At 56.7% G+C, this 56,071-nt stretch carries 55 protein-coding genes, 4 tRNA genes and 3 pseudogenes (2 of these 62 cut by a window edge); 18 read left to right on the top strand and 44 right to left on the bottom strand.

From position 1 onward, the window contains the following. A protein-coding gene (locus Q7F16_RS12805) for a sigma-54-dependent Fis family transcriptional regulator (RefSeq protein WP_046063497.1) crosses the window boundary here: on the top strand, positions 1–377 show its final stretch. 1,468 nt of this gene lie to the left of the window's left edge; the window shows 377 of its 1,845 coding nt (coding positions 1,469–1,845); its start codon lies beyond the left edge, outside the window; its stop codon occupies positions 375–377. Between the two features lie 598 nt (positions 378–975). On the opposite strand, the gene Q7F16_RS12800 is transcribed toward Q7F16_RS12805, so the two are convergent. Then, complete coding sequence (locus tag Q7F16_RS12800) at positions 976–1,488, bottom strand: anti-virulence regulator CigR family protein (RefSeq protein WP_014337485.1); 513 nt, start codon at positions 1,486–1,488, stop codon at positions 976–978. Between the two features lie 128 nt (positions 1,489–1,616). Here Q7F16_RS12800 and Q7F16_RS12795 point away from each other — a divergent pair, with 128 nt between their 5' ends. Beyond that, positions 1,617–2,828 carry an MFS transporter gene (locus Q7F16_RS12795; protein WP_409556221.1) on the top strand — a complete coding sequence of 404 codons (1,212 nt, stop codon included), beginning with the start codon at positions 1,617–1,619 and terminating at the stop codon, positions 2,826–2,828. Between the two features lie 232 nt (positions 2,829–3,060). Further along, complete coding sequence (locus Q7F16_RS12790; RefSeq protein WP_079304509.1) at positions 3,061–3,264, top strand: hypothetical protein; 204 nt, start codon at positions 3,061–3,063, stop codon at positions 3,262–3,264. Positions 3,265–3,317: 53 nt separating this feature from the next. Here the strand turns inward: Q7F16_RS12790 and Q7F16_RS12785 are convergent, their stop codons facing one another. The 3 genes from Q7F16_RS12785 to Q7F16_RS12775 form a co-directional block, all read right to left on the bottom strand. After that, positions 3,318–3,626, bottom strand: a complete 309-nt coding sequence (locus Q7F16_RS12785; protein ID WP_046063494.1) for an AzlD family protein — start codon at positions 3,624–3,626, stop codon at positions 3,318–3,320. Next, the gene (locus Q7F16_RS12780) at positions 3,623–4,333 is read right to left on the bottom strand and encodes an AzlC family ABC transporter permease (RefSeq protein ID WP_409556220.1); all 711 of its coding nucleotides are present in this window, start codon (positions 4,331–4,333) and stop codon (positions 3,623–3,625) included. Before Q7F16_RS12780 ends, Q7F16_RS12785 begins: the two co-directional genes overlap by 4 nt. 93 nt (positions 4,334–4,426) lie before the next feature. Then, entirely contained in the window at positions 4,427–5,191 is a 765-nt protein-coding gene (locus Q7F16_RS12775) for a sulfite exporter TauE/SafE family protein (RefSeq protein WP_046063492.1), read from the bottom strand. A gap of 233 nt (positions 5,192–5,424) precedes the next feature. On the opposite strand from Q7F16_RS12775, the gene Q7F16_RS12770 reads away from it, so the two are divergent. Together Q7F16_RS12770 and Q7F16_RS12765 are read left to right on the top strand one after the other, a co-directional pair. Then, complete coding sequence (locus Q7F16_RS12770; protein WP_409556219.1) at positions 5,425–6,339, top strand: LysR family transcriptional regulator; 915 nt, start codon at positions 5,425–5,427, stop codon at positions 6,337–6,339. A 236-nt stretch (positions 6,340–6,575) separates the two neighbouring features. Continuing rightward, positions 6,576–7,004 carry a DUF2628 domain-containing protein gene (locus Q7F16_RS12765; protein ID WP_046063490.1) on the top strand — a complete coding sequence of 143 codons (429 nt, stop codon included), beginning with the start codon at positions 6,576–6,578 and terminating at the stop codon, positions 7,002–7,004. Between the two features lie 156 nt (positions 7,005–7,160). Here the strand turns inward: Q7F16_RS12765 and Q7F16_RS12760 are convergent, their stop codons facing one another. Then, positions 7,161–7,973, bottom strand: coding sequence for a PDZ domain-containing protein (locus Q7F16_RS12760; protein ID WP_225919105.1), 813 nt, complete (start codon positions 7,971–7,973; stop codon positions 7,161–7,163). Between the two features lie 164 nt (positions 7,974–8,137). Between Q7F16_RS12760 and Q7F16_RS12755 the strand changes: the two genes are divergently transcribed. After that, positions 8,138–9,121 carry a hypothetical protein gene (locus Q7F16_RS12755; RefSeq protein WP_079304514.1) on the top strand — a complete coding sequence of 328 codons (984 nt, stop codon included), beginning with the start codon at positions 8,138–8,140 and terminating at the stop codon, positions 9,119–9,121. Between the two features lie 98 nt (positions 9,122–9,219). Here the strand turns inward: Q7F16_RS12755 and Q7F16_RS12750 are convergent, their stop codons facing one another. After that, the gene (locus Q7F16_RS12750) at positions 9,220–9,423 is read right to left on the bottom strand and encodes a hypothetical protein (RefSeq protein WP_027912990.1); all 204 of its coding nucleotides are present in this window, start codon (positions 9,421–9,423) and stop codon (positions 9,220–9,222) included. Positions 9,424–9,577: 154 nt separating this feature from the next. Then, complete coding sequence (locus Q7F16_RS12745; protein WP_409556218.1) at positions 9,578–10,018, bottom strand: PACE efflux transporter; 441 nt, start codon at positions 10,016–10,018, stop codon at positions 9,578–9,580. Positions 10,019–10,124: 106 nt separating this feature from the next. On the opposite strand from Q7F16_RS12745, the gene Q7F16_RS12740 reads away from it, so the two are divergent. Then, positions 10,125–11,009: a LysR substrate-binding domain-containing protein gene (locus Q7F16_RS12740; protein WP_409556217.1), complete on the top strand. Its 885-nt coding sequence runs from the start codon at positions 10,125–10,127 to the stop codon at positions 11,007–11,009. Positions 11,010–11,122: 113 nt separating this feature from the next. Here the strand turns inward: Q7F16_RS12740 and Q7F16_RS12735 are convergent, their stop codons facing one another. Next, the gene (locus Q7F16_RS12735; protein ID WP_409556216.1) at positions 11,123–12,277 is read right to left on the bottom strand and encodes an alpha/beta hydrolase; all 1,155 of its coding nucleotides are present in this window, start codon (positions 12,275–12,277) and stop codon (positions 11,123–11,125) included. Between the two features lie 285 nt (positions 12,278–12,562). Between Q7F16_RS12735 and Q7F16_RS12730 the strand changes: the two genes are divergently transcribed. The 3 genes and pseudogenes from Q7F16_RS12730 (at position 12,563) to Q7F16_RS12720 (ending at position 14,205) form a co-directional block, all read left to right on the top strand. Further along, the gene (locus tag Q7F16_RS12730; RefSeq protein ID WP_046063486.1) at positions 12,563–13,420 is read left to right on the top strand and encodes an AraC family transcriptional regulator; all 858 of its coding nucleotides are present in this window, start codon (positions 12,563–12,565) and stop codon (positions 13,418–13,420) included. 28 nt (positions 13,421–13,448) lie between these two features. Continuing rightward, positions 13,449–13,664: a DUF6434 domain-containing protein gene (locus Q7F16_RS12725; RefSeq protein WP_082097972.1), complete on the top strand. Its 216-nt coding sequence runs from the start codon at positions 13,449–13,451 to the stop codon at positions 13,662–13,664. A 21-nt stretch (positions 13,665–13,685) separates the two neighbouring features. Beyond that, positions 13,686–14,205, top strand: a pseudogene (locus Q7F16_RS12720) (GNAT family N-acetyltransferase). Positions 14,206–14,408: 203 nt separating this feature from the next. On the opposite strand, the gene Q7F16_RS12715 reads toward Q7F16_RS12720, so the two are convergent. The 5 genes from Q7F16_RS12715 to Q7F16_RS12695 form a co-directional block, all read right to left on the bottom strand. Then, complete coding sequence (locus Q7F16_RS12715) at positions 14,409–14,621, bottom strand: hypothetical protein (RefSeq protein ID WP_024619476.1); 213 nt, start codon at positions 14,619–14,621, stop codon at positions 14,409–14,411. A 342-nt stretch (positions 14,622–14,963) separates the two neighbouring features. Then, on the bottom strand, positions 14,964–15,467 hold the full coding sequence (locus Q7F16_RS12710; RefSeq protein ID WP_409556215.1) for an AAA family ATPase: 504 nt from the start codon (positions 15,465–15,467) through the stop codon (positions 14,964–14,966). A gap of 302 nt (positions 15,468–15,769) precedes the next feature. Next, positions 15,770–15,970, bottom strand: coding sequence for a hypothetical protein (locus Q7F16_RS12705; RefSeq protein WP_409556214.1), 201 nt, complete (start codon positions 15,968–15,970; stop codon positions 15,770–15,772). Beyond that, entirely contained in the window at positions 15,927–16,541 is a 615-nt protein-coding gene (locus Q7F16_RS12700; RefSeq protein ID WP_409556213.1) for a hypothetical protein, read from the bottom strand. The genes Q7F16_RS12705 and Q7F16_RS12700 overlap by 44 nt, the downstream gene beginning before the upstream one ends. Positions 16,542–16,644: 103 nt before the next feature. After that, positions 16,645–17,214: a TetR/AcrR family transcriptional regulator gene (locus tag Q7F16_RS12695; RefSeq protein ID WP_079302038.1), complete on the bottom strand. Its 570-nt coding sequence runs from the start codon at positions 17,212–17,214 to the stop codon at positions 16,645–16,647. 126 nt (positions 17,215–17,340) lie between these two features. Between Q7F16_RS12695 and Q7F16_RS12690 the strand changes: the two genes are divergently transcribed. Together Q7F16_RS12690 and Q7F16_RS12685 are read left to right on the top strand one after the other, a co-directional pair. Then, entirely contained in the window at positions 17,341–17,985 is a 645-nt protein-coding gene (locus Q7F16_RS12690) for a DJ-1/PfpI family protein (RefSeq protein WP_409556212.1), read from the top strand. 24 nt (positions 17,986–18,009) lie between these two features. Then, positions 18,010–18,534, top strand: a complete 525-nt coding sequence (locus tag Q7F16_RS12685; RefSeq protein WP_409556211.1) for a DUF2867 domain-containing protein — start codon at positions 18,010–18,012, stop codon at positions 18,532–18,534. Between the two features lie 267 nt (positions 18,535–18,801). Here the strand turns inward: Q7F16_RS12685 and Q7F16_RS12680 are convergent, their stop codons facing one another. The 5 genes and pseudogenes from Q7F16_RS12680 to Q7F16_RS12660 form a co-directional block, all read right to left on the bottom strand. Beyond that, the gene (locus Q7F16_RS12680; RefSeq protein ID WP_003203821.1) at positions 18,802–19,074 is read right to left on the bottom strand and encodes a hypothetical protein; all 273 of its coding nucleotides are present in this window, start codon (positions 19,072–19,074) and stop codon (positions 18,802–18,804) included. A gap of 964 nt (positions 19,075–20,038) precedes the next feature. Next, positions 20,039–20,329, bottom strand: a pseudogene (locus tag Q7F16_RS12675) (SMI1/KNR4 family protein); the annotation flags it as partial. A gap of 194 nt (positions 20,330–20,523) precedes the next feature. Next, on the bottom strand, positions 20,524–20,889 hold the full coding sequence (locus Q7F16_RS12670; protein WP_074849742.1) for an NIPSNAP family protein: 366 nt from the start codon (positions 20,887–20,889) through the stop codon (positions 20,524–20,526). A 73-nt stretch (positions 20,890–20,962) separates the two neighbouring features. Beyond that, positions 20,963–21,169, bottom strand: a pseudogene (locus tag Q7F16_RS12665) (transposase domain-containing protein); the annotation flags it as partial. A gap of 163 nt (positions 21,170–21,332) precedes the next feature. Beyond that, complete coding sequence (locus Q7F16_RS12660) at positions 21,333–21,938, bottom strand: hypothetical protein (RefSeq protein WP_152667538.1); 606 nt, start codon at positions 21,936–21,938, stop codon at positions 21,333–21,335. 680 nt (positions 21,939–22,618) lie between these two features. Here Q7F16_RS12660 and Q7F16_RS12655 point away from each other — a divergent pair. Beyond that, positions 22,619–23,488: an AraC family transcriptional regulator gene (locus tag Q7F16_RS12655; protein ID WP_409556210.1), complete on the top strand. Its 870-nt coding sequence runs from the start codon at positions 22,619–22,621 to the stop codon at positions 23,486–23,488. Between the two features lie 133 nt (positions 23,489–23,621). Here Q7F16_RS12655 and Q7F16_RS12650 read toward each other — a convergent pair whose 3' ends face one another. Then, positions 23,622–24,857: an FYVE zinc finger domain-containing protein gene (locus Q7F16_RS12650; protein ID WP_409556209.1), complete on the bottom strand. Its 1,236-nt coding sequence runs from the start codon at positions 24,855–24,857 to the stop codon at positions 23,622–23,624. A gap of 614 nt (positions 24,858–25,471) precedes the next feature. Between Q7F16_RS12650 and Q7F16_RS12645 the strand changes: the two genes are divergently transcribed. Next, on the top strand, positions 25,472–26,509 hold the full coding sequence (locus Q7F16_RS12645; RefSeq protein WP_152667537.1) for a hypothetical protein: 1,038 nt from the start codon (positions 25,472–25,474) through the stop codon (positions 26,507–26,509). Between the two features lie 265 nt (positions 26,510–26,774). On the opposite strand, the gene Q7F16_RS12640 is transcribed toward Q7F16_RS12645, so the two are convergent. The 4 genes from Q7F16_RS12640 to Q7F16_RS12625 all read right to left on the bottom strand — a co-directional run bounded on the left by Q7F16_RS12640 (position 26,775) and on the right by Q7F16_RS12625 (position 31,795). Beyond that, positions 26,775–27,473: a hypothetical protein gene (locus tag Q7F16_RS12640; RefSeq protein WP_409556208.1), complete on the bottom strand. Its 699-nt coding sequence runs from the start codon at positions 27,471–27,473 to the stop codon at positions 26,775–26,777. Positions 27,474–27,776: 303 nt separating this feature from the next. Continuing rightward, positions 27,777–28,421 carry a hypothetical protein gene (locus Q7F16_RS12635; protein ID WP_046063481.1) on the bottom strand — a complete coding sequence of 215 codons (645 nt, stop codon included), beginning with the start codon at positions 28,419–28,421 and terminating at the stop codon, positions 27,777–27,779. A gap of 842 nt (positions 28,422–29,263) precedes the next feature. Next, on the bottom strand, positions 29,264–30,514 hold the full coding sequence (locus tag Q7F16_RS12630) for an MFS transporter (protein ID WP_409556207.1): 1,251 nt from the start codon (positions 30,512–30,514) through the stop codon (positions 29,264–29,266). A 144-nt stretch (positions 30,515–30,658) separates the two neighbouring features. Continuing rightward, the gene (locus tag Q7F16_RS12625) at positions 30,659–31,795 is read right to left on the bottom strand and encodes a 3-keto-5-aminohexanoate cleavage protein (protein ID WP_409556206.1); all 1,137 of its coding nucleotides are present in this window, start codon (positions 31,793–31,795) and stop codon (positions 30,659–30,661) included. Positions 31,796–31,938: 143 nt separating this feature from the next. On the opposite strand from Q7F16_RS12625, the gene Q7F16_RS12620 reads away from it, so the two are divergent. Continuing rightward, on the top strand, positions 31,939–33,009 hold the full coding sequence (locus tag Q7F16_RS12620; RefSeq protein ID WP_152667535.1) for a LysR family transcriptional regulator: 1,071 nt from the start codon (positions 31,939–31,941) through the stop codon (positions 33,007–33,009). A gap of 255 nt (positions 33,010–33,264) precedes the next feature. Here the strand turns inward: Q7F16_RS12620 and Q7F16_RS12615 are convergent, their stop codons facing one another. Next, positions 33,265–33,498 carry a DUF2388 domain-containing protein gene (locus Q7F16_RS12615; protein WP_327179074.1) on the bottom strand — a complete coding sequence of 78 codons (234 nt, stop codon included), beginning with the start codon at positions 33,496–33,498 and terminating at the stop codon, positions 33,265–33,267. 221 nt (positions 33,499–33,719) lie between these two features. Beyond that, positions 33,720–33,796: transfer RNA gene (locus Q7F16_RS12610), tRNA-Val, on the bottom strand. 183 nt (positions 33,797–33,979) lie between these two features. On the opposite strand from Q7F16_RS12610, the gene Q7F16_RS12605 reads away from it, so the two are divergent. Further along, entirely contained in the window at positions 33,980–35,263 is a 1,284-nt protein-coding gene (locus tag Q7F16_RS12605) for an NAD(P)/FAD-dependent oxidoreductase (protein WP_095962018.1), read from the top strand. Positions 35,264–35,492: 229 nt separating this feature from the next. Here Q7F16_RS12605 and Q7F16_RS12600 read toward each other — a convergent pair. From Q7F16_RS12600 to leuC, 19 genes are all read right to left on the bottom strand, one after another. Then, positions 35,493–35,569: transfer RNA gene (locus Q7F16_RS12600), tRNA-Asp, on the bottom strand. Positions 35,570–35,658: 89 nt separating this feature from the next. Then, a tRNA-Asp gene (locus tag Q7F16_RS12595) sits at positions 35,659–35,735 on the bottom strand. Positions 35,736–35,793: 58 nt separating this feature from the next. Then, a tRNA-Val gene (locus Q7F16_RS12590) sits at positions 35,794–35,869 on the bottom strand. Between the two features lie 103 nt (positions 35,870–35,972). Then, complete coding sequence (locus tag Q7F16_RS12585) at positions 35,973–36,746, bottom strand: SDR family oxidoreductase (RefSeq protein WP_003203835.1); 774 nt, start codon at positions 36,744–36,746, stop codon at positions 35,973–35,975. Further along, positions 36,743–37,954, bottom strand: coding sequence for an O-succinylhomoserine sulfhydrylase (locus Q7F16_RS12580; protein ID WP_046063476.1), 1,212 nt, complete (start codon positions 37,952–37,954; stop codon positions 36,743–36,745). Before Q7F16_RS12580 ends, Q7F16_RS12585 begins: the two co-directional genes overlap by 4 nt. A 58-nt stretch (positions 37,955–38,012) precedes the next feature. Beyond that, a complete protein-coding gene (gene purF / locus Q7F16_RS12575; protein ID WP_003203840.1) occupies positions 38,013–39,518 on the bottom strand; it encodes an amidophosphoribosyltransferase in 1,506 nt (501 codons plus the stop codon). 41 nt (positions 39,519–39,559) lie between these two features. After that, entirely contained in the window at positions 39,560–40,120 is a 561-nt protein-coding gene (locus Q7F16_RS12570) for a CvpA family protein (protein ID WP_003179770.1), read from the bottom strand. A gap of 89 nt (positions 40,121–40,209) precedes the next feature. Next, on the bottom strand, positions 40,210–40,881 hold the full coding sequence (locus Q7F16_RS12565; RefSeq protein ID WP_014337460.1) for an SPOR domain-containing protein: 672 nt from the start codon (positions 40,879–40,881) through the stop codon (positions 40,210–40,212). After that, positions 40,865–42,172, bottom strand: a complete 1,308-nt coding sequence (folC, locus tag Q7F16_RS12560) for a bifunctional tetrahydrofolate synthase/dihydrofolate synthase (protein WP_409556205.1) — start codon at positions 42,170–42,172, stop codon at positions 40,865–40,867. The genes Q7F16_RS12565 and folC overlap by 17 nt, the downstream gene beginning before the upstream one ends. After that, positions 42,169–43,089, bottom strand: a complete 921-nt coding sequence (accD, locus tag Q7F16_RS12555) for an acetyl-CoA carboxylase, carboxyltransferase subunit beta (RefSeq protein WP_003203847.1) — start codon at positions 43,087–43,089, stop codon at positions 42,169–42,171. Before accD ends, folC begins: the two co-directional genes overlap by 4 nt. Positions 43,090–43,354: 265 nt before the next feature. Further along, positions 43,355–43,978 carry a phosphoribosylanthranilate isomerase gene (locus Q7F16_RS12550; RefSeq protein WP_014337458.1) on the bottom strand — a complete coding sequence of 208 codons (624 nt, stop codon included), beginning with the start codon at positions 43,976–43,978 and terminating at the stop codon, positions 43,355–43,357. A 63-nt stretch (positions 43,979–44,041) separates the two neighbouring features. After that, complete coding sequence (gene truA / locus Q7F16_RS12545; protein WP_018610821.1) at positions 44,042–44,866, bottom strand: tRNA pseudouridine(38-40) synthase TruA; 825 nt, start codon at positions 44,864–44,866, stop codon at positions 44,042–44,044. Positions 44,867–45,234: 368 nt separating this feature from the next. Further along, positions 45,235–47,829: a FimV/HubP family polar landmark protein gene (locus Q7F16_RS12540; RefSeq protein ID WP_409556204.1), complete on the bottom strand. Its 2,595-nt coding sequence runs from the start codon at positions 47,827–47,829 to the stop codon at positions 45,235–45,237. 211 nt (positions 47,830–48,040) lie between these two features. Further along, entirely contained in the window at positions 48,041–49,051 is a 1,011-nt protein-coding gene (locus Q7F16_RS12535; protein ID WP_409556203.1) for an aspartate-semialdehyde dehydrogenase, read from the bottom strand. A gap of 252 nt (positions 49,052–49,303) precedes the next feature. Beyond that, on the bottom strand, positions 49,304–50,416 hold the full coding sequence (gene asd / locus Q7F16_RS12530; protein ID WP_003203857.1) for an aspartate-semialdehyde dehydrogenase: 1,113 nt from the start codon (positions 50,414–50,416) through the stop codon (positions 49,304–49,306). A gap of 54 nt (positions 50,417–50,470) precedes the next feature. Further along, positions 50,471–51,553, bottom strand: a complete 1,083-nt coding sequence (gene leuB, locus Q7F16_RS12525) for a 3-isopropylmalate dehydrogenase (RefSeq protein WP_095974437.1) — start codon at positions 51,551–51,553, stop codon at positions 50,471–50,473. A 66-nt stretch (positions 51,554–51,619) separates the two neighbouring features. Next, positions 51,620–52,384, bottom strand: a complete 765-nt coding sequence (locus Q7F16_RS12520; protein WP_046063471.1) for a class I SAM-dependent methyltransferase — start codon at positions 52,382–52,384, stop codon at positions 51,620–51,622. 138 nt (positions 52,385–52,522) lie between these two features. Beyond that, positions 52,523–53,167, bottom strand: coding sequence for a 3-isopropylmalate dehydratase small subunit (leuD, locus tag Q7F16_RS12515; protein WP_003203864.1), 645 nt, complete (start codon positions 53,165–53,167; stop codon positions 52,523–52,525). Between the two features lie 11 nt (positions 53,168–53,178). Next, positions 53,179–54,597 (bottom strand): 3-isopropylmalate dehydratase large subunit, encoded by a 1,419-nt coding sequence (gene leuC, locus Q7F16_RS12510; protein WP_018612421.1) that lies wholly within the window; start codon positions 54,595–54,597, stop codon positions 53,179–53,181. 156 nt (positions 54,598–54,753) lie between these two features. Here leuC and Q7F16_RS12505 point away from each other — a divergent pair, with 156 nt between their 5' ends. Both Q7F16_RS12505 and Q7F16_RS12500 read left to right on the top strand, forming a co-directional pair. Next, positions 54,754–55,644, top strand: coding sequence for a LysR family transcriptional regulator (locus Q7F16_RS12505; protein ID WP_003203868.1), 891 nt, complete (start codon positions 54,754–54,756; stop codon positions 55,642–55,644). A 68-nt stretch (positions 55,645–55,712) separates the two neighbouring features. Next, positions 55,713–56,071, top strand: partial view of an EAL domain-containing protein gene (locus Q7F16_RS12500; RefSeq protein ID WP_046063470.1) — the start only. 2,920 nt of this gene lie beyond the right edge of the window; the window shows 359 of its 3,279 coding nt (coding positions 1–359); its start codon is at positions 55,713–55,715; its stop codon lies off the right edge, out of view.

Below are 56,071 nucleotides of genomic sequence, written 5' to 3'. Positions count from 1 at the left end.
AGCAGGCCCTGTTCAAACGCCTCTGGGAACACCATCGCGAACCGACCCAATGGGCCGGCCTGAGCCGCGAGGTGTTGGATCTGTTCGATCGCCACCCCTGGCCGGGCAACCTGCGGCAGGTCAGCAGCGTGCTGCAAGTGGCCCTGGCGATGGCAGAGGAACAGCCGATCCGCCCGGAACACCTGCCCGACGATTTCTTTGTCGACCTTGAAATGGAACCGGTGGAAACGCCTGAGCCGCTGACGGTGGACCTCAACGATGCCGAGGACCTGAACCGTCAGTTGCAGGCCGTGGGCGGGAATATTTCACACCTGGCGCGACGGCTGGGGGTCAGCCGCAATACCTTGTACAAACGGCTGCGGCAACTTGAAAGCTGATACGAAAGCTGTGGGGGTGGGCTTGCTCGCGATGGCTGGACTTGCTCTTGTTGATTGAGTACATATCCGTTGCTGCGGTAACGGCTGCTTAGGGTTCCGCCCTGACGGCGGCTCACTTTTGAGAAGCGCAAAAGTAAGCAAAACGCTTCTGCCCCACCACTCGGCACCTCGCCTAGGCTCGGTGTGCCCTCACTCCGGCATTGCTCCGTGGGCCCGCCGCGAAGGGCCATCCATGGCCCAGCGCGGCTATCCCGGCATCCATGCCGGGATGCCCACTACGCAATACCTGCGTTCAGCCATCGTGGTTAACGGGGCGCCGAGATCAACGTCCACCGCGAGGCGGCCTAGTAGCCGACCTGGTTCTCCCGGTCGTACCGCCATCAGACTTGTTTGAGCAGGACCTGTGGGAGCAAAGCTTGCTCGCGAGGCGGCCTGACAGCCGACCTGGTTCTCCCAGTCGTACTCCGATCCAGTTGTGGGAGCGAGCCTGCTCGCGAAGGCGGCGGCACAGCCAACAGCATCGCAAGCTGACCCACCGCTTTCGCGAGCAAGCTCGCTCCCACAGGTGTGTTGCTTAACTGATTGGCACCACTCCGACTTAGTCGAACGCGCCATTGAGCACTTCATAGATGATGCCAGTGGCGATCGCCACCAAGATCAGGTCCGTGCCGACTTGTTGCCACTCATAACCGTCATAGTGCGGTAACCGTCCCAGCAGTCGCCCATCAAGTTTCTTGGCGATACCGGGTGGCAACGGCTTGCCCCGTGCAAGATTTTTCTGGATGCCTGGCGGCAGCGCCGGGCCGGGGCTCCAGTAATCGCGATAACCACCAATCACACCGAGGATGCCGCCGCGGTCGAGGCTCGGGCCGTTATGCCAATCGCCGCCACCACCGCCTTGGTTTCCCTTGCCACCCTGGTTGCCCTTGTTACCGGGATTTCCTTGACCACCCTTGTTGCCCTGCCCGCCTTTGCCTCCCTGCCCTTGACCGGGACCTTGATCGAATTGAGCGTTACCCTTGCCGTTGCCCGGGTCCGCGACAACAATGCCAGGGCCAGCCGCCAGGGCGAAACAGGTCACTGCAGCAATCAACGAGCGCGATTTGAACATGGCAGTTCTCTCAAAAAAGGGATGACCCCTGTAAAGATATAGAGACTAACGGTGATATTAGTTCCATATCACGCTGCGCGTCGTTGCCAGGACCGGATAACACCTGAACACAGCAATCAAGGAGTTTCATGCGCAAGGATTACCTGGCTTTTTTCGTCTCGATGTTCCTTTCCCGGTTGGCCGACCAGATTTTGCTGTTCATCGTCCCGCTGATTGTTTTCCAGACCACCAACAGCGTCGCCTGGGCAGGCCTGGCCTTCTTCGTCGAATCCTTGCCACGCTATCTGGCGTTCCCCATCTGTGGCGCGCTGTGCGACAAGTTCTCGCCGATTCGCATCCTGCACATCAGCCAGGTCTATCGCGCCGTGGCCTGCGGGGTGGCGGTCGTGCTTTATGGCGTCTTCGGCGGGATCTATTGGATCGTCGCGCTCTCGGCCCTGTGCGGCGTGCTGACCACCCAGGGCATCATGGCCCGCGAAGTGGTGATGCCGTACATCTTCAAGCACTACACCTACACCAAGACCCTGTCCTACTCGCAAATCGCCGACCAGACCGGCTTGGTGCTGGGCCCGCTGATCGCTGCGCTGCTGCTTGAGGTGTGGGCGTGGCACTGGGTGGTGCTGGCGATTGCCGGGCTGTTCCTGCTCGCGGACCTGGCGATGCTGTATTGGCAGCGCATCAGTTCGGTCACCCTGGAAACCTTCGAGCAACATCACGACCTCTGGCTGAACCCGCTGCGCATTGCCTTCAGCCACATTCGCAAGCTGGCGGAACTGAAAAAGATCATCAGCCTGGCGGTGGGCGTCAACCTGATCATCGGCGTTACCCTCGCCACCTCAGCGGCCATGGTCATCGGCCATTACGGCGCCGGCAAGGATGACTACGCAGGCTTGCAGGCAGCCGGTGCCGTGACCACCATCCTCATCCTGTTCCTCCTCGCCCGGGTGGCCTTGCCCTTGAAACTACTGGGCGCCCTCTCCTACACACTGATTGCCGTCGGCGCCTTCATCACCGCGTTCAGCCCGAACACAGGGGGCTACGTCGTCGGTTTCTTGCTGATTGTCGGCTTCGACAAAATGTTCAACGTCTACTTCCGCACCCTCCGCCAACAAGTCATTCCGCCCCAGGACTTCGGCAAGACCGTCGGCGTCATCACGCTGCTCAACAACCTGTCGCAACCGCTCGCAGGCCTGCTGGTCGCGGTGCTGGCCGCGCCGGTTGGAACGCAGCAGGTGATTGTGCTGCTGGCGGTTGCCACCAGCCTGATCGGAGCCGGGGTGGTTGTGGTACACAGGCATTCGACACACCGGTCAAGCGTCTACAGCGCCGAGACCGACTGACCCTGCCGGGGAGCGGTTTGTATTATCAGTGACTTATTGTTGAGGCATGGTTGCAACGTTGCCGGCGTCAATGCACGCCTGCCCCGCCATTCGTCACCTGTCGAGGGACGGGGCCAACAAGCGGCCACGTCTGGCTCAGGGTTTGCACTGGCCTGTCTCAGCAGCCAAGAACGACGTAATTCTGACGCGGCGGCAAATTAATCAATGCTTGGTCAGCAAACGGAGATGTACCGTGTCAACTCTCAACGAAATCGCAGCGAATCACGCGAGAATGGCAAAGTTAAAGGAAGAAGAGTCGATGCGGCTGAGTGCGCTTCAGGGTCAGGTGGTGGGGAGTTTTGAAATTCCACCCATCGAGGCGCCACAGGAGATGTCGCTGCACTTTATGGCGGGGGTACAGGATCACTCGTTTGGGGAGGCGACCCTAAGCTTTTGAACTGGGTGTTGATGGGGTTTCGTCGCTCGCTTGTTCGCGAGCGACTCGACCTTTCAGAACTGCCTGGCTAAAGCCGCTGCAAGTATGCCGGCCGCAATTGCCGGCAACGGTTTTTTCAGTGTCAGCATGACGATTGCCGTGGTCAGCAAAGCCAGGCGTGCGCCGTTGTCACCTTTAACCGCCAGCGGAGCCAGCACCGCCACCAGCACCGAGCCCGACATGGCGGTGATGAACTGCTGCACCCGATAGTTGATCGGCACGAACGACATCACGAAAACACCGCCCCAGCGAGTCGCCAGTGTCACGACGGCCATGATCAATATGACGATCAACGTGCCGTAACCCGCCGTTTCGATATTCATTGTTTTTTCTCCATCCACAGCGCGCCCAGGATGCCCCCCGCCAAAGCGCCGACCACGACATGACTGTTCGCCGGCAAGTACCAGTAGGCCAACAGCGATGAGCAGGCCGCCACGGTCGAGATGATGAACATGCGCAGGTTTTTCTTCCCGCCCACGACCATCGCCAACAAGAAACAGCCCATGACCATATCGAGCCCGAAACTGACCGGGTTCTCAATGGCGCTGCCAAAATGAAGCCCCAGCCAACTGCCCAGGATCCACGCGACCCAGAGCGCAATGCCGCCGCCGAATAAAAGCCCGAGCCCCGGCTTGCCACGACTGAACGCCTGCATCGCCATAGCCCAGTTCGCGTCCGAAACAACCAACATGACACCGTAGCGTTTGGCAACGGGCAGCTCCCGCAGCCACGGGTAAAGCGTCGCGCCCATCAACAAGTGCCGGGCGTTGATGGCGAAGACGGTGATCATCAGCGGAACGACCGGCACTTGCTGCCCCCACAGATCCAGTGCGGCAAATTGAGAAGCGCCGGCAAAAACCAGCGTGCTCATGAGCACGGCAGACGTATCACTCAAGCCCGTTTGCGCAGCCGCCAGGCCGAAAGCAACGCCGAACACAACGACGAAAAGAGAGATGGGGATCAGCTGTTTGAAACCGTCGTAGATGTGATTCAACGTCAGCGCGTGCAGGTGGGGTTCAACATTCGACAAAACTTGGCCTCTTCTGGGTATCTGCGGTGCAAAAACCGAGAGTATGGGGCGCAATCTCCGTGTAGAAAACTTTTTGCCGGGTCAAAGGGCAACTCAACCCGCCGAGATCAGGTCATAGGACAGCTTGCTGATGAGGATCACCAGCAGCACCAGGAACAGCCCGCGGACAAAGGGAACTCCCTTGCGCACCGCCAGCCAGGTGCCGGTCAGCGCGCCGAGGATATTGAACAGCGCCATCGGCAGCGCTACCAAGTAGAGCACGTTGCCGCTCGGGATAAAGAACAGCAGCGCCGCGACATTGGTGGCGATATTCACCAGCTTGGCCGACGCCGAGGCGTGCAGGAAGTCGAAGGCGAAGCAGCGAATGAACAGGAAGATCAGGAAGCTGCCGGTGCCCGGTCCGAACAAACCGTCGTAGAAACCGATGGCGCCACCGACCAGTACCGCCAGCAGCTTCTCCTTGGTGCCGATGCGCATGGGCTTGTGCAGGCTGCCGAAGTCCTTTTTCCAGAAGGTGTAGATCGCCATCAGCATGATTAGCACCAATACCGCCGGGCGCATCAGTGCCTGCGGCACGATCGATACCGTCGCCGCGCCAGCGAAGGCCATGACAAAGGCCGCGCCGGCGGCAGGAACCACCAGGCTCCAGTCGATCACCACCTTGCGCACGAACGAGCGCGCAGCAAAGGCCGTGCCGCAGGCCGCCGCGACCTTGTTGGTGCCGAGCAGTGCGGCGGGCTGGGCGCTGGGCAGCACATTGAACAGTGCCGGGATCTGAATCAGGCCGCCGCCGCCGACGGCCGCATCGATCAGGCCGGCGGCGAAGGCGAAGACACATAGCAGGATGATATCGAACATTGAATCAGGCTCTGGCGATAAAGGGGTGGGTGGTCGACAGGGGGACTTTTGGCACCAGCCATTCGTGGGTCGCTTCGCCCGCAAGGGCGGTTGCTTTTCTGAGCGTTTCATCCAGCGTCGACATATCCATCGCTCCTGTTTAGCTACGTCCTTGTGGTGAGAGCGGGAAGGCTAACGGAAGGGGCTTTTTTGTGTTGCAATGTCATATTGTGAAAAGTGCAATGAGGTGGCCGATGGCACTGGATATGTTGGCTGATCTTGAAGCCTTTTCGACGGTGGCCCGCAAGCGCAGCTTTGTCGTCGCAGCCCGGAGCCTGGGGCGCTCCCCCAGCTCGCTGACCCGCGCCATTCAAGGGCTGGAAGAACGCAGCGGGGTCAAGCTGTTCAATCGCTCGGCCAACGCCGTGACGCTGACCGAGGCTGGCGAGCGGCTACTGCCCCACGCCTACAGAATGCTAGATCTGCAACGTGAGGCGGACGAGGACCTGGCCGGGCTCAGCGGCCTGGCCACCGGCTGGATCCGCTTTTCCGCACCGCAATCCTTGGCCCACACGGTGGTCCCCGGGTTGATCGCCCAGTACAGCCAGCGTTATCCCGATGTCAGCGTGGATGTGATATTCACCGATGCGGCGGTCGATCCGGTCAAGGGCAAGCTGGACTTTTCGATTCGCGGCGCCTTTCCACAATCCAGCGACCTGATCGGCTACCCGCTGTGGAGCTATTCGCGCTACCTCTACGCCAGCCCTGGCTACCTGGAGCGATGCGGGCTGCCGGCGTCCATCGAGGCGCTGGAACAGCACGCATTGATCCTGCACACGGCGCCGCGGATTCTCAAGGAATGGAATTTTCGTGGGCCGGGCCAGGCCGGCAGCTTTCGCGTGCACCCCAAGTTTCGCTTCAGTTCCGGCGCGGCGGTGTTCCAGGCTGCGCTGGCCGGTGCCGGGATTGCCCGCCTGGCCGACTGGCTGGCGGAGCCGGAAGTGGCGGCAGGACGCCTGGCGCGAGTGCTCCCCGAGTACAAGCTGACCTCCAGCACGGGTGAAGACCCGCGCATGCATGCGGTCTATCCCGCCGGCAACCTGCCGTTGCGGGTCAAGAACCTGCTGGACATGATCCGTGTCTACGGTGACAGCGTCAGCCGCCCCTGAAGGTCGGCCGGCGCCCCCATTGAAAAAATAGAGTGAAGCACGTCACAGACCAGACGACCGCTCCAGCGGCCAGCGCGGAATGTTCCACACCAACGGCCATAAAGCGGCAAAATAGACACCTCAGGCGACTCATTCGAGCCCTTCGTCAAAGATCAAAGCAATCAATGCGCTAGAAACAGAGCACAGGATTTCTTGGAAGAAAGAAAAATTACTTATGGAAAGCAGGAGCGTTAAACATGAGCACAACTGAACAAGTACAAAGCACGGGTAAATACAGCGCCAAGTGGCAGGAACGCTTTGATTTCTTTGAAACCTATGGCGCGCCAAACGACCCGCGCTACAAGGAAGCCGTCAAGACGCTGCCTGGCGCCAAGAAGAAAATCCTCATCAACGCCAACGTGATTGCGTTTTTCTTCGGCCCTATCTACCTGTTCGTCCTGGGCCTCTGGAAGAAGAACCTCGCCCTGCTGGGTATTTTCCTGGCGATCAATATCGCATTGAGCGTGATTTTCGCAATCATCGGCATGGAGTTTCCCCGGCCGTTGAGTACAGGCCTGAGCATCGCCCTGTCGATGATGTACGCACTCATGGCCAACTACGCCTACTACCTCAAGGAAGTGAAAGGCGAGCAAGGCTGGAACCCGTTCAAAGGCATGCGTCTCTGATTGCAGGCCTGGGTCATCAAGAGCCCGCACCTCATCATGAGTGTGCGGGCTTGTTGTTTCTGGGGCTGGAAAGAGCGTCAACCCTCCGGTCATGCGGCTTTCATTCGCTTCAGGCAGCGTCACAACAGACGTTCAACCACCCGGGGTTCACCAGGCTCACAAAGGTTGGGAAGCGGCACTACCATCGGCAACGACGACCTTGACGTCAGTCACAGCCCGATAGCGCCAGACCTTTATCAAGGCGCTGTCTCCAGGCGTCATGCGACCGATGATGGCCGTGACCTCGGAAGGACTGTTCACAGCCGCGCCAGCGATCTCCAAAATGATATCCCCCGCCAAGAGCCCCATTTTTTCGGTATCGGTGCCTGGTTCCGGACCAAACACCAGCACCCCTTTCTCGGAAGGCAAACCGAAGCTTTTTACAACGGTAGGTGTGACCGAGCCCAGATGCGCCCCAAGATGTCCAGCCGCAACGGGTATGGGAGCGGCAATGCTTTTGGCAGGTATCGGGGCTGGCGCGACCGTCGCAGTAGGAACAGGATTGGCGGCGACGCTTGGCTGAGTTGCGCTGCTACGGGAGCAGTCTCGCTGAGCGACCACTTGATGAATCACTTGCCTGATTTTTTCCGTCCGCGGCGTCGGATACTGGTCATAGCTTTTTTGAGTAATCAATAACGTATCGCAATCCATGGCCTCGTAGGTTGCCGGAGACTCGGTAGTGCGATGATATTCAGCATACTTCGCCTTTTCTTCTTCCCCCATGGGAACAAAGATACAGCCCACAAGCAACGGGGATGCTGCCGCCATTAGCGAAACGAGTCTGAGTGACATAGCCATCCCTGATGTTGGAGTTTTTGAGTTGTGGGGGTGAACGCTACTGTTTTGCCATGCGTCTGTCCAATCCTTCATCGTGCTCTTGGGCAAGAGGATCAGACCACCGATAAATTCCGTGGCGACTTGCGCCGACACCTTCCCAAACCCAGCCAAGTGTTAAGTAGGCGGTACATATCTGTCAGCATTTTAAACACTCGCGCCAATAACTCCTTAACCCCCTTGAAAAGAATGGCAGCGTACAGAAGCCCGACTACTCTGAGCCTTAGCAACATCCAAAAAAATATGCAAGGGAGCAGCAGATGAAAACACTACCATTGATAATGGCTGCATTACTTTTAAGTGGCTGCAATGCAAACTGGAATAGCATCTATAGAACCCATGACTTCCAGCTTCCTCAAATAGCCAAAGAAAGGCAAAAGTCCGTATTTATAGATATTAACCAGAGAGCAATTATAAGCGGCAACGACACCATTTGTGCAGAACCGAGCCCTGATGCAATGCAAGCCTATGCCGCTCAACTCGCTGCCTCCGGCACTCTGAGCGATAGAGCCAAGGCAGAATTGGCAGCCGCGGTACAAACTTCGGCAGCCTACATTGGCGTCAGATCAAAGAACATTCAGCTCTTCAGAGATGAGTTTTATCGACTCTGCGAAGCTCGCATGAACGACACGCTTGATGATGCACAATATAATTTTTTCCTGGCAAGACTCCAGCGCTACTCGGTGGCATTAGCAGCCGTGGAAGAACTGAACCAGGGAGCAATTGCTCCGGCTGTGTATCTATCGTCCTCCGGCAACGCATCAGTCGCAGGGTTAGCAGTCCAGCGGCAAGAGTTGACCGCCGTTCAGAGTGAGCTGGCGGCTGCAAAAAAAGCGGCAACCGATACACCTTCTGACGCAGCCAAAGCGAAGGTAGCTGAATTAACCGGAAAAGAAGCAGAGCTCAAGAAAGCTATCGATGAGAACAGAAACAATTCAGTCAGTGGTAAAACGTCAGGGGAAATTGGAACACCAGTAAAGGGTACGTCCCAAATAACGGCAGACGCCACTCAAAAAATCATTACAGCCGTGCTGACTACCAATGATCTCCCCTACATGTGTCTGGAACGCTTGAATGAATATGCCAAACGAAACATGAACCTTGACGAAAGTGACTCATGGTCTCAACTTCCTGACGGACGTATCATTTCCAAAGGCGGACGTCCGCTGAATGAAGCCGACAGGGTCATCGTTTCATATTGCAAATCCATACTTCAAGCAGCTGGGTCTAATGCGCAATTCTGAATGCTTGAGAAAAAGGGATGGATTATGTAAGAACATCGGGGGCTCTGGTCCGCCCCCGCTGTTCCTTAGTTGCTTTTTGACTCACCTATAACGACAGATCAGTTCTGTCCAGTCATAGCCTTGGCCGCCTTCTCCAGATTAGCAGCCTGGCGCCCGACGTCTTCAAAGCACTTATCCTGCTCCGCCATCTGGAGTTTCAGGCAGCTGAATGCGTTTTGCTGCACCTGTTGGTTAGCGGAGTAGAATTTGTAGCAGAATCCCGCTACTGCGATTAAAACGATTACGTACAACAGCTTACCCATGACAGCTCCTTTTTTTGAGGGCATCAAAATACCCCATGCGCCGACCAAAATGAAGGCAAAAGAGTGGCCACCCTCAAAACGGGAAAAAGCGACAGCGAACAGTGCATCAAGATGCGCCCAAGCTTCTGAGCAACTGATTCAAGGTGTGTTGACGTTAGACACCGAGTGTCTGATCGGCCTGCGCCGAAAGCGGCACATCAAATACTCGATCAAACCCCCATTGAAAAACCAGCGCGTAAAAAAAGAAAAACACGAACAACCCCAGGTTGGTCACCAGCGCCAGCCACAGGCTGATGCCCAACCATGCGCCAATCACTGGAGTGAGGATCAACGTCAAGCCGCCTTCAAATCCCAGGGAGTGAAGCAGCCGTCGCTGCCAGTTGCGATGGCGGCTGCGCTGGCGACGTTCCCACCACTCGAACAGGCCATTGAAAAGCATGTTCCAAGCCAGCGCGACGGCAGAAATCACCAGCGAAAGCAGAGTTGAATAGCCCATCCCTTGGTCGTAGGTCAGCGCGAGCGCCGGAGCCACGAACAGCACGCCACCGGCTTCGTAAAGGATGGCCTGAAGGATTTTACGGGGCGTGCCTTGCATCGCTGGGCTCCTGGAGTGAGGTGGGAGACCACAGCCTGGCAAGTTGAGCACCCGCGCACAATTGAGCTAAATTGAGCCACGCTCAACCTGAGTAACCTACCCGCCCATGTTCGCCAAACTGCCCCTCACCGCCTTGCGCGGCTTCGAGTCCGCTGCACGGCTGGGCAGCTTCAAGGCAGCGGCCCAGGAATTGAACGTCAGCCCGGCGGCGATCTCCCATCAGGTCAAAAGCCTTGAAGCCTTCCTTGGCGTGCGGCTGTTCGAACGCTCCAGCCAAAGCGTACGCCTGAGCGCCGACGGCGAGCGCCTTCAGCCTTTCATGCACCGTGCCCTGCTTGATATCCAACATGGCCTGCAGGTGCTGTCGCCACCTTGTACTGCCCAGTCCTTGGTGGTGAGCACGACGCCGGCATTCGCCAGCCTGTGGCTGATACCGCGGCTCGGGGATTTTCATCGGTTGTACCCGGAGATCGACGTCAGGCTGCATACCAGCAACGACGTGGTCGACCTGCAGCGTGACGCCAGCATCGACCTGGCGATACGCGCCCTGTTCAGGCCGGACCCACAGCTGTTCGAACAGCCCCTGTTGGATGAGCACTTTGGTGTTTATTGCCGCCCCGGCTGGCAACCGCCCGCGGCGGGCTCACCCGTCGAACTGATCGACGTGCCATGGCTGAGCAGTGCGAAAGTGGCGGTCGACTGGCCTGCATGGTGCGCCAAGGCCGGCACCCTGGGCTGGCTGGAGAACGCGCGTTTTCGGCGTTATGACGAGGAACAACACGCCCTGCAGGCGGCGATCGCCGGGCACGGGCTGGTGCTCGCCAGCAATGTGCTGGTTGCTGAGGCTGTTGCGCGTGGGGAGCTGGTTGAATATCGCCCTGAAGTTCGCTTGGCGGGTGCGCGGTATACGCTGGTGTGCGTGCCGGGGCGGGAGCGGCAGGTGGCGGTGCGGGGGTTTAGTGAGTGGTTGTTGGGGCGGAGTATTGGTTGAATGAGTTCTGCCTACGTCCCGACGAATCGGGACGCTTGCAGCCTAGGGTACGTTGTTAGCTAGTGGTTTACACTCTGCGAGTTTCTACCCACGCTTCCCAGCCCCCAAAACCCCTACGGCTGTAGAAAAAAATACTTGTAAGGTGGCACAACGATAAAACCTTTTCTTTTGCTAGCTCTCAAATTGCTCCCGATCATATCATGCATATCCACTAGCACACGCGCCGAACTACCATAGTTTGAATGCCCAAGAAGATCATCAACACCTCCCGCACGAGTTATATCAACAGAGTCAATTCTGGGAAAGAAAAATCCTTCAGAGCCACTAAAGCCAAGCATTCCTCGATCAGCAAGATAGGTGCTAGAGGAAACCTTGAGCGCCTTATCCTCCGACGACATATAGATTGTCGCGCGGCCAAACTTACTAAACGCAGCCTTATATTTTAGAACAAACGTCTCCCTGGGAAAGTCAGGTGCAGCCAGTATGATATTACCCAGTTTCTTATCAAATTGTTTTGGATGAGTGGAATAGAGTCTAGCCAGTGCAGGAATGACTACTTTTGACCCCATGCTATGAGCCAGGACATGAACTCTCTTTCCCTGCGTAGAGGCCACCAGCTTTAACATGAATTTTTCGAAGTCATCAACGGAGTCCAACGCCCTACCAAAATCGCGATTGTACTTTAACGGATCCCCAATAGAAGGCCAGCTGAACACCACCGGTTGCAAATCAGGATTAATATCATAAGAAACTTGAGCTGCACGCTTCACAGCGTCTTCAAATTTCACATTAAAGCCATGTACAAAAAGCAATACATCACCATTTTTAAAACCTTTCGCTGACTTGAACTGCTTAAAGAAGTCAGCTTCAGTCAACGTTAACGACCTGTCATTAAGCAAGGTGATAATTGGATCGTCCTGCTCATCCACGACCCCAAACTTCATCAACATCTTAAATGCAGGGCTATGTGAATCTTTAAAGCTTCCTACATCCCGTTTAAAAGGAATCAGAACGGTCTCCTGACCATAAGACAGGGGGTCACCGGACACATTCAACTCAGGTAACAGACTGCCATCCGGCGCTTTTCTTCTATTTGTTGCATAGCTGACCTTCACTGGCGCAAAAACTTCAGTCCTGTATTCCGGGGTGGGATAAGGTAACTGCTCAGGACTGGAAGTTGGAGCCGGATACGAAACTGAAGATGCACACCCGGCAAAAAATACGCTGAATGATAGAAGCCAGATACCACCCAACAAAGAAAACTTCATTATTTTTCCATCCTTTGATTTTATTTAACGCAAGCACCAAAACAGAAAGCAATCCACATTTTTTCTTGTAAAAAGACCGTCCACCTCAAACCTCATAAAAACAAATAGCATCAATTTGCCACTAGTCAAGGGGTTTGGCGACTAATATTTTCCAAGACTGGGGTCACGGTGCGGATGCGGTAATCGGCGGTTTAAAAAAGGAGTCTAAAGCAGAAACCGCAAGAACGATCAAATCCTGTCCCCATCCATTTGATAACGTTGCTTCAGCACTCATGGAGATTCGTCATGCTGAGTATCGAAAGGGCCCTGTGGTATATCGAGCTGGAGCTGGGATCCCAACTCGATCTGGGACGTGTCGCGCACCATTGCAACATGTCTCCCTTTGCCTTGGCCCGCTTGTTTGCGCTGTCGACGGGCTGGTCGGTGATGCGTTACATCCGCGCACGGCGTTTGAGCCAAGCGGCATTGACCTTGCGTCGAGGTGCGCCGGATATCCTGCAAGTAGCGCTGGATGCTGGCTACGGCTCCCATGAAGCTTTTACGCGCGCCTTCTGCGATCTGTTTGGGTTCACTCCAAAGCAGGTGCGTGGGCACGAGGATGAACATCTCTCGCTGGTGGAGCCTCTACGTATGAAAGAAAGGAAGCTCATAACACTCTCTGAACCTCGCTTTGAAACTAGGGCAGAGTTTTTCATCGCGGGTCTGGGGGATCGTTTTACCTTCGATAAGAACGAAGGCATCGTCGGCTTGTGGCAAGCGTTCTCCCCCTACCTGGGACAGGTACCCAATCAGGTCAACAACGGGAGCTATGGCCTGTGCTGTAATCCTGGACCGGATGGTAGTTTTGAGTACATTGCCGGCACCGAGGTGTCCTGCGTCGAAGGTCTTCCTCCGGTTTTTCGGTATTTCAGGGTGCCGCAGCAAAACTATGTCGTGTTTCGGCACCAAGGCCATATCTCGACGATCCATCAGACGTTCTTCACCATTTTCAATCACTGGCTGCCTGAATCCGAATACGAGCTTGCCGACGCGCCTGAGTTCGAAGAGTACAGTCCTGATTTCGAACCCTCCCGAGGGAAGGGTTACGTGGATGTGTGGATACCGCTTGCAAGACGCCAAGCATTCCATGCCATCAATGTATAAATCAGACCACTAAGCATGGAGCCACCTCATGAGTTTTAATTGGCACAGCGATCAGCTCACAAGGAATACGACAGTTTGCAAGAATTACCGAAACACCCAAAACGTCCGCAGATTCATGGTGGAGCACTGCGGCGCGAGCTTTAAATTTGATAGAGGCTTTATGGCCTGGATACGTAATGGTGTACCTAAAACGCTCGGCGAAGCCGTCGATGAGTGGCTGCAGCGCAATCGCGATGGCCATTGAACAAATAATCTGGTGAGAAATGTGATTAATATTCGTGAAGCAACTACAGCCGACCTAGATATCCTACGTAAAATCGGCTGTGAGACCTACCAAGAGCACTTTTCGGACATCTGGTCTCTCTGGCATGCAGGTCTTCCTTAATCAAGACTTTTCTCCTACCTCGCTCGGCAAATCACTCGAATCCCCCGCTTGCCATTTGTGGCTTATAGCCTCTGACGAAAGCGGTAGGGTCGTAGGCTTTTCCAAAGTTAACTGGTCAACGCCTGCGCCTGTAACTGGCGAATTGGGCGCGGAGCTTCAAAAAATTTACTTTCTTAAGTCCGAAGCAGGACGAGGATATGGAAAACAACTCTTGCACTTCATTTACCGCCGAGCGATAGAGCGCGGAGAACGCTTGCTGTGGCTTGACGTACTCAAGACCAACTCAAATGCGCGGCGATTCTATGAAGGTTTCGGTTTCCAAGAAATCGGTGAAATCCCTTTCAAAACTGACCGGGTTGAAATTGGAATGGTAGTAATGGCATGCGAACTTTCCCGATAGGCATATTCGATGACCTCCCTGTCGGTTGGTTGTCATAACGACAACGCAGAAAAAGCCAGATGGCTTACCGGACACGTACGGTGATCAGGCCTTGAGCAGGCGATCCTCGTCCGGCTGTGCACAAAGCTCACCGGATCGTGCTGAAGGACGAATCGAAAAGCTTGGGGACCCCGATAATCGCCCCACCCTTTCCTTCCGCCCGCTTAGGGAAGAGGCGGATTCGCCGCGAAATCCGTAGGGATATTGAGAAAGGAATGCCAAGCATCTACAGCGTCATGATGCCGCTGGGCAGCATCCTCCCAAAAAGGACCAGATACCTCTTTCGCAGAAACCAGCATCATCATTTTTATCGTCGCAGCGTCCAGCTCTTTGAGAAGCTCATGGGATGTGGCCCTGAATTCTTCGAACGACGTCATTCCATTTGCCTCGGGCGGTGTTCACCGCAATTGAGAAATACATATTTCTCTATGAGTGGAGTCCCCCGGGCGACAGCAATTCCAAAAAGTCGGACCGCCGGTAAATTCATTTCGTAGCCGCCTTTAACCGGTTCCAATCCTGGCTGTTATGCGTCAAGTGCGATGTAGCTGAACGCCTGCCTCCCCTTCCGCTCTTGGAGCTTTTCCACATCTTATGAGGCGGGCAACTTACAAGTCGCCCGTCTTCACTATTCCGCCACCTGCGCCCGCAGTCGTCTCCCAATCACATCATGACATCACAACCATCGCGTAACGATGTGGTGAGCAATCTACAAAAATCAGTCAGCACACACCGTGTCGATTGATGATCATCGCAACCGCTTCCACCGGAGAGATCAGAGCTGTGTCTATGCAAAACGTAGCTTCATCCCACGGCTCATATTCGTGATCCAGTACCGACTGCCAGGTGGGCGGCGTCAGCCCGGGAATATCACCCCTCCTTGTTTCGACCCGGCGCCGATGCTCATCTTTATCGGAGCAAATCACTTGGATGTTTGCCAATCGGCTACTCGCCTGTGAGGCGATTTCGCTCCACGCGATTCGGCTTTCGAGGACGGGATTGACACAATCAACGATGACTGTGCGGCCCAAACGAAGATTACTCAGGGCAAGCTCATTAGCCACCATGTAACCACTGCGTCCCACATCTTGCGCAAGAGCGCCCGAGTTTCGAATCGCCTGCTCAATCGTATCGATCCGCAGGTACACGGCGCCTGTCGTAGCGGCGAGATCATTGGCGATAGTCGTTTTTCCGGTGCCGGGAAGACCGCTGAAGACGATGAGCATTCCATGTCCTTCGATTAGTGAGCAAATCCCGAGTAGGCAGCAGCCGGTTATGCGGTAGCGATTGCTCGATCTCACTCGCTCGCCGCGTCGACAGCTGGATCAACATTCCTTTAATGAAACCTGGGACAGACTACGATGTTAAAACTCGTACTGAAGGCAATCTTTCACATTCCTTTCACAGCCGAGAGCCTATGGTTATCTCAGCTCCTAGTGAAACCCTTTCAGCCCGGCCTCCCCAGTCGGGCTTTTCTTTGCGCGCCAAAGGTACGCCGACTCTGTTTTCCTCACTTTTCCTTCAAGCCTCAATGAAGAACCCTGTGACTCTCCCCGATCCTGATCCTGTCGAGCGCCCTGTTTAAAGCATCCAAGGCATCGAGCAGGGCTTTCGCCTCAGCTTCCCGACCATCGCCCCAGAGGCGTTCCGCCATTTTGTTCAGTGCCTGGATGGAGCGCTCAATGTCAGCAGCAGTCGCTGCTTTGCTTTCCTGAAGTTTCTTTGGCATTGATTGCCGCTCTTTGCTGAGACTGGGGACAGATTATGATTTTGAACTCACTGGAGGACATGGGGACAGACGTCGATTTGAACTCATGATCACTTTCTAACACACTGCAACGCCACCCTAGTGAGGCTCGCTCCCTGCGGGCTCGGCTCGTGAGGAAGGCATGGAAACGGCGGAAAAGATTTAAATTGGACCAAGCCATATCCAAGCGTGCCTGCACCATCTCATTTTTCGCTTGGACGATCTGCCCTGCCAAACTTAGCGCCCTCTTTTTGAACGCCCTGTGAAGCGCCTGCTCCTCGGTCTCGTTTCCCAGTGGCTTAACCGTCATCTCGGAAAATGTGAAAAGAACTTTGTCGCTGAGCACATAAAACGTGCCGCGACATTTTTGTATACCGCCCTGAAAAATAAAATCGACCGAACTGAACGCATGTTCGTCCATGTTTATGTAGTACAGCGGCTCACCCAGGAGGTTTCGAACTATTCCGTCCTGGTGAATCCGGCCCAAGGGTGCCCCATCGCTGCCCCGGCCTTTGAAGACCAAGTACCGACCGTTCGTGTAGTTGTACGGCATTAACGGTCCTCATCCCGAATAGACATCGGAACACATGGTTTGGCCATTCGCGGCCCCCACCCATGACCCGTCCACAACGCTATCAGGTCAGGACTCCCCATGCTCATTTCTTCTCATGCCTAAGCCGCCACGGTGGAAGAACCCCTTCGAAAAGTGAAAAGGCTCGATGCACGAAACGGTTGAAGCGAGCGGCATCACGCCGCAGCCCTGCCTGTTGACCCCCAATCAGGCACAGGTGGGCCACCTGTCCCATCACTTCTGCTTCGCCTGGCCTATGGGCCAAGCGACGACACGTCCGTACCGCGAAGTCCAACCGTCGTGTGTCAACACGCTGCTGAAACTCGCCTACCAACGGATCGTGCAGCGACCAGGCTCGGATGGAAACTTCCCGTCCGGGTTGTTTCTCAGCGGCAATACTCAAGTAGCGTTTCAAGATTTCGCCCGCGCTACGACCCTGCGCCGCAAAAGCGAGCATGCGCTCCGTGTAGTCTTCTTCCCAAGCGGCCAACAAGGTGCGGACAAAATCTTCGCGATTGCGGAAATGGTGATAGAACGATCCGCGGGTCACATTCAATCGGCGCGATAGACTCTCGGCTGACACGCCAATATGCCCTGTCTGGTCGAGGGCCTCAAAACCAGCCGCGATCCAATGGTGACGCGTTAGTTTTTCCATCCGTTATTTCGCTCCCTATTTGGCGCCATACAGACTGTGTATGGCGCGCAACCGATCGATACGCTGCGAACACCAGCAAAGATGGCCGTTGCGTTTTGCACCCCAGCACTTTTCATGGAGCTCGCCTTGAAGAAAATCGTTCTGGTTGCTTTCGACCAATTCACTGATATCGACCTATTCCTGATGTGGGACATCTTAGGCCGCAACACCGAGGACTGGCACGTCCGAATATTGGGTTCCAGCCCTGTCGTACGATCGGCCCACGGCCTGCCTGTTTCGGTACACGGTCCGCTTTCCGAGGCCAATAGTGCCGACGCGGTATTGTTCGTCAGCGGCAAGGAAGGAGTACCCGCTGCACTGGCCGCCCCGAATTTCCTGCCGTCGTTTGAACTTGACCCCAGACGCCAGCGAATCGGCTCCCTATGCGCCGGCGCTTTCATCCTTCAACGGCTTGGGCTGCTCAGCGGCCGAGCAACGACACACCCCGATGCACGATCGGGCTTGCAAGCGCTGGGACTTGAGCCCGTGGACCAGCCTCTCGTATGCCAGGGCAACGTTGCAACTGCTGGCGGGTGCCTTTCGGCGCTCTATCTGGTGGGATGGTTGGTTGAATCCTGGTTCGATGCCGACAAGCGCCGTGCGACGTTGCTCCCTGTTCTGCCGGCTGGACAGCAAGCGCTGTATGATGTGCTGATCGGGCTCAGTATCCGACAAGGAGAAGTTGGCGCCGCCCAACAAGAAACGCGACATGGCATGTCATCTAATTGGTAGTTAGAACTCAGGAAGAGATCCCCGATGCCCCGAGAATTTGAGCTCATTAAGTCCGTGCCGGTCCCCTCGAGGTCCGGCGTCACTCACCTCTACAAGTCGACGAACCTGGCGGACGCTTTTGCGATTCAGCTCCCTGCGGGCACATCCAGCGACCCAGACTTGCTTGCGCGATTCATCCTTTCCCACCAGCCATCCTGGATCGGATGGCTCATGAAAGTCCGAGACACTGCCGTTGCCTGTTTTGGTCTCAAGACAGCCAGACATCTGGCGACACTTGCTCATCGGATTCAAATCTTCAAGGTCTACAGCACGAACCAGACTGAAATCGTGTTGGGGGAGGACGACAAGCACCTCGACTTCCGGATATCGATCCTATGTTCTGAAGAGGTAGAGCCAGAAGGCAGTCGCCAACTGGTTTTTTCAACCGTGGTCCAGTGCCACAACCGACTGGGCCGGGCCTATATCTTCGTTATTGCCCCGTTTCATCGTTTGGTTGTTAAGGCGAGCCTGCGCCGTGCCGCGCGCATTGGTTGGCCTTTGGCTGCCTGAGCCGCGACGCCACAAACCCCGTGGCGAGGGAGCTTGCTCCCGCTGGGTGGCGAAGCCGCCCCAAAAAGGGATGGCGCCGTTTTACAGACAAACCGCATCAACCGGTTTACGACGGCTGCGCCGCCGAAAGGGAGCAAGCTCCCACTCGGCGATAAAGCCACCCTCGCTTGTTGAAGCACCGGGGACAAACCACGGACCGTCTCTTAATCGTAGTCTGTCCCCCGCTCTCCTCTTATGAACGGGCGGCTTATAGGTCGCCCGTCTTCATTACTCCGCCGCCTGCGCCCGCAATCGTCTTCCAATCACATCCATGACATCACAGCCATCGCGTAACGATGTGGTCAGCAATTTACAAAAATCAGTGAGCACCACGGTGTCTGAGCTGATGTCCGAGCGAAACGCGATATTTTCCAAGACTTGGGTCACCGTGCGGATGCGGTAATCGGCGGTTTCGAACAGGACGTCTAGAGGGGCCTCAGTGTCGATGAGCAGGGTTGCGGGGATGCAGTCGATGCCGGTGATGGGCATGTATCGGGTCATGAGCAGTACCTTCATTCAATTGATTTAGGTGCAGGAGCTTCTGCGCTTCATTCAATCGAGTCGCCAAACCCGAATCGCCATCTGGACGACAGAGAGACAATAAGTTGCACATCCAGATGCGGCAATGCGCTGGTTTCCGAAGTTCGTGTAGGAATTTGCGTCAATGCCTCTCGCGGCGATCGTTTGAGCCCTCATATCAGCGCTGCCGCGAGTTCTAAAGATAATTATCTTCTGGTGCGATGCTTCGTGTTTAGCACTTAAAAAGTACATTGCACCGGGTACACCACCCTTCAGCTGCGCTCCGGTTCATTGGAAAACGGAGGGGAGGATGACTTGTATCGGCAACCGTCAAAACCAGTGAGAATCCTATGAATCTACGCCGAATCTCGTCGGCTGGAACGCTCATGCCCGCCCCATCGACTATTTGAAGAACCCCGCCCGACACCCTGCTGTCAATCCGTTGCCACTCACACTGCCAGCCTGTTACCCACGTGAAGTCTCGAATTTGATAGTCGCCGATGGCGCTTTCGCATTGAGCGAGTTTCTTGTTGGAGAGGTCAAAGGCAAGAAACATGGGGCTTGGATAGCCGAGCAACTGAGTATCGTCAAGGCTCAGGCCTTCTTTTAGGTTGATGGATGCTACAAGTGCTTTTGCTCGTCTCTTGCGCCGTATCAAGTACCATATGGCGAGGCAAAAAATAGAAACAGAAGCCAGGAAGAGCTGACGTCCTTCGACTGTAAGCTTACCGAACGAAAACTCTATCATGCCCCACAAGAATCCTATCGTCGCAAGCCCCGATACCCAAGCGGCGGGGATCATTACTCTGTTAGCGAGGCTAGCTCCGAGCGTCCTCAAACAGCCTGTCATAACTGTATCCAATATCATTTATAGAAGAGCTCGTAGGTTATCACTCACAGAGCGTTAACTTATAGGACTTGGCCCATAATGCGCGTGAGGGTTAACTTAGTCGACCAATTTCAGAAACTCAGTAAAGTTGCTTGCCACGATTTCTATGCTTCCATCTGGATCCACGCCATCAAACGTAACTATCGGCCAGGGCTCCGACCCACGCAGATCGAAAGCGAACAATTGTCCTCCGCCATCGCTTCCAAAAACAAATAGACTAGGCGCGACTCTATCAAGAATAGCTATCAGCTCAGCGTCCGAGGCAGTGTCCGCCGAATCAAGGCAGAAATTGAAGGGAGGGGCCGAACACGGGCACTCTCCTCCATCGCTGAACGCTAATAGCTGGTAATAATCGGCAGGCTAGTTTCGAGGTGCCGCCATACGAAGAGCTTCGAGCGCTTCCGCAGAGGCTCCCATGTTACCGACCCATTCCGAGAGAATTTTCATTAAAACGTCTCCTTGCTGCTGCCTGGACGTAACCGTCCGGCCAACACATTTTCCTGATCCCCGTAGGCTACGGGGTCTGCCTTTGTCGATGTCAGCTACGCGGATCGAGCTTCGACTCTAGATAGATCTACGGAAGCTCTGATGGCATCAATTGCGTCTTGAGCGAGCGCCATAACTGTCGTTGTACTGATTTCAATCCGACTGATAATGTCTTCTCTCGGGCCTTGTTTCCAGGCAGCGCTTGCGTAAAAAGCATCTTGAGATACTTGGCGATGGCTCTCGCTTTCATAGGAACGAATCAGGTGATAGCTGTCACAATCATGTAATGAGTTGCCATAAGAAACGACATCTATGCCAGCTTCTAGGTGAAGCGGAACACTTACAGTCTGCATTATTTGATGAAAGCCCAATCCCGATCCTGGCTTTAAGGTGTACATCAAGATTTCAATAATTCGAGTCATTCCAAGTCTTCCATGTGGAGTTTCAACGTGAGTATCCGTACATCCCAGCTTACGTTATTAGGGGGGACTCCAGCTATGGCGGCGGTTGCGTAATCTCACTTGCTCGCTGCGTCGGCAGACGCGTAAGGACGTCATTCAAATAAGCAGACGGTTCATGCCCGTTGAGCCGCGCAGACTGGATTAAGTTCATGATCGCCGCGGCCCGTTGTCCGCTGCGTAGCGCCCCAGCGAAGAGGCAGTTCTTGCGTTCAAGAGCCCACGGCCGGATCTGATTCTCTGCCCATTTATGGAAAAAAGGGGATTTATTTTCGAGCCGGCTGCCAGTTGATCCAAGCGAATCCATTCGATGGAAGTTCGCAGTACAGCGAAGCAAAAATAAATTTGCCCCGCTTTTCCAGAAGATGCCTTCTAGTTAATACAGGTTTTTTCTGATCGCATCCTACTCACGAAACCGCAGGAACATTAAAGCCTCGCGTCAGCAATACAGTCCTCCATGTTTGAGATAAGCTATTTATTGTTTCAACTTTAACTTTATAGTAAGGATCGCCGACTCCGCCCGTCCGGGTCCACGCCACCACTCGCCTAACCCTGTTATCAATAATAATTATGCTAGCTGCACAGAATATATTTTTTATTGGAAATGTCCCCCCCGGCGTATCAGTTTTCGAGTCCCAGTATAAATTCTGAACGAAGCTGATGTCCGGCTGGTCCAAAATCACCTTATGTCCATCAACCACTTGAGATTTAGCGCTTTCATCGTAATAAGGATTAGGCTTATCTTCATCAAAAACATCGACATACCACTCTAAGGCATTCAAACCCTTTGAGAACTCTGGAATATCACTATCGAACCCCCCTTTTCCGGGACCATCAAGCCACTTTGCCAACTTTGACTTAAACTGAATCATATGTGAGTTAGCTGAAAATATAGTTATCTTAATCCCATCCGACAGATCCTCTTGACTATTTCCCTTTGCAGCACCGTTAATATCAACACCTGTTTCAACTTTAATTAGTTCGTCTTGATAGTTAAGACAATAAAATCCCATTTTCGTAACCTCCCTGTTCAACGTCGGCGTAGCTGGTTCGCCCCGCTCAGCTATCTTCAGGCACAACCCTCAGAGGGTAGCCTAACCATGGAGAAAATCCTCAGGAATCGAGGTTACGTCGCTCCGAGTTGCACCATAAATAGGGCTTAGCTCGGTCAGTAGATCAGCGGTTTTTAAATCCGCGCGTCGGGGGGCCGATTCCCTCAGTTCAGAGGCCCTGGTGAAATGCCAGGACTTCGCTTTTTTAGGACTGAAAAGGGGACGGACTGAAAAGGACTGAAAAGAATGGGGCTCCCCAGAAACCAGAAGCACGGCGCTGGGCCGGGCTGCGCCAAAACTGTCTATGAAGTCTTTGAGGCGCCGGAGAAGGCGCCATGGTCCGTGGAGTAAAACAAAGTCATCCTGGTAGGAGCTTGCGGCTAGAACCCGCTATCCGCCCAACCGCAACGCGGTCACGAACCTGAGCCCTGGTCAGTAGCGAGCAATGGACCGACAAGCAGACAGGCCAGCGAACCTGGGACAGCCCATGACGTTGAGTTTACTGTCCCGTCCTGAATAAGGTTTACACCTCCCGATCTGTTTTTCAGGAGGGTGTAATGGAATCAGCAAACGCGGCTAGGCGCGTTCACGTCGCTATAGTCGACTCTACTGCCGACCGTACTTCCAGGAGCCTTTCCCCAGTGTCTGACATGTCGACCAACTTCGCTTACACAAAACGCTTCAACGCCGTCCTCGCCTACATTAATGAGAATCTCGAAGGTGATCTGTCGGTGAATACGTTGAGCCATGTGGCGAACTTTTCGGCATTTCACTTCCATCGACAATTCACCGCGTTCGTAGGCGTGCCTGTTTCACGTTATGTGCAACTGATGCGATTACGACGCGCGGCGCATCGCCTAGCCGCCGTCGCTGATCACTCGGTACTGGACGCCGCACTCGGTGCCGGCTTCGAAAGTCCGGAGGCATTTTGCAGGGCGTTCAGGCGGGCGTTCGGTATGACGCCGAGTGCGTTCAGGAAAGAGCCGAATTGGCAGGTCTGGAATGCGGTGTTCGCAATCCCTCATTTTTCCAGGACTATCATCATGCAAATACGAATCGTGCAATTCCCTGAAGTCAGGGTCGCTTCATTTGAGCACTGCGGGCCCGCCGGGCTCGTCAATGAGAGCGTGCGCAAGTTCATCGAGTGGCGTAAGCAGAGCGGACAGTCGCCGGTGGCGTCGAGTCGCAGCTTTGGCATTCCCTATGGCAACCCCGATACGACACCTGCGCAGGCATTCCGCTTCGCAATCTGCGGCGAGATTCACGAGGCCGTGGCGCCGAATGAGTTCGGCGTGCGCGAAATCGTCATTCCCGGCGGTCGCTGCGTCGTGGTACGACATGTGGGATCACCGGATCACATCGGCGAAACGATCTATCCGATTTACCGCGATTGGCTTCCTGCCAGTGGAGAAGAACTTCGTGACCAGCCGCTGTTCTTCCATTACCTGAGCATCTATCCCGAGACACCGCAGGATCACTGGCAAACTGATGTGTATGTTCCGCTGCAATAGCGGGGCAAGCAGTTTTCGATCCTGAACTGACGTCGATGAATGTCCATTCAGACAGGCCAGCGAACCCGGGACAGCCCATGACGTTGAGTTTACTCATCATCAGATCGTGGCCTGCCCTGTTTTCCGGCGGCAATCAGCCGCTAGCACAGGATTTACAGACGCGCAGATTCCCTGTCTCGGGCGCTTTGCCCGGCCGGATAGCCGGCATTGGTACCACCTTCGTCTCTTTGCTGCAGTTATCACAAAAGATGCCGCCGCACGCTCGACAGTGGTGCTTACGGGTAAAGACGCCAAAGGCAGTATTGCAGCCGGGGCAGCGTTGGACGCTGTCGTCTGGTTTCCAGAGGCTGGGGCGGCTTTGCAACTGGCGAAACACGTCCTGCCCACCGGGAACTTCCGCAGCCTTGTAGAACGTTTCGATTCCTTTATGCACGCTCGTCGCGCCGGTCATGACCTCGTGGTAGGTATGGGTCGAACTCTGGCTGGTCGGCATGAAATGAAAGAAGGCGACAATACAGAACGCCAGCGCGGCAAGGCTATCATCGTCCTCGATCCCCATTTGCGTGGCGGCGTAAACCATATCCATCGCCGAGCCGGATTTACCTGCCCAAATGGAGTTGTTCAGGCTGCGCTGGTTGGCGATCCAGGGGTTGTCCTCCACAAGGCTGTATTTCTCGTTCTCGATGCGCATACCTCGGGTAGTGCCTCGATTTGGCGTCTCGAATCTGTTGCAGCGGCAGAAGTCGTGGATAGCGGCGACCTTTTTATACAGCCGGGTCAGCGGCAACTCGGTTGCGAGGGCGTCGACAATGTCCCGGGTCCAATCCAGTGTGGCGCCAGGGCCGTAGTACGACTCGCCCTCAGGGCAGTTGCGTTCTCTGTTGGTGATAGCCCGCTGGATATTCCCTATCAATCGGTCCAGCACATAACGTTCGAACATCTTGACGTTGGCGAGGACATCGAGCGCCAGGCGCTCTTCTTTTTGCCTGTTATCCGTGGCTGCAACATGCCCTCGTAGCGCGATGATCAGCGCGTCGATCGACGTGAATATTTTTTCCTGCGTGCTTTGCAATGCCAGACCGGTAGGTGCACCGTCCAGGCGCCCGGCAGGCGCGAACGGACTGTTCGAAGACACGGAGACGAATTGCCCGCGGGCATTGCCGCTCGCAATGGGTGCTGCTACCCAATCGTTGAACGTTGGCAGGAGCAGCACCGATTCGTTGGCGGCGAGCCGTGGCGCCACCTGCGTGCTCCAGAATGTCGTCTTGAGTTGTTTGCTGCGGAAAGGCCGGATCTTTCTCTCCCGCACCAGTTGCTCCACGCCCTCATCGGTGCAGTCGAAAACAAGGATCTCGTTGACCGTTAACATGGCTCGTCCTTGAGAGAAGAAATTGGCGGGTGGATCGCTTGGCCGCTTAGCAACACGTGGCTGCGCTAGCCATCAGTGATGGCCTGTGCATTCTCAAAAGTCTCGTATGCCGCGATGCTCACTTCGCTCAATTTGATGATCGAGAGCAAGTGTTCCAAGGCATCAACTTGCGCTTGATTGCTCATGGCTCGCGCCTTGAACTGACCCAATGTCGGAACACCAAGGAATAGCCCACAAATTCAAATCATGCCAACCGACGAATAAAAACCGAAAACCCGGGGACAGACCGCGATTTGAGCTCACTTGTAATCGGCCCATCTAATAATTGTGGCCAGTCGCCGTTTTTCTTCTGAAAGGAGAGCCACGGTACCGCCCCCCTGCTCGCTCGCGCAGTGAGGGGCCTTGGAAAAGGGGACAGATTATTTTCTAGCCGGCTGCCAGTTGATCCAAGCGAATCCATTCGATGAAAACTCTCAGCGCAGCGAAGCAAAAATAAATCTGTCCCCCTTTTCTATTAAGTTTTCGGGCTAATAGCGCATTGTCCAGACTCAGCTATCCTTGCTCATGCCTACGAGCCTGCCAGCGAAAAAAACTTAATGACAAGGGACTGACTCATGCACAAAACTATTATGCTATCGATTTTGTGTTCTGGCTTATACGGATGTTCAACCGCTCTAAGCACCCAAACGGCAGGGGAGGAAAATTCCGGTTTTACGTACATTCCACTTGATCCGTTCCCAGTTGTCACAGTCCCCGGAGACAACTGTCGAAAAACATCATCAAGCGAAATAGCTGCCGACCCTGGATATATTCCCTCGGCGCTCATCCCGCAAGGTCTTGATACCCCAGCTTATGAGGACATACTATCTTCCTTGCCCGACAATGCAGTGCGAATGGTGGTAGAAAACATAACAATTAAGGGATCCATCAGTTATGGAGCTGGAAAAATAGGAGGAAACCAGGAAAGGTATAGGATCACAGCCGACTATATTTCTGCAGACACAATAAATATGCCCGTATGGATTAAGAGGCAAGTAATGTATTCGTTTGCGCCACCAAACTATCAAGGATCTACCGGGACAAGACCAGACAATCTGACTCTCGCAGAGACTGCGCGAGAAACATATTCAACCAATGTAGACAACCAACCCCTTAATTTTAAAAAACTCAGTGAGAAATTTTTTGTGAAGCGAGCGAAGCGTGGGGAGGAGCCCCCCTTTGATTACTACGCCTACAATATCCCCGTATACGTCGGCATAGGAATAAGAATTATATCCAATGTTGAGATAACAGGAAAAAGCGCGAACATTTCCGGCATCGGGGCTATTGGCCTTGAGTCTCAGGCGAACAATCTCAAAGGAAGCCTGGTAGTACAAACTCTAGGGGTGAATGGAAAAGCTGTCTCTAGCGCGCTTCCAATGCAAAGTGAGTTGAATGCCACTACAGCCCAAAACGCTTTGATAGCAACGGCTTCAATAAAAACACTATTATACTCTGATGACACCCATGTCTATCCGCGAGTAGTAGGGTTGTATCTCCCATTCCCTAGCAATAAGGCGCTTGTGAATGCCATAATTTCAGAGCTTTCATCTAGCCAAGTAGAATGGAAAAGGCCTTGCAAATGGATCAGTAGTAAAAAAATCACGCCGTAGATCTAGTGCTGTGATCTGTTTTACGTGTTTCCTCGTCTTATTTATACGCTACCAACTTTGAGCGTTAGCCCCTGCTATGTCTACTTGGCGCTTGGACTTAGTAAAGTATCGAGGTAAAACTATAGATAAAAAGGAGACTGATTTATTTTCTAGCCAGCAGCTAATTGATCCAAGCAAATCCATTCGATGGAAGCCCGCAGCGCAACGAAGCAAAAAATAAACTGTCCCCTTTTTCTCTGCTGAAACTGTACGCGGCATCTAAATTTTATCGAGGCCCGCGAAACTGATGATTCGCATCCCCACTCACGATGGATAAAAAATACTCTTTGAATGCTTCTTCGAAAACACCTGAAGCAGGAAATACACTTACAGAAATATCAACAAAGCTGAATTGATAAATTCTATTCAAAACATCACAGACTTTAATCATATATTTGGCAGGATGTTCCTCATCAAACCCCGTAGGAGTAAACCCGTCCAAATATATTTGCTGACAAGCGCTTTGCAAATTACGCATCTGCATACTACCTGACAACTGCATAGCAGTTATTACCCACCGATGAATCCCTATTGATTTTTTATAACCCCCATGAGAAAAATTACCCAAAGCAACATAAGTACTCTCCCAAGAACGCAGGCACTCTCCAGTACCTATAATTGAGAATGACTTAGTTAAATCTCTATTATTTGGAAAAATATCATCATAGAGCTTTGCACCATTATAGAAAACAACCCCCAAATCACGCTCAACCTGCTGAAGGAGCTCATCGAAGTGTTTCTTGTGGGAGGTCAACTCGTTAAATCTAGTCGCACTGCGGCTTTGGATTGCTGCGTCCTTCGAAATTTTTGCACTTTGCCAAGCTGCTACCGCCGCAGCAAATGTTCCTATAGCAGAAACTATTCCCACAAAATCGGTCATACTTATTTTGCCAGGGGTAATTTTAAAAAAAATACCTCCTGCCATAAAAAGTCCAAAACTGACACACCAAACTACCCAATCAGGTCCTCGCCGCACTCAATTTCCCCCTCATTCAAGAACTTTAAAAAGTAGTAACGAGAGAAGGGACAGATTTATTTTCTAGCCCGCTGTCAGTTGATCCAAGCAAATCCATTCGATGAAAATTCTCAGCGCAGCGAAGCAAAAATAAATCTGTCCCCTTTTCCCTTAAAATAAATCTGTCCCCTTTTCCCTTAAAAGCCCCGATCCAAGTCGGGGCTTTCTCGTTTCTGCTGGACGCAAAACCCGCTCGACGGCGGGCCGTGCTTATTAGTTTTTGCAGACCACCTGCGGAGGAGCAGCATGCGTCAGCTTTTGGGGAATCACAATCGAAGTGCCAGGCAAAGTGGTGAGTTCGAGAACCGCCAACATGCAAATTAGCGCTGGCTCGCCATCTTTGCTTGGTCTGCCATCCACCCCTACCACCGCTTCGTAGTCTTTCCCTGGTTCCAGCTTGTAAACGAGCGCCTGGCCACCACAGGTCCGGTAAGAGCTGCCGTTGCCCGCAATGGTCGCGCCCAGGGTTGCAATTTGGAATGGCAGATCCGCCCTGACGCGATACTCGGTTACAACCTCTTTGTAAGCCCCTTCCCCCATCCGAATTGCAGGGATGTACTGGATAAGACTGGGCCAAACTCTTTTCGGTACGCCAACGCTCGCCGACTTCAGGGGATACTGCGGATAGTTGATGCTCGCCGTACCGTCCTGCCCGAAACGTCCGGCTTCAGCCATTTTATGCCGGGTAGCAGGAGCACAACTGCCGACGATGCTATCTCCATACACGTCAGCGTTCGTGATAACGCGAACACGCGCCATTCCCTCTGATTGAGCAGGCTCTTCGTATGGAACTGAAGGTATTCCAGAGCAACCAGCAAGTGCTACAGCAAGAAAAGTTACGGAAGTGACAACCCGCATGACCATGTCCTTATGTGTACGCCAACAAAAAAGGGCCCACCTTTCGGTGAGCCCTTCTAGACCGCCCAGCAGAGCGGATTTTATTTAGTAGGCGCGATTGGACTCGAACCAACGACCCCCACCATGTCAAGGTGACCGTGAAGGAAGTATAACACCATGAAGAAGAAACCGGGACAGACCACGATTTGAGCTCACTTGTAATTGGCCCATCTCACAATCGTGGTCTGTCCCTGTTTTTTCCCAAACCAAATCCTGACGCTATGGGATGCGGATGAACAATATGACCGCCAAGGAAGGGAAAGCTGCGAAGTCTGGGGTCAGGTCGGCATCGGAACCAGCGCTTACATGGCAGCCATTCGCGCTATCAAGGGTCATGTCACAGTTGATGAGGACGCTTCAACTATCTGAGGTAGAGGAGCACTAATGATTAAGGAGGGGTCCAGGCTACGAATCCTATTCTCCATATGGTAGGCACCGCTCTCGGTGTAGCGTAAGAAACAGCGACCGCAAATAGAGCACTCCGAAATCTTGCATAGATTGTAGGGAAAGTAGAGCGGTGCAATCGGAGCATCCAACGACCAGTAATTAGTATCACTCGGATGATACTCGGTCAGCGTCATCACTTCCTCGAGGTCATACATGAGCGTGCCAATATCGACTAATAGGGTCTCTGGCAGGGAAATCAGAGGACTTTCCCACCCTACCAGTATCTTTTTCGTACAAATGCAGACATCGCGAACGGAATGGGAGCGTTCTGCTAACGCATAAAGCTCAGAATGACTTAGATATTTGAGAGTATTCAAGATCGACCCTTTCCTGGCAATGATTCAAAAAGCCAACGGCTACTTATTACTCAGCGACGGTAATTTTGAGATACCAAATGTGCTCCAGGCTGTGCAAACCAGCGCAGTTAGAGTCATGATTATCAATACGCTCCATCCTGGCAAATAACTATGAGACAAGTCCTTCAGGAAACCCAATGCGGGTGGCATTATGACAATCGCAACTTGATTAATTGCCATGGCTAAACCTAGTGCGAATCCAGTTTTATCCGGTGGTGCGGAATCAGCAACGTAGGCTACCCATGGACCATACCAGCCAAAACCGAAGAATCCGAGCCAGCCGACTAATATGCTCAACATCCAGAAAGAACGCAAAGGACACCAAGCGAGAATGATTAAGCCGAAAATAACTGCGAGCATACAGATCAACACAGGGAAATACCGACCCGATTTGCAGCGATCACTCCAAGCGGCTAAGATGATTCGCCCAGCTATACCCGCTCCTTGGGCAATCAACAGTAATGTGGCAGCGGCTGTGATGCTCAAATCGAGCAGATCATAAAGATAAAGTGCTGTGAATATCAAAATCCCATACTGGACCGAAATAAGGCTAACACCCGAGAATATAATATTCTTCATCGCGGGGTCGCCTAGCATGGATAACCTTGAAGCCAGAACGGCTTTTAGTTGCTTTTTATCAGACTTCACCGGTGGGGGCTTGTTAGGATTGGCAGAGCGATAAAAACTTAAAAAAGTTAGAGCGCCAAACAATGCGACAAGTCCGCCCGCTAAAAAGGAGTACTGCCACCCCCAACGGGTGGCAATGTAGGGGAGTATCGCCGCTGAGAGCGCACCTCCCAAAGGCAAGCCCGCCTGGCGGATACCCATTGCAAATCCTAACTGGTTTTTTGGAAACCAGGTAGAAACAGATTTGCTGCCGCCAGGTTGCGCAGTGCTGTAGCCAGCACCGACCACGATCAAAAACATAAGCAATGATAGGTAGCTGTTAGCAAGCGTTGAAGCGCAAAGTGCGACCGCAACGATTAGCGTCCCCATACCAACAACTATGCGCTCTTCAAATCGATCTAATAACTCGCCAGCAACTAGCAAGCCGAGGATAGGGACTAATTGGGCAGCTGAGACCAATAATCCTATTTGCATCGTGGACAGATTCCAATCCTGTTGGATGAAAATAGCAATAGCACCGATACCTTGTACAAAGAAACAGGCGCTCGCTTGGGCCACCGTGGCGATTAAAAGAATAATCCAGCGATAATTGGATTTCTGGCGCAAACTGCTTACATCAGTCATTGAAAAGCTCCAGCACTTCCTGATATGCCAAGAGGTCTTTGACGTTGTGCTATGAGATGTTCATCCCTGACAATATCGAGCCCCATACGGTTAATGATAGCTTCTGGATTAAGCTCAGGCGCTACATTATTATAGCCCATTTCTTCAAGCACACTCCATGAGTTGTCGGTTGTCACACATATGCACTTCTCCCCCCTCGCCCACACCATAGGGTGTATCTTCCATGCCTACACGTAGAATATCTACGCCGCTTCCCGGCTGGCAGGCGTATGTAGCAAGTCTCCTTAAAGCACACATTTCTGTTCCTTTCCGTGGACCAACGTCCACTGCCTGGTAATGCAGAGGTGCTTGCTGGGGAATAATCGCGGCACCGACAGTGATGGTTATCTTACGCTTCTTATAATCCGGATTGGAAATGTCAGATTCCAAGCTCTTGGCCACTTCAATTATGTTGCAAAATTCGTCATATGATGACGGAAACGGAAGACGACTGGAGAACCCGAATAATAGGATGATATTTAGCTGGCCGGAGCTGCCCAACTGCAAAGATGGATGCTCAACGGCGAACCGCGTCATGCCGTAGCTTCGAGCAAGTTGAACCCATTCTACCTCATGAAACAGCCCTAGTTGTCTACGAGCTGAAATCGCACTTCTGTACACCTGGAACTGTATCGACGGTGAAGTACTACCATAGTCGGCGCCTTTACTCGTGGAATTTGTTTCCATGGTGGCCTGCGCAACACGTGCAGACGGCACGTATTTGTTTATGTCTTCGAGAAAAGCAGAGCTGTGCATATACTCAAAATCAAGTTTTTGCGTTTTCTTTTCCAACTCGCATATGATCTGTAGCTCTATCGCGGCTTGAATGGTGACAAAGTGAGCTCCGCCGAAATGTAAAGGTAAAGCGCATTGGCTAACCCGCTCCCATTCACCAAATGTCCTAATGTTTTCTTGAACCTCTTTACCGTTGCGACTAGCCCCAAAACTCAATAGAACGTCTTTGCAGGAGCGCTGTATATTTCGGCTCACCGCCTGGTAGATGTCATTGTCGGTTGTTTGTTCCTGCGTTATCGGGTTTCGCGCATGATAGTGATAGTAACGGCATCCGAGATCGTAAAGTTCGATTGCTTCTTTAACGATGGCGTCTTGGCCTCCCTTGATAGTCGCGCCTGTGCAAATAGAATCGAGAAGCTTATCCCCAGTGAGATAATGGTTGCGGGGGGTAAATTTTGCACCCGTGGATGCGCAACCTAAGATAAGAGTGCTCTGTGGATTACTCATATTACTTCCCTGTCAAATGGTTAAATACCCTTTAATCGACTGTGCCGGTACGCTGACTAGTACCTTGTCAATATCGGTGTCGGCTGGGCTTTGACGTTTTATCAGTTTGCCAATTTCGCACGTTGCGGATTAAGCAAGATTTTTTGAAAAAACCTCATGCCAGAGCGGTTTTTTTGACTTTCAGCCCCTTGGTTGCGCATGTCATGATACGACCACCAAAAAATTGCGAGATCAGCAAGATGACGGATTTTCGAACCTTAAAGGATTTTATCGTGCTGGCCCGCGTTCGAAGCTTTTCCCAAGCCTCGACACATTGCAATGTGACAACCTCTGGCTTGAGCCGTAGGATCACCGCTTTAGAGGAATGGTTAGGTGCTTCGTTGTTTGATCGTGCACGCCACCAGCTAGAGCTTACCGATGCGGGTGCCGAGTTCCATGTTGCTGCTGTCGAAATCGTAGAGCTGTTAGAAAAAACGAGAAACTCGGCTATCCGTACTCAAGAGAAATTCAGGCGGCAAATTTCTATTGTTGCGCCACATATCATGTCGAGAGCGTTTTTTCCGGCTTGGTTGCCCAGGGCGAGTAAGCAATTAGAGGCAACTCGCTTTTCCATAGACTTCGCTAACCTTCCTGAATGTTTCAAGCAGCTAACTAATCGCTCAGTGGATTTTGTTGTCGCTTTTGAAGACAAGCATAATGGCATTAATGAACATCTCAATAAAACATTATCACTAGGGGAACTTGAGTGTTTGAAAATTGGCCGCGAGTGGCTAGTTCCTGTGAGCGCACCTAATTTGCTAGGAGCACCTTTAAATAGCATTGGTTCACCTAGAGGTGAAATCTCGTACCTTCATTATCACCAGGATTGTTCTTTAGGTTGGGCGCTTGAAGAATTTCTAAAGGTCAATCCAAGTTTGCCAGCACTTCGTAAAATTCATGATAGCTCTCTGGCCGACGGCCTTCGCTCCATGGCGATAACTGGGTTAGGCGTTGCATGGCTTCCTTTGGAGATCGTTCGGAACGATCTGGAAAGGAAAGATTTGGTTCGTGCAGGCAATACAGAATTTGATATAGCCTTAGAAATTAACATTTATCGTCGCAAAGAAAAGCTAGGCGCGAATGCTGAGATTTTATGGGACAATCTTAGTAGCATGACAAATGATTCCAGATTTACCGTAGCTAGCCTCGATACCTCATATACTTCACTAAGCTAGCTAATTCCTATACGCCGTTTATCAGGACCATTCATCGCGCCATAAAAATGAATACCAGGAAGTGCTTGGGCGAGCGCGCTGTGTAAGAATCGGATGGCCTGCATGGGCCGGGATCTTGTTTTGTGTGGTGCAACACAAGCTGCCGACTCATGCAGGTCTCTTCAATATTCCAACTTCTTGATTTTGCGTAAGAATTCGGGGTTCCCTCAGAATCTATCCCTTTTATTGTGGCGTATAGGAGGGGCCAGGTCGGTATCAGAAAGAGGTCGCGATTGCTTGAGCCAGTTGCTGGTCAGACATCAGCGGTTGCTTGTATGCCGTATGGTAATAGCGTACCGCCTGCTCAAACTGAGCTCCGCGAATCTCGCCATCCGAGCCAATGAATGCAAGCGCGTCGGCCTTGGCGGGCTTGAAGTTTCTTGCGGCCAGTTCGGAAAGCCCGGTAGTTGCAGAAAGGACAGTGGTTGGAGCTAACGTAATCATCATCATCGAGTTTTCATACGAGCCCTTAGGTTCCGCGGCTGTATGAGCGCTGATTGATACCAGGACGGCAATTGCCAAAGTCTTCCATGACCCCATACTTCGATACTTCCATTGTGATCAAAGGGTTGATATCGGTGCTCGTTTTTCCAAAGCGTTTCCAAACACAACAAAAAAAGGCCCACCTTTCGGTGAGCCCTTCTAGACCGCCCAGCAGAGCGGATTTTGTTTGGTAGGCGCGATTGGACTCGAACCAACGACCCCCACCATGTCAAGGTGGTGCTCTAACCAACTGAGCTACGTGCCTGCTGTGAGGCGGCATTCTACGGAATTCCGGAGGGGTGTCAACACCTTTTTTTCACCTAACCCTATGAATATGCAAAATATTTAATTTCACCGATGCGACGAAGATTTGGAGGTGGCTGGCGGCCGATTTTTATCTCGGGTAGGATCGCTGCATTCGTAAAAAATATAAAACAGAGGTTGCAGAATGGCGAACACATCCTATCCAGCGTCCTATTACGCCGCGTCGGCCAACCCAGTTCCTCCCCGCCCTGCCCTGCAAGATGACGTCGAGACGGATGTGTGCGTGATCGGCGCCGGTTACACCGGCCTGTCCTCTGCGCTGTTTTTGCTGGAGAACGGTTTCAAGGTAACGGTGCTTGAGGCGGCGAAGGTCGGCTTTGGGGCTTCGGGTCGCAACGGCGGGCAGATCGTTAACAGTTATAGCCGCGACATTGATGTGATCGAGCGCAGCGTCGGCCCTCAGCAGGCGCAGTTGCTGGGCAACATGGCGTTCGAAGGCGGGCGGATCATTCGTGAGCGGGTGGCGAAGTATCAGATTCAGTGTGATTTGAAGGACGGCGGTGTATTCGCCGCCCTCACCGCTAAACAGATGGGCCACCTGGAGTCGCAGAAGCGTTTATGGGAGCGTTTCGGGCATACCCAGTTGGAGTTGCTGGATCAGCGGCGCATTCGCGAGGTGGTGGCTTGCGATGAGTATGTGGGCGGCATGCTCGATATGAGCGGCGGGCATATTCATCCGCTCAACCTGGCGCTGGGCGAAGCGGCGGCTGTGGAGTCGCTGGGCGGGGTGATTTATGAGCAATCGCCAGCGGTGCGCATCGAGCGTGGTGCCAGCCCGGTTGTGCATACGCCACAGGGTAAGGTCAGGGCCAAGTTCATTATCGTGGCGGGCAATGCTTACCTGGGCAATCTGGTGCCGGAGCTGGCGGCCAAGTCGATGCCTTGCGGTACACAAGTGATCGCCACCGAGCCGTTGAGTGATGAGTTGGCGCATAGCCTGCTGCCCCAGGATTATTGCGTCGAAGACTGCAACTACCTGCTCGATTACTACCGGCTGACGGGCGACAAGCGGCTGATCTTCGGCGGCGGCGTGGTGTATGGCGCGAGGGATCCGGCGAACATTGAGGCGATCATTCGTCCGAAGATGCTCAAAGCCTTCCCGCAACTCAAGGATGTGAAGATCGATTACGCCTGGACCGGAAATTTCCTGCTGACGCTGTCGCGTCTTCCGCAGGTCGGGCGGCTGGGGGATAACATTTATTATTCCCAGGGCTGCAGCGGCCATGGCGTGACGTATACGCACCTGGCGGGCAAGGTTCTGGCCGAGGCGCTGCGGGGTCAGGCTGAGCGTTTTGATGCGTTTGCGGACCTGCCCCACTACCCTTTCCCAGGCGGTCAGTTGTTGCGTACGCCGTTTGCGGCGATGGGGGCTTGGTATTACGGGTTGCGGGATAAATTGGGGTTCTGAGAACGACAACACATCACCAAAGGGCTGTTTCGCAGCCCAACGGGGCGGTGCGACGTTTCGCTAAATCCCCTCACCACAAGCAAGCTCCCTCGCCACGGGCTTGTTCCAATCTTTCAAATCCGAAAACAAAAAACCCCGGTCTTTCGACCAGGGTCTTTGCTATCGACTAGAAGTAGCTTTGTAGCTTGCTTCTTAGCTTCAAGGCGTTCAGTGGGCCTCGAAGCAGATATGGCGCAGCGGACGGGACTCGAACCCGCGACCCCCGGCGTGACAGGCCGGTATTCTAACCGACTGAACTACCGCTGCGTATCGCTATGGACTTGCGTCCAGTTAACTCGTCTGATCAAAACCCTTGGGTCTGGATCTCGAACCAGGCGAACCTGCTTCGGAAAATATGGCGCAGCGGACGGGACTCGAACCCGCGACCCCCGGCGTGACAGGCCGGTATTCTAACCGACTGAACTACCGCTGCGCGTCGGTGGAGGCTTTTGACAGCTTCCGTCTTGCTTTCGCAAAACTCTCGTAAAACATGGTGGGTGATGACGGGATCGAACCGCCGACATTCTGCTTGTAAGGCAGACGCTCTCCCAGCTGAGCTAATCACCCTTTGCTTCGTTGAGGCCGCGAAATTTACGCAGGTACCGAAGCTAAGTCAATAGCAGGGTTGAAGTTTTTTCAAAACAGTTTCAAACGGCACCCGCAACAGCACTTACGTATAAATCATTTTCTTGGTCATGCCACCGTCCACCACGAACTCCTGCCCCGTGACAAAACCGGCATTGCGCGACAACAGCCACGCCACCATCGCCGCCACATCCTCTACAGTGCCTACCCTGCCCGCTGGATGCTGGGCGTGATCGGCGTCGGTCAGCGGCTGTGCGCGACGCTGGGAGGGATCGCGCGCGTCGATCCAGCCAGGGCTGACGGCGTTGACGCGGATCTCCGGCCCAAGGCTGATGGCCAGGGCATGAGTCAGGGCCAGCAAGCCGCCCTTGCTCGCCGCATAAGCTTCGGTGTCGGGTTCCGATTGCGCGGCGCGGGTCGAGGCCAGGTTGACGATGGCGCCGTTGTGGGCACGCAGATACGGCGCGCAGTGCTTGGCCAGCAGCATCGGCCCACCCAGGTTCACCGCCAGGACCCGATTCCAATAAGCCAGGTCCAGGCTTTCCAGGGTGATGTTGTGCGGATCGGCGATGGCTGCGTTGCACACCAGGGCGTCGAGCCGCCCGAACTGCCCGAGCACCTCGGCGATACCGGTGGCGACCTGCGCCTCGTCCGCCACATCCATGGCGATGAACCAGGCATTGTCGCCCAGGGTCTTCGCCACCTTGGAACCGCGCTCGCGATCCAGGTCGGTCAGCACCACCTGCCAGCCTTCACAGATCAACCAGGCAGCGATGCCCAGGCCGATGCCCCGTGCGGCGCCCGTAACCAGTGCAACCCGGCCATGAGTGCCGCTCGGCGGCGTAGCCAGCTCGATCACAAGGCCGCCAACCCGCGGGCCAGGTCGGCTTGCAGGTCGGCCACGTCTTCCAGACCGACCGCAACGCGGATCAGGCTGTCACGAATACCCGCCGATTCACGTTCCTGGGGCGACAGGCGACCGTGGGACGTGGTGCTCGGGTGGGTGATGGTGGTCTTGCTGTCACCCAGGTTGGCGGTGATGGAAATCAACCGGGTCGCATCAATGAAGCGCCAGGCGCCCTCCTTGCCCCCCTTGACCTCAAAGCTCACCACCGCACCGAAACCGCGTTGCTGACGCAAGGCCAGGTCGTGTTGCGGATGGCTCTTGAGGCCGGCGTAATGCACTTTCTCGATGCCGTCCTGCTGCTCCAGCCACTCGGCCAAGGCCTGGGCATTGGCGCAATGGGCTTTCATGCGCAGGCCGAGGGTTTCCAGGCCCTTGAGGAAGACCCAGGCGTTGAACGGGCTGAGGGTGGGGCCTGCGGTGCGCAAAAAGCCCACCACTTCCTTCATCTGCTCGCTACGACCGGCCACCACGCCCCCCATGCAACGGCCCTGGCCGTCGATGAACTTGGTCGCCGAATGCACCACCACGTCCGCACCCAGTTTCAGCGGTTGTTGCAGCGCCGGGGTACAGAAGCAGTTATCGACCACCAGCATGGCGCCCTTGGCGTGGGCGATTTCCGCCAGCGCGGCGATGTCCACCAGTTCGGCCAGGGGGTTGGAAGGCGATTCGACGAACAGCAGCTTGGTATTGGCCTTGATTGCCGCATCCCAAGCGGACAGGTCCGCCAGGGGTACGTAATCGACTTCCACGCCGAAACGCTTGAAGTACTTTTCGAACAGGCTGATGGTCGAGCCGAAGACGCTGCGCGACACCAGTACGTGGTCGCCAGCGCTGCACAGGCTCATCACCACGGCCATGATCGCGGCCATGCCGGTGGCAGTGGCCACGGCTTGCTCGGCGCCTTCCAGGGCGGCGATGCGCTCCTCGAAAGCCCGCACGGTCGGGTTGGTGTAGCGCGAGTAAACGTTACCCGGCACCTCGCCGGCAAACCGTGCGGCTGCATCGGCAGCGGTGCGGAACACATAGCTGGAGGTGAAAAACATCGGCTCGCCATGTTCGGCTTCCGGTGTACGGTGCTGACCCGCGCGAACCGCCAGGGTATCGAACGCTACGCCTTCAAGGTCGCTGTTCAGCCGACCGGCATCCCAATCCTGACTCATGCTGTCACTCCTGAAATCGGTTAAAACGCAAACCGGCCCCTCAGGGCCGGTTGGTTAATCAATTGTTGTACAGATCGATGATCGCGCTGACCGCCTGAGTCTTGGCCTTGGACGCATCGTTACGTGCGTTCTCGATCTTGTTCAGGTAGGCCTCGTCGATGTCGCCGGTGACGTACTTGCCGTCGAATACCGCGCAATCGAAGTGCTCGATCTTGATCTTGCCGCCACCGACCGCTTCGATCAAGTCCGGCAGGTCCTGGTAGATCAACCAGTCGGCACCGATCAGGTCGGCCACGTCCTGGGTGGTACGGTTATGAGCGATCAGCTCATGGGCACTCGGCATGTCGATGCCGTAGACGTTAGGGTAGCGCACGGCCGGGGCCGCAGAGCAGAAATACACGTTCTTGGCACCAGCTTCACGGGCCATCTGGATGATCTGCTTGCACGTGGTGCCACGCACGATGGAGTCGTCCACCAGCATCACGTTCTTGCCGCGGAACTCCAGTTCGATGGCGTTGAGCTTCTGGCGTACGGACTTTTTCCGTGCAGCCTGACCCGGCATGATGAAGGTCCGGCCAATGTAGCGGTTCTTCACGAAGCCTTCGCGGAACTTGACGCCCAGGTGGTTCGCCAGCTCCAGGGCCGCGGTGCGGCTGGTGTCCGGGATCGGGATGACCACGTCGATGTCATGGTCCGGACGCTCGCGCAGGATCTTGTCGGCCAGTTTTTCACCCATGCGCAGGCGGGCCTTGTAGACCGAGACGCCGTCGATGATCGAGTCCGGACGCGCCAGGTAGACGTGCTCGAAGATGCATGGGGTCAGGGACGGGTTGGTCGCGCACTGACGGGTGTGCAGCTTGCCGTCTTCAGTGATGTAGACCGCTTCGCCCGGGGCCAGGTCGCGAATCAGGGTGAAGCCCAGCACGTCCAGGGACACGCTTTCGGAGGCGATCATGTATTCGACGCCTTCATCAGTGTGGCGCTGGCCGAATACGATCGGGCGGATACCGTGGGGATCGCGGAAACCGACGATGCCGTAGCCGGTGATCATCGCCACCACCGCATAGCCGCCCACGCAACGGTTGTGCACGTCGGTCACGGCGGCGAACACGTCTTCTTCGGTAGGCTGCAGCTTGCCGCGCTGGGCCAGCTCATGAGCGAAGACGTTGAGCATCACTTCCGAGTCGGAATTGGTGTTGACGTGGCGCAAGTCAGATTCGTAGATCTCCTTGGCCAGTTGCTCGACGTTGGTCAGGTTGCCGTTGTGCGCCAGGGTGATGCCGTACGGCGAGTTGACGTAGAACGGCTGGGCTTCAGCCGACGTCGAGCTGCCCGCGGTCGGGTAGCGCACGTGGCCGATACCCATGTGACCGACCAGGCGCTGCATATGGCGCTGGTGGAACACATCACGCACCAGGCCGTTGTCCTTGCGCAGGAATAACCGGCCGTCATGGCTGGTCACGATACCGGCAGCGTCCTGGCCGCGGTGCTGGAGCACGGTTAGCGCGTCATACAGCGCCTGATTGACGTTCGACTTACCGACGATACCGACGATGCCACACATGCGACGCAACCCCTACTTAATGGATCTGAACTGAACAACACTTACTGCGGCGTTTTGGCCATCGGCAAGAGGTGTTCCTTGAACGGTATTTCAGCGGGTACGCTGATACCGCTGGCAAGCCACTGACTGCTCCAACCCAGGATCAGGTTTTTGGACCAGTCTGCGACCAATAGAAATTGTGGCACGAGCCGGGACTCCTGCCACCACGTATCCTGCTGTACCGGCCCCAGGCTCAAGAGCCCGACGGCCACGACCACCAGCAACGCGCCACGCGCCGCGCCAAAGGCCATGCCCAGGAACCGGTCCGTCCCGGAAAGCCCGGTGACGCGAATCAGTTCGCCGATCAGATAATTGATCATTGCGCCAACCAGCAAGGTGGCGATAAACAAGATGGCACAGCCCGCGATCACGCGAGCCGACGGAGTTTCGATGTATCCGGCGAGGTACTGGGACAGCGAACCACCAAACATCCAGGCTACGACTCCCGCGATGATCCAGGTCAGCAGCGAGAGGGCTTCCTTGACGAAGCCGCGGCTCAGACTGATCAATGCGGAGATGGCGACGATCGCAACGATCGCCCAGTCAACCCAGGTAAATGGCACGGTGCAGCCTACAGACGGATAAGGCGGCGCATTTTAGCAGAGCGCAGGGCTGTCGGTAAGCTGCGTGATTCAAATCAGCCAAATCGCTGTCAGCCGCGCTCTGGCTGGAAGCGCACCACGAAACCCTTGAGGTTCTGCTGGCGGCTGAGCAGGTCACGCAGGCGGTCGGCCTCGGCACGTTCGATCAGCGGACCGACAAACACTCGGTTCTTGCCATCGGCGGAACGAATGTAGGCGTTGTAGCCCTGGCTACGCAGGGTTTTCTGCAAGTTCTCGGCACTTTCGCGACTGGTCAGGCTGGCCAATTGCACCGACCAACTGACCGACAGGCCATTGGCATCCACACGACTCTGGGTCGTGTCCGGCTTGGTGGGCGCCGCAGTGATCGGCTGGCTCGGGGCCGGCTTGATAGCAGGTGTTGCTGGAACAGGCACCGGCGCGACAGTCGGTTTGCTTGGCGCGGCGGGGGCAGGCGTGGCAGGTGCAGGTGCAATCGGCGTAGAAGGCACCGCAGGCTGCTCAGCCAATTCCTCGTCGCTTGGCACAGGTTCCTGAGGCAACGCCTGGGGCTCGGGCACGACCACTGGCTCAACCTGCACAGGCGGCACCGAAGGCGCCTGGGGCGCGGCCGGCGCGTCGACCGTGACCTGACGCTGCTCGTCCTGACGGGAAAACAGCATCGGCAGGAAAATAACCGCCAGGGCCACCAACACCAGGGCCCCGACCATGCGCTGCTTGTACGCCTTATCCAGCAATGCCATCTGCAGCCTCCTCCGTGGAGCGCCGGGCCAACCATTGAAGGGCCTCGGCAACACAAAAAAATGATCCGAACAGCAGGATTTCATCATCAGCCGTTGCCAGGGCGCACTGCCCTTCAAGCGCGGCGGCCACGCTAGCGTAGGCTTGCACTGAAGCGCCGCGGCGCCGCAAGGCTTCCTGCAACTCAACCGCGGTACGCGAGCGCGGCGAATCCAATGGCGTCACCGCCCAATGCTGGACACTAGCACCCAACGCCTCGACAACGCCATCCAGATCCTTGTCGGACAGCAGCCCGAACACCGCCAGCCGCCGCCCTGCCACGGGCCGCCGCGCCAGGCGCTCGGCCAGGTACTGCGCCGCGTGGGGGTTATGGCCGACATCCAGCAACAGGTTCAGGCGCTTGCCTTGCCAATCGAACTGACGACGATCGAGGCGCCCGACCACACGGGTCGCCTGCAGCGCCTGGACGATTTGCCCGGCATCCCATGGCAAGCCCAGCAACAGGTAGGCCTGGAGCGCCAGCGTGGCGTTTTCCATCGGCAGGTCCAGCAAGGGCAGATCGTGCAATTCCACCGGATTGCCCTGCAGGTCGCTGCCGCGCCATTGCCAGTGCTGCTCGGTCATCGCCAGGTCGAAATCCCGCCCGCGCAGAAAGAACGGGCAGTTCAATTCGCGAACCTTGTCCAGCAACGGCTGGGGGGGATTGAGATCGCCACAAAGCGCAGGCGCGCCCTGGCGAAAGATGCCGGCCTTCTCGAAGGCCACGGATTCGCGGGTATCGCCCAGGTAATCGGCATGATCCACGCCAATGCTGGTGACCAGTGCAATGTCCGCATCCACCAGGTTGACCGTATCCAGCCGTCCACCCAGACCAACTTCCAGCACGACCGCATCGAGACCGGCACGGGCAAACAACCAGAACGCCGCCAGGGTGCCCATCTCGAAATAAGTGAGGGTTGTATCGCCTCGCCCGGCTTCCACCGCGGCAAAGGCTTCGCACAGCTGGGCGTCAGTGGCTTCGACGCCGTTCACTTGCACCCGCTCGTTGTAGCGCAGCAGGTGCGGCGAGCTGTAGACACCGACACTCAGCCCCTGGGCCCGCAGCAGCGAAGCCACGAAGGCGCAGGTCGAACCCTTGCCGTTGGTGCCGGTGACGGTGATGACCCGGGGCGCCGGCTTGGCCAGTCCCATGCGGGACGCTACCGTTTGCGAGCGCTCCAACCCCATGTCGATGGCCGATGGATGCAACTGCTCGAGGTAGGCAAGCCAGTCGCCCAGGGTGCGTTGGGTCATAGCCCGGCAGGCACTGGCGGAACCACGATCGGCTCGATCGGTGCGGCGACGAATTTCGGCGTCGGCAGACCCATCAGTTGTGCCAGCAGGTTGCCCAGGCGCGGACGCAGCTCCTGGCGATGGATGATCATGTCGATGGCGCCGTGCTCCAGCAGGAACTCACTGCGCTGGAAACCTTCCGGCAGTTTTTCACGCACGGTCTGTTCAATTACACGAGGGCCGGCAAAGCCGATCAGGGCTTTTGGCTCGCCGACGATCACGTCACCCAGCATCGCCAGACTGGCGGAAACACCGCCATAGACCGGGTCGGTCAGCACCGAGATGAACGGAATGCCTTCTTCGCGCAGACGCGCCAGCACCGCGGAGGTCTTGGCCATTTGCATCAGGGAGATCAGCGCTTCTTGCATCCGCGCACCGCCGGAAGCGGCGAAGCAGATCATCGGGCAACGGTTTTCCAAAGCGTAGTTGGCGGCACGAACGAAGCGCTCACCGACGATGGCGCCCATGGAGCCACCCATGAAGGAGAATTCAAAGGCCGAGACCACCACCGGCATGCCCAGCAGGGTGCCACTCATGGATATCAGGGCGTCTTTTTCGCCGGTCTGCTTCTGGGCAGCGGTGAGGCGATCCTTGTATTTCTTGCCGTCGCGGAATTTCAGGCGGTCCACTGGCTCCAGGTCGGCACCCAGCTCCACGCGACCTTCAGCGTCCAGGAAAATATCGATACGGGCACGCGCGCCGATGCGCATGTGGTGGTTGCACTTGGGGCAAACGTCCAGGGTCTTTTCCAGCTCGGGACGGTACAGCACCGCCTCGCAGGATGGACACTTGTGCCACAGACCTTCAGGCACCGAGCTTTTCTTCACCTCGGAACGCATGATCGAAGGGATCAGTTTGTCTACTAACCAGTTGCTCATGCTTTCTTTCTCCAGTACCGGCGGCCCGAACGCTCTGGTTCGCGGCCCCGCGTATGCCCTTGAGCTAAATTCATTGTGCGGCGAGGGTCGAAAGGCCACCACGATCAGCGCGAAACATGACCTGCGTGCAGCCCAACCTCCTCAGCCATCCCGGCAACCGCTGCACTGCGGTTGCCACTACGCTATCGGCCCACCCGAAGGCGATGCCTGCCTGCTTTGTACAGTGCAGGTATGGACGGCGGCAGTCTGCCAGCCGTCACATTGACTACTGGCTGTTGCGAACAGCAGCCATGAACGCACGAATCTTTGCCGGGTCCTTGATGCCCTTGCCCTGCTCCACCCCGCCGCTCACGTCCACCGCGTAAGGGCGAACCTGGCGAATGGCTGCGGCGACGTTTTCCGCCGTCAGGCCACCGGCCAGGATGATCGGCTTGCCCAGGCCTTGCGGCACCAGCGACCAGTCGAATGCTTCGCCGGTACCGCCGGGAACCCCTTCCACATAGGTGTCCAGCAAAATGCCGCTGGCACTGGCGAAAGCTGCGCAACTGGCGGCGATATCATCCCCGGCCTTGACCCGCAACGCCTTGATGTACGGACGATGCCAGCCTTCGCAATCGGCCGGGGTTTCGTCGCCATGGAACTGCAACAAGCCCAGCGGCACCGCATCGAGTATCTCGCCCAGCTCGCAACGACTGGCATTGACGAACAGGCCCACCGGAGTCACGAACGGCGGCAAAGCCTGGACGATCGCCCTCGCCTGCTGCACCGTCACCGCCCGCGGGCTCTTGGCGTAGAACACCAGCCCGATGGCATCGGCCCCGGCCTCGACCGCCGCCAACGCGTCCTCGACGCGGGTGATCCCGCAAATCTTGCTGCGAACGACCGGCATGGTGGGTAAAACCTCAGGCAAATCCGTGAAAGTCCCGGATGGTAGCAAATGCTGCGGAGGGCGTCAGCCGTCGAGTTCCGAGAAGCCCGTGAGGAAATGTGGCCCGATGTAACGCTCCGGCAGCTCGAACTCATCGCGATACTCGACCTGCACCAGGTACAAGCCAAACGGGTGCGCCGTGACGCCACCGGAGCGGCGGACACGACTGTCGAGCACTTCCTTGATCCATTCCACCGGCCGCTCGCCGGCACCAATGGTCATCAGCACGCCGGCAATGTTGCGCACCATGTGATGCAGGAACGCGCTGGCGCGGATGTCGAGCACGATCATCTTGCCGTGACGAGTCACGCGCAGGTGATGCAACTCTTTGATCGGCGACTTGGCCTGGCACTGGCCGGCACGGAAGGCGCTGAAATCATGGACGCCAACCAGGTATTGCGCGGCCTCGGCCATGCGCTCGACATCCAGTGGGCGGTGATTCCAGGTGATCTCTTCGTTCAGGTGCGCCGGACGGATCTGATCGTTGTAGATCACGTAGCGATACCGCCGGGCGATGGCCTTGAAGCGTGCATGGAAGTGCGCTGGCATCACCTTCGCCCAACTGACGCTGACGTCGTGGGGCAAGTTGATGTTGGCGCCCATCACCCAGGCCTTCATCGAACGCTCGACCTGGGTGTCGAAATGCACCACCTGGCCGCAGGCATGCACGCCGGCATCGGTACGGCCGGCGCAATGCAGCGAAACGGGCGAGTCGGCGACTTTGGACAGCGCATTTTCAAGGGTTTCCTGCACCGTCAATACGCCGGACGCCTGGCGCTGCCAGCCACGGTAGCGCGAGCCTTTGTATTCAACGCCCAAGGCGATCCGGAAAAAGCCGTCGGCCGCCATTTCGGCGGCCGGGTTGTCTATGTTTGCCAAGGAATTACAGCCTGCTGAGGTACGCAAAGGCGGGCATTATAAGGCCGGCGGGGCGGGATGCCAGTGCAACCGATGGTCCTGGGCTGGATTCGAGTGGCGCTATCGCGAGCAAGCTCGCTCCCACAGGGGCTCAGGTGATTTTCAGACCAAGACAAGTCCTTGTGGCGAGGGAGCTTGCTCCCGCTCGAGTGCGCAGCGCTCGCAAAAGTAGCCGGAGCATCACAGGAAGGGCTGCTTCAGCCCAGCGGGAGCAAGCTCCCTCGCCACAAGAGCAGCGTGAATTACCTACAAAAAAAAACGGCAGCCTCACCGGCTGCCGTTTTTGTTTAATCGCTGACTCACGCCAGACGCGACAACATTTCCTGCGCTTCGCTCTTCTGGGTGGCGTCGCCTTCGCTGAGGACTTCGCCGAGGATGTCGCGGGCACCGTCGTTGTCGCCCATGTCGATGTAGGCCTGGGCCAGATCGAGCTTGGTCGCCACTTCGTCGGTACCGCTGAGGAAGTCGAAGTCCGGCTCGTCTTCAGCACCGACCAAGGCATCTTCGGCGGTAAACGTCGGCTGACCCAGAGTGTCGGACAGGCGATCCAGCTCGGCGTTTACATCGTCCAGCTCGGACTCGAAGGCATCCTTGGGCGCATCGTGCGCGTCCATTTCGTCAGACAGGGACAGATCGAAATCCGCCGGCAGCTCAAGATCGTCGGCCGGGGTGTCGGCCACGGCTGGCGCTTCAGTCGCAGGCAAGTCCAGGCCCTTGAGGTCGTCATCGAGGTCCAGCAGGAAGTCTTCATCGTCGAGCGCCGGGATCGGGGTCGGCGCATCGGCGCCCAGGTCCAGGTCGAATTCCGACAGGTCGTCCAGGCTATCGTTGGCTTCAGTCTGCTGCTTGAGCACCGACTCGAAACTCAGGTCGTCGTCTTCCGGGAACGCATCCAACTCAGCGACAGGCTCTGGCGTCGGCGCGACCGGGGCCGCCTCCAGGTCATCCAGGCTCAAGTCAAAGGCGCTGTCCAGCTCCTCGTCGGTAGGCGACTTGTCTTCCAGCAGGTCCTTGACGTACTGCGCGTCCAGCTCTGCTGCCACTGTCGCGGCGGCCAAGCCTGCGGCGGTGGCGACCACCATGGCCGGGAAACGGCTTTTCAGCTGTTCGACCTGGGCGAAGTTTTCGCCATTGGCCACCAATTGGCGTTCCTGGGCAACAAAGGCGTCGCGGTCGCCCTGCTGACCGTAGACTTCCATCAGCTTCAAACGCAGGTCGCTGCGCTGGGGCTCGGCCTTGATGCCTTGCTCAAGCAGGTCGGCAGCCTGGTTCAAGCGGCCGCGGTCGATATGGGACTGGGCCTGGGGCAGCACGTCGTCGGAGCGCTCGGCGGCTGGGGCCACCAATGGCGCCGCGATAGGCGGTGTGACCACTACGGGCGCGACCACCGGAGCCGGCTTGGGTACTGGCGCAGGAGCTGGTGCAGGTTTTGGCTCGAGTTTTACACTAGGCGATGGAACATCAATGCCCTCGAAGCTGCTCGGGGGCAGATCGAGCTCCGGGGAGAAGTCAGCCTCCTCCTCGAGGGCCCGTGCCATGCGCAAGTGCTTTTCCGCTTCCTGTTGGGCCTTGCGACGACGGGCGAGCAACAACAGCAGCAACAGCAGGAGCAGCGCGCCGCCGCCAATCAATCCCAGCAGGATCGGATTGGTCAGCAGGTCGTTGTATTTTTGCGCGTTGGACGCGGCAGGCGTCGGCTCGACCGCAGTGGCAGGCGGCGTCGCCTCTGGGGTCGCTTCTGGCGCAGGTGCAGCCGTCGGGGCTTGTGCCGCTGGCGCGGGGGTCAGCTCGGCGGACATTGCAGGAGGCGCCTCGCCAGCAGGAGGAACGGCGACACCTTCAGCCTGCATCTTGGCCAGTTGATTGTTCTTCAGCTCGATCAGGCGCTGCAGTTTGTCCAGCTGGCTCTGCAGATCCGCCATGCGGCTTTTCAGTTCTTCGTTATCCCGGCGAGCCGAATCGAGGCTTTCCTGGGTGACCGCAAGCTTGTTGGAGAGCGCCTGGGCATCGCCGGCAGCCCCCTTGCCCTTGCCGCCCGCCTTCGCTGAGTCAGCCGACACCAGGCTCAAGTTGTCGCGACCGGCAGCCTGTGCCGGCGCGCCTTCACCACGGCCACGCTTAGTGGCATCCAACTGCTGCTTGCCAGCACCCGCCACGCCACGACGACCCGAACGCCAGGCGGCGTTCTGCGCAGCCACTTCAGCGATGGCCTGGGGTTGTGGCAATGCAGTGCTTTGCACCGGGTCCGGCAGGCGCAACACCTGACCGGTCTTGAGCAGGTTGATGTTGCCGTTGATGAACGCGTCAGGGTTCAACGCCTGGATCGCCAGCATGGTTTGCTGGACCGACCCACCGTTGCGCGCCTTGGCGGCGATTTCCCACAGAGTATCGCGCGGCGTGGTGGTGTATTGCGAAGGCTTGGTGGCCCCGGTGACCGGCGTGGACACGACCTGAGGCGGTTTCGCCCCGGCGGCGTCGGCGGCCTGTGGCGAGAATTTGGAGGGATCGAGCAATACGCTGTAGTCGCGCAGCAGACGGCCGTTAGGCCACATCACCTGCACCAGGAACTTGACCATGGGTTCGGACAGCGGCCGGCTGGACGTTACCCGCAGGACGCTCTTGCCATTGGCGTTGATCACCGGGGTGAAGCTCAGGTCATTGAGAAAGGCCTGGCGGTCGACGCCGGCCTTGGCGAAGTCATCGGGCGAGGCCAGGCTCGGCACCACTTCGGCGGCGGTCAGTTGCTGGACGTCGAGCAACTCGATCTCGGCGACCAGAGGCTGGTTCGGCGTCGACTTCAGGGTCAATTCCCCGAGCCCGAGCGCTTGCGCCATACCGGAGGACAGCGCCGAGGCGGCCGCTATTGCTAACACCAGTTTGCGAACTTGAACCATAGCCTCTTCCTTTGTTTGAACATTCCTCGGCCAGCGAGAAGGTATTGATGCCGCTGCCGTAAGGCATTGCGCGCAGCCCCGATGGTGACGGTGCGCGCGATCATTTCACTCATGCCCCGGGAAAGTCCCCCAGAGGGATGTTCGCCTTCAGCACTCCGGCCAAGCATAGCGCCCAGCTAGAATCATTCGACAAATTGATGCCAAGTATCTTTTACAGCAAGTCTTTTATCAACAACTCAGCCACCTGCACGGCATTGAGGGCCGCGCCCTTGCGCACGTTATCTGACGTCAGCCACATATTTAGTTCCGCCGGATCGTCGATCCCACCGCGTACACGACCAACGTAGACCACATCCTGCCCCACCGCATCGCCCACCGCCGTCGGATAATCGCCCGCCTCCACCAGCTCGATACCGGCTGCCGCTTCCAACGCCGCGTTGACCTTGGCCAGGTCGATGGGACTCGCAGACTGCACAGTCACGCTAAAGCTATCGCCAAAAAACACCGGGGCTTGAATGCAAGTGACGGAAATCTTTAACAAAGGTTGATTCAGCACCTGGCGCAACTCGCGGACCAGGCGTTTTTCCAGCTGCGTATGGCCCTGCTCGTCCGGGGTGCCGACCTGGGCCAGGAGGTTGAACGCCATCTGCCGATCAAAGAATTTCGGCTCCAGTGGACGGGCGTTGAGCAGCTCGGCGGTCTGGCGCGCCAATTCGCTCACGGCCACGCGGCCCTGGGCCGACACCGCGAGGCTGGCGGTCAGGCTGATGCGCTGCAAGTCCAGGCATTCGCGCAGCGGCGCCAGCACGACCGCCAAGGCCGTGGCCGACGCGCTGGGGCTGCTGACCTGCAACGGCTTGCTCAAACCGGCGAGCACCTGGGCGTTGGCTTCCGGCACGATCTGCGGCGCCTGCTCGGGCGGCAAGGCGCCGGACAGGTCGATCAGCGCACAGCCAGCCGCCGTGGCCCGCGGGGCGAAACTCAGGGTCACCGCTGGACCTGCGGCGAAGAACACCAGTTGGACTTTGCTGAAATCGAATTCGTCGACTTCGCGCACCCGCACGTTTTTGCCGCGGAACATCACCGAGCTGCCTGCCGATTCGCTGCTGGCCAACAGGTGCAGGTTACCGACCGGGAAATCCCGCTCTTCGAGAATCTGGACGAGGGTTTCGCCGACAGTACCGGTGGCGCCGATCACGGCAATATCAAAGGACTGGCTCATGGGTCTACCTCAGGTAAAACGTGGGGAGCGGCACTTTACCGGGTGGTGGGTATGCAGGCAATTGGCCGGAGGGTTTGCAGTGCCTGGGCTGGCCTCATCGCGAGCAGGCTCGCTCCCACATGGGATCTTCAGAGACCACAAAACCTGTGGGAGCGAGCTTGCTCGCGATCGGGCCAGCCCAGGCACACAACTGCCCCCAATAAAAAACCCGCACCTCTCACAAGGCACGGGTTCTTTCACAGCAGTAATCGATCAACGCTCGAGCAGGATCCGCAGCATGCGACGCAGCGGTTCGGCCGCGCCCCACAGCAGTTGGTCGCCGACGGTGAAGGCACCGACGAATTGCGAACCCATGTTCAGTTTGCGCAAACGACCCACCGGTACGTTCAGGGTGCCGGTGACCTTGGTCGGGCTCAGCTCCTGCATGCTGATTTCGCGATTGTTCGGCACCAGCTTGACCCAAGGGTTGTGCTGGCTGATCAACCCTTCGATGTCGGCGATCGGCACGTCTTTGTTCAGCTTGATGGTCAGCGCCTGGCTGTGGCAGCGCATGGCGCCGATGCGCACGCAGATGCCGTCCACCGGAATCGGGCTCTTGAAGCGACCCAGGATCTTGTTGGTTTCGGCCTGGGCCTTCCACTCTTCGCGGCTCTGGCCGTTGGGCAGTTCCTTGTCGATCCAGGGGATCAGGCTGCCGGCCAGCGGTACGCCGAAGTTCTCGGTCGGGTAGGCATCGCTGCGCATCGCCTCGGCGACCTTGCGGTCGATGTCGAGGATGGCACTGGCCGGGTTGGCCAGGTCATCGGCGACAGCGGCGTGGGTGGCGCCCATCTGCTTGATCAGCTCACGCATGTTCTGCGCGCCGGCACCGGACGCCGCCTGGTAAGTCATGGCGCTCATCCACTCCACCAGCCCGGCTTCGAACAGGCCGCCCAGGCCCATCAACATCAGGCTGACGGTGCAGTTGCCGCCGATGTAGTTCTTGGTGCCCGCGTCCAGCTGCTGGTCGATGACCTTGCGGTTCACCGGGTCGAGGACGATCACCGCGTCGTCCTGCATGCGCAGGCTGGAAGCGGCGTCGATCCAGTAACCCTGCCAGCCGGCTTCACGCAGCTTGGGGAAGACTTCGCTGGTGTAGTCGCCACCCTGGCAGGTCAGAATCACGTCGAGGGTCTTGAGCTCTTCGATGCTGTAGGCATCCTTGAGCGCACCGGTGTCCTTGCCGACGGACGGGCCCTGGCCACCGACATTGGAAGTGGTGAAAAACACCGGCTCAATGAGATCGAAATCCTGCTCTTCCAGCATTCGCTGCATGAGCACGGAACCGACCATGCCGCGCCAACCGATCAGACCTACACGTTTCATCGCAACTACACCTATACAAAAGTGGGCCACCGTCGGAGCGGTGGGCCCGAAAGATTACAGATTCCGCAGCGCGGCGACTACTGCATCGCCCATTTGCTGCGTACCGACTTTGGTACAACCTTGCGACCAGATATCACCGGTGCGCAAGCCTTGGTCCAAGACCACGCTGACGGCTTTTTCGATCGCGTCGGCGGCATCGTTCAAGTTGAAGCTGTAGCGCAGCATCATCGACACCGACAGGATGGTCGCCAACGGGTTGGCAATGCCCTGCCCGGCGATGTCCGGCGCCGAACCGTGGCACGGCTCGTACATGCCCTTGTTGTTGGCATCCAGGGAGGCCGACGGCAGCATGCCGATGGAGCCGGTGAGCATCGACGCTTCGTCGGACAGGATGTCGCCGAACATGTTGTCGGTGACGATCACGTCGAACTGCTTCGGCGCACGCACCAGTTGCATGGCGGCGTTGTCGACGTACATGTGGCTCAGCTCGATGTCCGGGTAATCCTTGGCCACCTGCTCGACCACTTCACGCCACAGTTGGCTGGAAGCCAGTACGTTGGCCTTGTCCACCGAGCACAGCTTCTTGCCACGCACGCGGGCCATGTCGAAGCCGACCCGGGCGATACGGCGGATTTCGCTTTCGCTGTACGGCAGGGTGTCGTAGGCCTGGCGTTCGCCATTATCCAGCTCACGGGTGCCACGCGGGGCGCCGAAGTAGATGCCGCCGGTCAGCTCGCGGACGATGAGGATGTCCAGGCCCGCGACGATTTCCGGCTTCAGGCTCGATGCATCGGCCAGTTGCGGGTAGAGAATCGCCGGACGCAGGTTGCCGAACAGGCCCAGTTGCGCGCGAATCTTCAGCAGGCCGCGCTCGGGGCGGATGTCGCGTTCGATCTTGTCCCATTTCGGGCCGCCCACGGCGCCCAGCAGCACGGCATCGGCTACACGGGCACGGTCCAGGGTTTCATCGGCCAGGGGCACGCCGTGCTTGTCGATGGCCGCGCCGCCAATCACGTCGTGGCTGAGTTCGAAGCCCAGGCCGTACTTGTCGTTCGCCAGCTCCAGGACCTTGACCGCTTCGGCCATGATTTCCGGGCCAATGCCATCACCTGGGAGAATCAGAATCTGCTTGCTCATGCTTTCCTCGTTTGTTCTGTCGGCACATGCCTGGGCTTCGTACCCAACGCCTGGCCGGGAAAAATGCTATCGCTCGGCCCACAGCACCAGTACATCTGTACTGAACGAACCATCGGCCTCAATCTCAAAATATTCACGCACTTCGTCACCCATCGCGCGCTGCAGCTGGAGAATCGCCGCCCGCATCACCTCGGGGGTGCGCATGCGCTCGACCCAGGAGCGGTATTCCAGGCGCAGGCGCTGGCGCGAGGTGCTGCGGGTGTGCAACCCCGCTTCGCTGACCTGGCGCAACCACTCGCCGGCAGAATAATCGCGCACGTGGCTGGTGTCGCGCAGCACTTCGATGCTTTGCAGGTAGGTGTCCAGCAACGGCGTGCCTGGCGACAGGATGTCGATGAACGCCATCACCCCGCCCGGTTTGAGCACCCGGCGCACTTCCCGCAACGCCAGGCCCAGATCACTCCAATGATGCGCCGAATAGCGGCTGAACACGAAGTCGAACTCAGCGTCGGCGAACGGCAGGTGCTCAGCGGCGCCGCATACCGTGCTGATATTGCCCAGGCCACGCTCGGCAGCCGCCGTGGCGACCACGTCGAGCATTTGCTGGGACAAATCATAAGCCACCACTTCACCGGCCAGCGGCGCCACGTGGAAACTCACATGGCCGGCGCCGCACCCCAGGTCCAGCACCCGGGCATCGCCACGGCCGGCCAATGCAGCTTGTAGCAGCGCGAATTCAGCGCCCTGGGCGTGCACGGCACTGCTCAGATAGGCCGAGGCCTGTTCACCGAATTGCTTTTGTACAACCTGACTGTGGGCGGTGCTGGTCATGGGATGTCCTTGTGGTTTTGTATTGCCTGGGCGGGCCCTATCGCGAGCAAGCTCGCTCCCACAGGGGCTTTGTGAACGCCGCAAATCCAATGTGGGAGCGAGCTTGCTCGCGATGGCGTCTTTACGCCTTACGCAAAATCAAGCATCGCGAAACAACCAAGGCTGGCTCGCCCGGTGCTTGGCCTCGAACGCGGCAATCGCCTCGCCGTCCTGCAAAGTCAGGCCGATATCGTCCAGGCCATTGAGCAGGCAATGCTTGCGGAACGCGTCGATCTCGAAACCCAGCACCTTGCCGTCAGGACGGGTCACGGTCTGGGCGGCCAGGTCGATCTGCAGTTGATAGCCTGGGTTGGCCTCGACCTGCTGGAACAGCTCATCGACGTCAGCATCGCTGAGGATGATCGGCAGCAAGCCGTTCTTGAAGCTGTTGTTGAAGAAGATGTCGGCATAGCTCGGCGCAATGATGCTGCGGAAACCGTACTCTTCCAGGGCCCATGGCGCGTGCTCGCGGCTCGAGCCGCAGCCGAAGTTCTCACGGGCCAGCAACACGCTGGCGCCTTGGTAACGCTCGGCGTTGAGCACGAAATCCTTGTTCAACGGCCGCTTGGAGTTGTCCTGATACGGCTGGCCGACATCCAGGTAACGCCATTCGTCAAACAGGTTCGGGCCGAAACCGGTGCGCTTGATGGACTTCAAGAACTGCTTGGGAATGATCTGGTCGGTGTCGACGTTGGCACGATCCAAAGGCGCGACAAGACCGGTGTGCTGGGTAAAAGCTTTCATGCTGCGCTCCTTCAGATCAATTCGCGGACATCGACGAAACGGCCGTTGACAGCCGCCGCCGCGGCCATGGCCGGGCTCACCAGGTGCGTACGGCCACCGGCGCCCTGACGGCCTTCGAAGTTACGGTTGGAGGTGGAGGCGCAATGCTCGCCCGACTCCAAACGGTCCGGGTTCATCGCCAGGCACATCGAGCACCCCGGCTCACGCCATTCGAAACCGGCCTCGAGGAAAATCTTGTCCAGCCCTTCCGCTTCCGCCTGGGCCTTCACCAGGCCCGAGCCCGGCACCACGATGGCCTGCTTGATGGTCGAAGCAACCTTGCGACCCTTGGCGATCACTGCAGCGGCGCGCAGGTCTTCGATCCGCGAGTTGGTGCAAGAGCCGATGAACACGCGGTCGAGCTGAATGTCGGTGATCGCCTGGTTGGCGCTCAAGCCCATGTATTTCAAGGCGCGGACGATGGAGTCACGCTTGACCAGGTCCATTTCCTTGGCCGGATCCGGTACGTTCTGGTCCACCGCCAACACCATCTCAGGCGAAGTGCCCCAGCTGACTTGCGGCTTGATCTGCGTTGCGTCGAGCTCGACCACGGTGTCGAACTTGGCATCGGCATCGGAGACCAGGTCTTTCCAGGCCTCGACCGCCATGTCCCATTCCACGCCTTTTGGCGAGAACGGACGGCCCTTGACGTATTCCACGGTTTTTTCATCGGCGGCCACCAGGCCAACGCGGGCACCGGCCTCGATGGACATGTTGCAGATGGTCATGCGGCCTTCGACGGACAAGTCGCGGATCGCGCTGCCGGCGAACTCGATGGCATGGCCGTTACCGCCGGCGGTGCCGATCTTGCCGATCACCGCCAGGACGATGTCCTTGGCGGTCACGCCGAACGGCAACTTGCCTTCGACGCGCACCAGCATGTTTTTCATTTTCTTGGCGACCAGGCACTGGGTGGCGAGCACATGCTCCACCTCGGAGGTGCCGATGCCATGGGCCAGGGCCCCGAAAGCACCGTGGGTCGAAGTGTGCGAGTCGCCGCAGACCACGGTCATGCCCGGCAAGGTCGCGCCTTGCTCCGGGCCGATGACGTGGACGATGCCTTGGCGCACATCGTTCATCTTGAATTCGACGATGCCGTATTCGTCACAGTTATCGTCGAGGGTCTGGACCTGCAAGCGCGAGACCTGGTCGGCAATGGCTTCGATGCCGCCCTTGCGCTCCGGCGTGGTCGGTACGTTGTGGTCCGGGGTCGCGATGTTCGCATCGATGCGCCAAGGCTTGCGCCCGGCCAGGCGCAGGCCTTCGAAGGCTTGCGGCGAAGTCACTTCGTGGATGATGTGACGATCGATGTAGATCAGCGCCGAGCCATCGTCGCGCTGCTTGACCAAATGCGAATCCCAGAGCTTGTCGTAGAGCGTTTTGCCGGCCATCAGACGGTTCCTCATCAGCTTGTTTCTATGCCCCGGGCCTTGACCGAATCAATAACCCCTTGGCTTGTGAGGCTGATCCTATGGGGTTACATTAAATAACTCAAATTCATATTTTTCATACTTTGCATAACCAACTGGAATTCGACCGGAACCGCCATGGACCTCGCCAACCTCAATGCCTTTATAGCCATCGCCGAGACGGGCAGTTTCTCCGGCGCCGGCGAACGCCTGCACCTGACCCAGCCAGCCATCAGCAAGCGCATTGCCGGCCTCGAGCAGCAGCTCAAGGTACGCCTGTTCGACCGCCTCGGCCGTGAAGTGGGCCTGACCGAGGCCGGCCGAGCCCTGTTGCCACGGGCCTATCAGATCCTCAACGTGCTGGACGACACCCGCCGTGCCCTGACCAACCTGAGCGGCGAAGTGACCGGACGCCTGACGCTCGCCACCAGCCACCACATCGGCCTGCACCGACTGCCACCGTTATTGCGGGAGTTCACCCGACGCTACCCCCAGGTGGCGCTGGATATCCAGTTCCTGGATTCGGAAGTGGCCTACGAAGAAATCCTCCATGGCCGGGCGGAACTGGCCGTCATCACCCTCGCCCCCGAACCCCACACGTTGGTACGGGCCACGCCGGTGTGGGACGACCCGCTGGATTTCGTGGTCGCCCCGGAGCATGCGCTGCTGGAAAACGGCGCGGTCAGCCTGGCGGACATTGCCTTGCATCCAGCGGTTTTCCCGGGGGGCAACACGTTTACCCATCACATCGTGCGACGGCTGTTCGAAGCCCAGGGCCTGACGCCGAACATCGCCATGAGCACGAATTACCTGGAAACCATAAAAATGATGGTCTCCATCGGCCTGGCCTGGAGCGTTTTGCCGCGCACCATGCTCGACGAACAGGTGGCGCGCATTCCTTTGCCGGGCATACAACTCAGTCGCCAGCTAGGCTATATCTTGCACACCGAACGGACGCTGTCGAACGCCGCACGGGCTTTCATGGCCTTACTGGACGCACAAATCGATTTGCCAGGGACAAGGGCATAGGTTGTGCCGCGCCTGTAGGGCCTGACGCCTGTGCTTTATGCCCTAACCCGCTCAAGGCTCGCTAGATAATGCCCAAACCCGCTGACCACCTCCCGCCCTTGCCACGCATCCAGGCGCTCGACCCGAAACGGTCCGAGCAGAGCTGGGACAGCGCGCCGCAGTTGCTGGCCGCCCTGAACGGTGCGCGGCTGGGGGCCTGGTCGTGGGACATCGACAGCGGGCAAATCAGTTGGTCCCGGGGCACCCAGGCGCTGTTCGGCTTCGATCCGCGCCAGCCATTGCCAGCGGATGTGGATTATCTGGACCTGTTGCTGCCCGAAGACCGGGCCAAGGCCCTGCGTGCCTTTCATGCGGCAGTGGCCGGGGCGCCACTGGAACAGGCGATGCACCACCGCATCGTCTGGCCCGATGGCAGCTTGCACTGGCT

Source organism: Pseudomonas sp. Lb2C2, from assembly GCF_052112205.1.
GTDB lineage: Bacteria > Pseudomonadota > Gammaproteobacteria > Pseudomonadales > Pseudomonadaceae > Aquipseudomonas > Aquipseudomonas kilonensis.
This window is presented reverse-complemented; position numbering and strand designations above follow the sequence as displayed.

Coding starts and splice junctions, on each gene's coding strand:
- Q7F16_RS12705 (WP_409556214.1), bottom strand. CDS start 15,970: ATGCCAAAGAAACTTCAGGAAAGCAAAGCAGCGACTGCTGCTGACATT.
- Q7F16_RS12520 (WP_046063471.1), bottom strand. CDS start 52,384: ATGACCAGCACCGCCCACAGTCAGGTTGTACAAAAGCAATTCGGTGAA.
- Q7F16_RS12650 (WP_409556209.1), bottom strand. CDS start 24,857: ATGTTAACGGTCAACGAGATCCTTGTTTTCGACTGCACCGATGAGGGC.
- Q7F16_RS12680 (WP_003203821.1), bottom strand. CDS start 19,074: ATGACCCGATACATGCCCATCACCGGCATCGACTGCATCCCCGCAACC.
- accD (WP_003203847.1), bottom strand. CDS start 43,089: ATGAGCAACTGGTTAGTAGACAAACTGATCCCTTCGATCATGCGTTCC.
- Q7F16_RS12775 (WP_046063492.1), bottom strand. CDS start 5,191: ATGTTCGATATCATCCTGCTATGTGTCTTCGCCTTCGCCGCCGGCCTG.
- Q7F16_RS12580 (WP_046063476.1), bottom strand. CDS start 37,954: ATGAGTCAGGATTGGGATGCCGGTCGGCTGAACAGCGACCTTGAAGGC.
- Q7F16_RS12755 (WP_079304514.1), top strand. CDS start 8,138: ATGAAAACACTACCATTGATAATGGCTGCATTACTTTTAAGTGGCTGC.
- Q7F16_RS12800 (WP_014337485.1), bottom strand. CDS start 1,488: ATGTTCAAATCGCGCTCGTTGATTGCTGCAGTGACCTGTTTCGCCCTG.
- Q7F16_RS12565 (WP_014337460.1), bottom strand. CDS start 40,881: ATGGCATTGCTGGATAAGGCGTACAAGCAGCGCATGGTCGGGGCCCTG.
- Q7F16_RS12615 (WP_327179074.1), bottom strand. CDS start 33,498: ATGATGATGATTACGTTAGCTCCAACCACTGTCCTTTCTGCAACTACC.
- Q7F16_RS12795 (WP_409556221.1), top strand. CDS start 1,617: ATGCGCAAGGATTACCTGGCTTTTTTCGTCTCGATGTTCCTTTCCCGG.
- leuB (WP_095974437.1), bottom strand. CDS start 51,553: ATGAGCAAGCAGATTCTGATTCTCCCAGGTGATGGCATTGGCCCGGAA.
- Q7F16_RS12715 (WP_024619476.1), bottom strand. CDS start 14,621: ATGACGTCGTTCGAAGAATTCAGGGCCACATCCCATGAGCTTCTCAAA.
- Q7F16_RS12785 (WP_046063494.1), bottom strand. CDS start 3,626: ATGAATATCGAAACGGCGGGTTACGGCACGTTGATCGTCATATTGATC.
- Q7F16_RS12730 (WP_046063486.1), top strand. CDS start 12,563: ATGCTGAGTATCGAAAGGGCCCTGTGGTATATCGAGCTGGAGCTGGGA.
- leuC (WP_018612421.1), bottom strand. CDS start 54,597: ATGGCCGGCAAAACGCTCTACGACAAGCTCTGGGATTCGCATTTGGTC.
- Q7F16_RS12605 (WP_095962018.1), top strand. CDS start 33,980: ATGGCGAACACATCCTATCCAGCGTCCTATTACGCCGCGTCGGCCAAC.
- Q7F16_RS12550 (WP_014337458.1), bottom strand. CDS start 43,978: ATGCCGGTCGTTCGCAGCAAGATTTGCGGGATCACCCGCGTCGAGGAC.
- Q7F16_RS12630 (WP_409556207.1), bottom strand. CDS start 30,514: ATGACTGATGTAAGCAGTTTGCGCCAGAAATCCAATTATCGCTGGATT.
- Q7F16_RS12625 (WP_409556206.1), bottom strand. CDS start 31,795: ATGAGTAATCCACAGAGCACTCTTATCTTAGGTTGCGCATCCACGGGT.
- folC (WP_409556205.1), bottom strand. CDS start 42,172: ATGACCCAACGCACCCTGGGCGACTGGCTTGCCTACCTCGAGCAGTTG.
- Q7F16_RS12745 (WP_409556218.1), bottom strand. CDS start 10,018: ATGCAAGGCACGCCCCGTAAAATCCTTCAGGCCATCCTTTACGAAGCC.
- purF (WP_003203840.1), bottom strand. CDS start 39,518: ATGTGTGGCATCGTCGGTATCGTCGGTAAGTCGAACGTCAATCAGGCG.
- Q7F16_RS12535 (WP_409556203.1), bottom strand. CDS start 49,051: ATGAGCCAGTCCTTTGATATTGCCGTGATCGGCGCCACCGGTACTGTC.
- Q7F16_RS12695 (WP_079302038.1), bottom strand. CDS start 17,214: ATGGAAAAACTAACGCGTCACCATTGGATCGCGGCTGGTTTTGAGGCC.
- Q7F16_RS12725 (WP_082097972.1), top strand. CDS start 13,449: ATGAGTTTTAATTGGCACAGCGATCAGCTCACAAGGAATACGACAGTT.
- Q7F16_RS12765 (WP_046063490.1), top strand. CDS start 6,576: ATGAGCACAACTGAACAAGTACAAAGCACGGGTAAATACAGCGCCAAG.
- Q7F16_RS12770 (WP_409556219.1), top strand. CDS start 5,425: ATGGCACTGGATATGTTGGCTGATCTTGAAGCCTTTTCGACGGTGGCC.
- leuD (WP_003203864.1), bottom strand. CDS start 53,167: ATGAAAGCTTTTACCCAGCACACCGGTCTTGTCGCGCCTTTGGATCGT.
- truA (WP_018610821.1), bottom strand. CDS start 44,866: ATGGCGGCCGACGGCTTTTTCCGGATCGCCTTGGGCGTTGAATACAAA.
- Q7F16_RS12540 (WP_409556204.1), bottom strand. CDS start 47,829: ATGGTTCAAGTTCGCAAACTGGTGTTAGCAATAGCGGCCGCCTCGGCG.
- Q7F16_RS12660 (WP_152667538.1), bottom strand. CDS start 21,938: ATGGGATTTTATTGTCTTAACTATCAAGACGAACTAATTAAAGTTGAA.
- Q7F16_RS12670 (WP_074849742.1), bottom strand. CDS start 20,889: ATGACTCGAATTATTGAAATCTTGATGTACACCTTAAAGCCAGGATCG.
- asd (WP_003203857.1), bottom strand. CDS start 50,416: ATGAAACGTGTAGGTCTGATCGGTTGGCGCGGCATGGTCGGTTCCGTG.
- Q7F16_RS12700 (WP_409556213.1), bottom strand. CDS start 16,541: ATGCCGTACAACTACACGAACGGTCGGTACTTGGTCTTCAAAGGCCGG.
- Q7F16_RS12505 (WP_003203868.1), top strand. CDS start 54,754: ATGGACCTCGCCAACCTCAATGCCTTTATAGCCATCGCCGAGACGGGC.
- Q7F16_RS12740 (WP_409556217.1), top strand. CDS start 10,125: ATGTTCGCCAAACTGCCCCTCACCGCCTTGCGCGGCTTCGAGTCCGCT.
- Q7F16_RS12640 (WP_409556208.1), bottom strand. CDS start 27,473: ATGGCAGGAGGTATTTTTTTTAAAATTACCCCTGGCAAAATAAGTATG.
- Q7F16_RS12710 (WP_409556215.1), bottom strand. CDS start 15,467: ATGCTCATCGTCTTCAGCGGTCTTCCCGGCACCGGAAAAACGACTATC.
- Q7F16_RS12750 (WP_027912990.1), bottom strand. CDS start 9,423: ATGGGTAAGCTGTTGTACGTAATCGTTTTAATCGCAGTAGCGGGATTC.
- Q7F16_RS12735 (WP_409556216.1), bottom strand. CDS start 12,277: ATGAAGTTTTCTTTGTTGGGTGGTATCTGGCTTCTATCATTCAGCGTA.
- Q7F16_RS12635 (WP_046063481.1), bottom strand. CDS start 28,421: ATGCGGGTTGTCACTTCCGTAACTTTTCTTGCTGTAGCACTTGCTGGT.
- Q7F16_RS12645 (WP_152667537.1), top strand. CDS start 25,472: ATGCACAAAACTATTATGCTATCGATTTTGTGTTCTGGCTTATACGGA.
- Q7F16_RS12685 (WP_409556211.1), top strand. CDS start 18,010: ATGCCCCGAGAATTTGAGCTCATTAAGTCCGTGCCGGTCCCCTCGAGG.